This window comes from Nostoc cycadae WK-1, assembly GCF_002897135.1.
In the GTDB taxonomy this organism is placed as follows: domain Bacteria; phylum Cyanobacteriota; class Cyanobacteriia; order Cyanobacteriales; family Nostocaceae; genus Nostoc_B.
This window is the reverse complement of sequence record NZ_DF978425.1, coordinates 57,672-115,342: the sequence shown is the minus strand read 5'-3', so window position 1 is coordinate 115,342 and position 57,671 is coordinate 57,672. Positions and strand designations below refer to the sequence as shown.

General features: G+C 40.5%; 46 protein-coding genes (1 of these 46 only partly in view). 14 read left to right on the top strand and 32 right to left on the bottom strand.

Annotation, left to right across the window (positions count from 1 at the left end; all coding sequences use genetic code 11):
* The first annotated feature begins 113 nt into the window (after positions 1-113).
* From NCWK1_RS08640 to NCWK1_RS08615, 6 genes are all read left to right on the top strand, one after another.
* Positions 114-740 (top strand): hypothetical protein, encoded by a 627-nt coding sequence (locus NCWK1_RS08640; RefSeq protein ID WP_146033963.1) that lies wholly within the window; start codon positions 114-116, stop codon positions 738-740.
* A gap of 143 nt (positions 741-883) precedes the next feature.
* Positions 884-2,932 (top strand): phospholipase C, encoded by a 2,049-nt coding sequence (locus NCWK1_RS08635; protein WP_146033962.1) that lies wholly within the window; start codon positions 884-886, stop codon positions 2,930-2,932.
* Between the two features lie 125 nt (positions 2,933-3,057).
* Positions 3,058-4,035 (top strand): type 2 periplasmic-binding domain-containing protein, encoded by a 978-nt coding sequence (locus NCWK1_RS08630; protein WP_096579535.1) that lies wholly within the window; start codon positions 3,058-3,060, stop codon positions 4,033-4,035.
* 382 nt (positions 4,036-4,417) lie between these two features.
* On the top strand, positions 4,418-5,416 hold the full coding sequence (locus NCWK1_RS08625) for an RNA polymerase sigma factor, RpoD/SigA family (RefSeq protein ID WP_096579533.1): 999 nt from the start codon (positions 4,418-4,420) through the stop codon (positions 5,414-5,416).
* A 359-nt stretch (positions 5,417-5,775) separates the two neighbouring features.
* Positions 5,776-6,255 carry a hypothetical protein gene (locus NCWK1_RS08620; RefSeq protein WP_103124426.1) on the top strand — a complete coding sequence of 160 codons (480 nt, stop codon included), beginning with the start codon at positions 5,776-5,778 and terminating at the stop codon, positions 6,253-6,255.
* Between the two features lie 179 nt (positions 6,256-6,434).
* Entirely contained in the window at positions 6,435-7,229 is a 795-nt protein-coding gene (locus NCWK1_RS08615; protein ID WP_103124425.1) for a GH25 family lysozyme, read from the top strand.
* Between the two features lie 178 nt (positions 7,230-7,407).
* Here NCWK1_RS08615 and NCWK1_RS08610 read toward each other — a convergent pair whose 3' ends face one another.
* Positions 7,408-7,761 carry a hypothetical protein gene (locus NCWK1_RS08610; protein ID WP_096579531.1) on the bottom strand — a complete coding sequence of 118 codons (354 nt, stop codon included), beginning with the start codon at positions 7,759-7,761 and terminating at the stop codon, positions 7,408-7,410.
* A 368-nt stretch (positions 7,762-8,129) separates the two neighbouring features.
* On the opposite strand from NCWK1_RS08610, the gene cdf31 reads away from it, so the two are divergent.
* Positions 8,130-9,020, top strand: coding sequence for a CDF family zinc efflux transporter Cdf31 (gene cdf31, locus NCWK1_RS08605; RefSeq protein WP_096579529.1), 891 nt, complete (start codon positions 8,130-8,132; stop codon positions 9,018-9,020).
* Between the two features lie 63 nt (positions 9,021-9,083).
* Here cdf31 and NCWK1_RS08600 read toward each other — a convergent pair whose 3' ends face one another.
* Positions 9,084-9,491: a response regulator gene (locus NCWK1_RS08600; RefSeq protein ID WP_103124424.1), complete on the bottom strand. Its 408-nt coding sequence runs from the start codon at positions 9,489-9,491 to the stop codon at positions 9,084-9,086.
* An 875-nt stretch (positions 9,492-10,366) separates the two neighbouring features.
* Between NCWK1_RS08600 and NCWK1_RS08595 the strand changes: the two genes are divergently transcribed.
* Both NCWK1_RS08595 and NCWK1_RS30070 read left to right on the top strand, forming a co-directional pair.
* Positions 10,367-12,685: a PAS domain-containing protein gene (locus NCWK1_RS08595; protein ID WP_103124423.1), complete on the top strand. Its 2,319-nt coding sequence runs from the start codon at positions 10,367-10,369 to the stop codon at positions 12,683-12,685.
* Between the two features lie 466 nt (positions 12,686-13,151).
* Positions 13,152-13,334, top strand: coding sequence for a replication restart DNA helicase PriA (locus NCWK1_RS30070; RefSeq protein WP_103124422.1), 183 nt, complete (start codon positions 13,152-13,154; stop codon positions 13,332-13,334).
* A gap of 108 nt (positions 13,335-13,442) precedes the next feature.
* Here NCWK1_RS30070 and rlmN read toward each other — a convergent pair whose 3' ends face one another.
* The 21 genes from rlmN to scyA all read right to left on the bottom strand — a co-directional run bounded on the left by rlmN (position 13,443) and on the right by scyA (position 39,448).
* On the bottom strand, positions 13,443-14,510 hold the full coding sequence (gene rlmN / locus NCWK1_RS08585) for a dual-specificity RNA methyltransferase RlmN (protein ID WP_096579524.1): 1,068 nt from the start codon (positions 14,508-14,510) through the stop codon (positions 13,443-13,445).
* A gap of 71 nt (positions 14,511-14,581) precedes the next feature.
* Positions 14,582-15,028, bottom strand: a complete 447-nt coding sequence (locus NCWK1_RS08580; protein WP_103124421.1) for a hypothetical protein — start codon at positions 15,026-15,028, stop codon at positions 14,582-14,584.
* A 613-nt stretch (positions 15,029-15,641) separates the two neighbouring features.
* Complete coding sequence (aroF, locus tag NCWK1_RS08575; protein WP_103124420.1) at positions 15,642-16,706, bottom strand: 3-deoxy-7-phosphoheptulonate synthase; 1,065 nt, start codon at positions 16,704-16,706, stop codon at positions 15,642-15,644.
* A gap of 15 nt (positions 16,707-16,721) precedes the next feature.
* Positions 16,722-17,813 (bottom strand): anthranilate phosphoribosyltransferase, encoded by a 1,092-nt coding sequence (trpD, locus tag NCWK1_RS08570; RefSeq protein WP_103124419.1) that lies wholly within the window; start codon positions 17,811-17,813, stop codon positions 16,722-16,724.
* Between the two features lie 2 nt (positions 17,814-17,815).
* Complete coding sequence (gene trpB / locus NCWK1_RS08565; RefSeq protein ID WP_103124418.1) at positions 17,816-19,045, bottom strand: tryptophan synthase subunit beta; 1,230 nt, start codon at positions 19,043-19,045, stop codon at positions 17,816-17,818.
* 81 nt (positions 19,046-19,126) lie between these two features.
* Positions 19,127-19,945, bottom strand: coding sequence for a tryptophan synthase subunit alpha (trpA, locus tag NCWK1_RS08560; protein WP_103124417.1), 819 nt, complete (start codon positions 19,943-19,945; stop codon positions 19,127-19,129).
* Positions 19,946-20,292: 347 nt separating this feature from the next.
* Positions 20,293-21,147, bottom strand: coding sequence for an indole-3-glycerol phosphate synthase TrpC (trpC, locus tag NCWK1_RS08555; RefSeq protein ID WP_103124416.1), 855 nt, complete (start codon positions 21,145-21,147; stop codon positions 20,293-20,295).
* 62 nt (positions 21,148-21,209) lie between these two features.
* On the bottom strand, positions 21,210-23,408 hold the full coding sequence (locus tag NCWK1_RS08550; RefSeq protein ID WP_103124415.1) for an anthranilate synthase: 2,199 nt from the start codon (positions 23,406-23,408) through the stop codon (positions 21,210-21,212).
* 294 nt (positions 23,409-23,702) lie between these two features.
* A complete protein-coding gene (locus NCWK1_RS08545) occupies positions 23,703-25,079 on the bottom strand; it encodes an alkaline phosphatase family protein (protein WP_103124414.1) in 1,377 nt (458 codons plus the stop codon).
* A gap of 29 nt (positions 25,080-25,108) precedes the next feature.
* The gene (gene eboE / locus NCWK1_RS08540; RefSeq protein ID WP_103124413.1) at positions 25,109-26,350 is read right to left on the bottom strand and encodes a metabolite traffic protein EboE; all 1,242 of its coding nucleotides are present in this window, start codon (positions 26,348-26,350) and stop codon (positions 25,109-25,111) included.
* Complete coding sequence (locus tag NCWK1_RS08535; protein WP_103124412.1) at positions 26,347-27,588, bottom strand: 3-dehydroquinate synthase; 1,242 nt, start codon at positions 27,586-27,588, stop codon at positions 26,347-26,349. The genes eboE and NCWK1_RS08535 overlap by 4 nt, the downstream gene beginning before the upstream one ends.
* A 23-nt stretch (positions 27,589-27,611) precedes the next feature.
* Positions 27,612-28,436: a bifunctional chorismate mutase/prephenate dehydrogenase gene (gene tyrA, locus NCWK1_RS08530; RefSeq protein ID WP_103124411.1), complete on the bottom strand. Its 825-nt coding sequence runs from the start codon at positions 28,434-28,436 to the stop codon at positions 27,612-27,614.
* Between the two features lie 47 nt (positions 28,437-28,483).
* The gene (gene eboC / locus NCWK1_RS08525; protein ID WP_103124410.1) at positions 28,484-29,383 is read right to left on the bottom strand and encodes a UbiA-like protein EboC; all 900 of its coding nucleotides are present in this window, start codon (positions 29,381-29,383) and stop codon (positions 28,484-28,486) included.
* 30 nt (positions 29,384-29,413) lie between these two features.
* Positions 29,414-30,337 (bottom strand): TatD family hydrolase, encoded by a 924-nt coding sequence (locus tag NCWK1_RS08520; RefSeq protein ID WP_245894861.1) that lies wholly within the window; start codon positions 30,335-30,337, stop codon positions 29,414-29,416.
* Positions 30,334-31,089 (bottom strand): EboA family metabolite traffic protein, encoded by a 756-nt coding sequence (locus NCWK1_RS08515; protein WP_096579501.1) that lies wholly within the window; start codon positions 31,087-31,089, stop codon positions 30,334-30,336. The genes NCWK1_RS08520 and NCWK1_RS08515 overlap by 4 nt, the downstream gene beginning before the upstream one ends.
* A gap of 88 nt (positions 31,090-31,177) precedes the next feature.
* A complete protein-coding gene (gene scyF, locus NCWK1_RS08510) occupies positions 31,178-32,338 on the bottom strand; it encodes a scytonemin biosynthesis PEP-CTERM protein ScyF (RefSeq protein WP_103124561.1) in 1,161 nt (386 codons plus the stop codon).
* 152 nt (positions 32,339-32,490) lie between these two features.
* On the bottom strand, positions 32,491-33,879 hold the full coding sequence (locus tag NCWK1_RS08505) for a ScyD/ScyE family protein (RefSeq protein WP_245894860.1): 1,389 nt from the start codon (positions 33,877-33,879) through the stop codon (positions 32,491-32,493).
* Complete coding sequence (locus NCWK1_RS08500) at positions 33,876-35,150, bottom strand: ScyD/ScyE family protein (protein WP_187308090.1); 1,275 nt, start codon at positions 35,148-35,150, stop codon at positions 33,876-33,878. The genes NCWK1_RS08505 and NCWK1_RS08500 overlap by 4 nt, the downstream gene beginning before the upstream one ends.
* A gap of 65 nt (positions 35,151-35,215) precedes the next feature.
* Entirely contained in the window at positions 35,216-36,193 is a 978-nt protein-coding gene (gene scyC / locus NCWK1_RS08495) for a scytonemin biosynthesis cyclase/decarboxylase ScyC (RefSeq protein ID WP_103124409.1), read from the bottom strand.
* Between the two features lie 36 nt (positions 36,194-36,229).
* On the bottom strand, positions 36,230-37,291 hold the full coding sequence (gene scyB, locus NCWK1_RS08490) for a tryptophan dehydrogenase ScyB (RefSeq protein WP_103124408.1): 1,062 nt from the start codon (positions 37,289-37,291) through the stop codon (positions 36,230-36,232).
* A gap of 264 nt (positions 37,292-37,555) precedes the next feature.
* On the bottom strand, positions 37,556-39,448 hold the full coding sequence (gene scyA, locus NCWK1_RS08485; RefSeq protein WP_103124407.1) for a scytonemin biosynthesis protein ScyA: 1,893 nt from the start codon (positions 39,446-39,448) through the stop codon (positions 37,556-37,558).
* Positions 39,449-40,408: 960 nt separating this feature from the next.
* On the opposite strand from scyA, the gene NCWK1_RS08480 reads away from it, so the two are divergent.
* Both NCWK1_RS08480 and NCWK1_RS08475 read left to right on the top strand, forming a co-directional pair.
* Positions 40,409-42,346, top strand: a complete 1,938-nt coding sequence (locus tag NCWK1_RS08480) for a scytonemin biosynthesis sensor histidine kinase (protein ID WP_103124406.1) — start codon at positions 40,409-40,411, stop codon at positions 42,344-42,346.
* Positions 42,347-42,480: 134 nt separating this feature from the next.
* Positions 42,481-43,293: a response regulator transcription factor gene (locus NCWK1_RS08475; protein WP_103124405.1), complete on the top strand. Its 813-nt coding sequence runs from the start codon at positions 42,481-42,483 to the stop codon at positions 43,291-43,293.
* On the opposite strand, the gene NCWK1_RS08470 is transcribed toward NCWK1_RS08475, so the two are convergent.
* From NCWK1_RS08470 to lgt, 4 genes are all read right to left on the bottom strand, one after another.
* Entirely contained in the window at positions 43,254-43,433 is a 180-nt protein-coding gene (locus NCWK1_RS08470; RefSeq protein WP_103124404.1) for a hypothetical protein, read from the bottom strand. The genes NCWK1_RS08475 and NCWK1_RS08470 overlap by 40 nt on opposite strands.
* 89 nt (positions 43,434-43,522) lie before the next feature.
* Positions 43,523-43,876, bottom strand: a complete 354-nt coding sequence (locus NCWK1_RS08465; protein WP_103124403.1) for a phenylpyruvate tautomerase MIF-related protein — start codon at positions 43,874-43,876, stop codon at positions 43,523-43,525.
* A 95-nt stretch (positions 43,877-43,971) separates the two neighbouring features.
* Positions 43,972-44,748 carry a precorrin-4 C(11)-methyltransferase gene (gene cobM / locus NCWK1_RS08460; RefSeq protein ID WP_103124402.1) on the bottom strand — a complete coding sequence of 259 codons (777 nt, stop codon included), beginning with the start codon at positions 44,746-44,748 and terminating at the stop codon, positions 43,972-43,974.
* 243 nt (positions 44,749-44,991) lie between these two features.
* A complete protein-coding gene (gene lgt, locus NCWK1_RS08455; RefSeq protein ID WP_103124401.1) occupies positions 44,992-45,843 on the bottom strand; it encodes a prolipoprotein diacylglyceryl transferase in 852 nt (283 codons plus the stop codon).
* Between the two features lie 652 nt (positions 45,844-46,495).
* Here lgt and NCWK1_RS08450 point away from each other — a divergent pair.
* Positions 46,496-46,963, top strand: a complete 468-nt coding sequence (locus NCWK1_RS08450) for a DUF2808 domain-containing protein (RefSeq protein WP_103124400.1) — start codon at positions 46,496-46,498, stop codon at positions 46,961-46,963.
* A 131-nt stretch (positions 46,964-47,094) separates the two neighbouring features.
* Here the strand turns inward: NCWK1_RS08450 and NCWK1_RS08445 are convergent, their stop codons facing one another.
* The 5 genes from NCWK1_RS08445 to NCWK1_RS08425 all read right to left on the bottom strand — a co-directional run bounded on the left by NCWK1_RS08445 (position 47,095) and on the right by NCWK1_RS08425 (position 52,703).
* A complete protein-coding gene (locus NCWK1_RS08445) occupies positions 47,095-47,643 on the bottom strand; it encodes a DUF4126 domain-containing protein (protein ID WP_096585171.1) in 549 nt (182 codons plus the stop codon).
* A gap of 438 nt (positions 47,644-48,081) precedes the next feature.
* Positions 48,082-49,377, bottom strand: coding sequence for an adenylosuccinate lyase (purB, locus tag NCWK1_RS08440; RefSeq protein ID WP_096579483.1), 1,296 nt, complete (start codon positions 49,375-49,377; stop codon positions 48,082-48,084).
* A 187-nt stretch (positions 49,378-49,564) separates the two neighbouring features.
* On the bottom strand, positions 49,565-50,098 hold the full coding sequence (locus NCWK1_RS08435; RefSeq protein WP_103124399.1) for a DUF421 domain-containing protein: 534 nt from the start codon (positions 50,096-50,098) through the stop codon (positions 49,565-49,567).
* A 27-nt stretch (positions 50,099-50,125) separates the two neighbouring features.
* On the bottom strand, positions 50,126-51,040 hold the full coding sequence (locus NCWK1_RS08430) for a YihY/virulence factor BrkB family protein (protein ID WP_096579446.1): 915 nt from the start codon (positions 51,038-51,040) through the stop codon (positions 50,126-50,128).
* Positions 51,041-51,173: 133 nt separating this feature from the next.
* Positions 51,174-52,703 (bottom strand): YifB family Mg chelatase-like AAA ATPase, encoded by a 1,530-nt coding sequence (locus tag NCWK1_RS08425; protein ID WP_103124398.1) that lies wholly within the window; start codon positions 52,701-52,703, stop codon positions 51,174-51,176.
* A 76-nt stretch (positions 52,704-52,779) separates the two neighbouring features.
* On the opposite strand from NCWK1_RS08425, the gene NCWK1_RS08420 reads away from it, so the two are divergent.
* Both NCWK1_RS08420 and NCWK1_RS08415 read left to right on the top strand, forming a co-directional pair.
* Complete coding sequence (locus tag NCWK1_RS08420) at positions 52,780-53,127, top strand: histidine triad nucleotide-binding protein (protein ID WP_096579438.1); 348 nt, start codon at positions 52,780-52,782, stop codon at positions 53,125-53,127.
* Positions 53,128-53,341: 214 nt separating this feature from the next.
* On the top strand, positions 53,342-57,671 hold the 5' portion of the coding sequence (locus NCWK1_RS08415; RefSeq protein WP_103124397.1) for a trifunctional serine/threonine-protein kinase/ATP-binding protein/sensor histidine kinase. 1,553 nt of this gene lie beyond the right edge of the window; 4,330 of the gene's 5,883 nt are visible here — the first part of the coding sequence; its start codon is at positions 53,342-53,344; its stop codon lies off the right edge, out of view.

Sequence of the window (57,671 nt, the reverse complement as noted above, 5' to 3'; positions counted from 1 at the left end):
TGTAGCCAATTTGTTTCAGAGATAAACATAGTTATGTATTAACATGACGCTACTTTTCCTTGCGGTAAGGCGTACTTTAAAAAACTATGGAAACAAATATGGAGAGTAAATTTATGCTGAATGCAATACCTTTGATAAGGTTATGCCAACTAACTACGACTGTAGCAGTTAGTTTTGCTATGCTTGCAGCTATTAAGATAGATTCTGCCCAGGCTTTCAGTTTAACAACATTCAAGATTTCTGGAAATTTTGCGCCTGTTGCTGATAATGCCTCAATCGGTTTACCAGTAAGTTTAGCCAATGGTTCTTTTAATGGAACTTATACAGTAGATGCGGATCAGCTACCTAGTTCGGATTTTGTGAATTTGACAAGTTGGACTATTAACTTAGTTAGCAATAATACCATTTTGCAAACATTGTCCAACACTTTAGCTGGTAATACAGCTTACATTCAAGAAAATATACTTGCTTTTGCAGATGCAGGTTTATTAACTGGTGATAACCGAAATTTGTACAGTTTGGAGTTGTATTTCAACCGCAATTTTACAGGGGTGGACAGTACTAAGAATGGAATTTTCTTAGATAATAGTGACCTGGGTAATGTTCCAAGTTTTGGTGGTAATCAAATTACTTTTGCCAAAAGCCAGCCTGTGCCTGAACCTCAAAATTTTGGCGGTATAGGAGTTGCAATAACTATGGGTTTGTGGCTAAAAAATAAACAAAAAAAGCTACAAAAGTAGCATAGTTTTGTTTTAAATCGATATTGTTTTTTGTCTTGAGAAACTTCAGGATAAATAAAGTATGGCTTAAGCAAAATATCCCGTTTCAAGCAAGAAAACGCAATTAATAATTAACGAGTGAGAAATTATCAAGGAGATGTGCTTTGAGAAGATTTAGAAAATTCTCTGTTGCTTTAACACTTTTGTTACTACCTTATCCCATCGCCACCACTATGTTGCTTGATTTGGCGATCGCCGAGCAACCAGACTCCAATGTTACAACCCAAGCAGATGTGACACCAGATGTAGCAAAATATTTAAACAATCCGGCTAAAGAACCCAAACTGCCCAATCAAATACTCACAAGGCTACTTCAGAAACGAATCAAGTACGTCTTCGTTCTCTTCAACGAAAACCACTCATTTGATAATGAGTATGGAACTTTACCGGGTGTTAACGGACTTTACTCAGACGGACAAAAGCCGCGTGAACCAGCAAAAACACCGGGTTTTATACAGACATACACAGATGTTAATGGACTGACAGTCAAAGTTCAGCCATTTCGCCTGGGGCCAGAGCAAAATTCTAGCGTTGTTGACAGCGTAGACCACTCACACACGGGATTAGCCAACAAACTCCATGTTGTGAACGGCAAACCGCAAATGGATCAGTTCGCATCTGATGAATATAATCGCTTTGCTTCTAGGGGCGGAACCGCTAACATTGCCAGAGGTAAACAATTTGCCCAACTGGTGATGTCTCACATTGACTGTGACACTATTCCTTTCTTCTGGAAATGGGCGAGTCGCTTCACTGTTTTCGACAATATCTTTGCCACGGAAGATACACCATCCACGCCAAATGCCATAGCCATCCTCGCGGGACAAGCTGGTGAAACCCAATGGGTGAAGCATGGTGCTAACGGTCAATCTTACACCGTAGGTAGTCATACTGGCACAACTCAGGGAGTACCGATAGTCAATGACCCGCAGCCCTTCTACGGCTCCCAATTTGACACAACCATTAATAACAGACAACCTGCTGGCGCGAATGAGAGCTACGCTGATAACAACATTGCGACTAACTTGACTTTTGCCAGCTTACCACTGACTTTTCAAGGGCGCACAATTCAGTCGGTCTTAGCAGGCAACAAAAATCCTTTATTTGATTTACCTGATATCCAGCAAGATATATCCTATATTCAGAAACAGCGGACTGAGCCTGTCAATTGGCGCTGGTATCAAGAAGGTTACGACCTCGAACCGACAGATACAAACGGAGTTGCTTCCCATAATGCCTATGTGAGTCATCACAACGGCGCACAGTATTTTGGTTATATCGCCAATACGCCAGAAGTGAGCAAAAATCTGCGGGGGTTGAATGACTTCTTTACCGACATAGCTAAAGATTCCCTGCCCAAAGGCGGCGTGTTCTATATTCGCGGCGGCTACAATAATCAGCAGGGACTTAAACCAGCGATTACTAACCCCAACACACCCGCAGATGAGATTGCAGCAATCAACGCAGCAAAATCAGGTGACGACGATCATCCAGGCTATACCGATCGCCAACTCAGTGAGGCAATGGCGGCTCGTGTAATTAATGCGATCGCTTCCAATCCAAAACTCTGGCAGCAAAGTGCCATCATCATTACCTATGATGAGTCAGACGGTTTTTATGACCACGTTCCACCGCGCATTCTGTCCTATGGCCCTGATGGATTACCGTTATCTCGTGGTGTCCGTGTGCCTTTAATTCTGATTTCGCCTTACGCACGCACACACGCAGTCTCCCATGTGGAGGGAGATCACAATTCTGTCATCGAGACAATCAACACTATTTTTGGATTACCCCCACTCGCCAGCTTACCTGATGAAGCACAAGCACTGGCCGCTGGCAATTCTCCCCAGTTTAACCAGTATGGGCCGCCAGGATTTCAACAGAGGTATCTTGGCCCCAGAGATATCAATTCGCCCATTACCGACAGTCTGTTGTCTGGCTTTGATCCCAAGCGTCTACTAGGTATTTCGCCCCCACTACCAGCGTCTTTTGCGAAAATTCCCGAAAGCGTCGTCAACACACTACCCCACTATGGTGGGAAAGGCTGCCAAGCAATTGGCATTACCCCAGAGGATCAGCGTCAGGGAATCGTTAACCCCATCCCCGCAGGTTTTAACCCTCTGCCAAGTACCTATCCGGCGGCGAACCATTAAGTTGAGATGAAACCCAGCCTAGAAATGGGTGTAGGGGTGTGAGGATTTAGGTAATGATATTCTTTACATCTCACATCCCTATTCTGTTACTTAGGCTTGTTTTCAACGCAGAATTAGGAGAATTTATGCGCTTTTTGTTGATATTACTGACTATGTTCGGTATTTGCTGCTCGACTTCCTCTGCTCAGGCGGGTTCTACCATTAAACGTGTCAAGGCGCACAATGTGGTTCGTTGTGGTAGCGTTGAGCGTATGGGTTTAGCGAGTGAAGTCAAGCCTGGTGTGTGGAGTGGACTGAACGTTGATGTTTGTCGGGCGATCGCCGCCGCAGTTCTCGGCTCTCCTGACCGGATTGAATATCATCAGTATGAAACAGATAAAGACTTTGATGCTGTACGTAAGCAGCAGGATGATGTGTATTTTCTCACAGGCTCAGAAATTAACGCCCAGAAACTAGCTGGCTCTATAGTACCTGGCCCGACGGTCTTTCTGGAATCAGAGGCCGTAATGGTGGCATCAACTTCAGCCGCACAACATGTCAGCGACCTTTCGGGAAACAGTATTTGTTTTATGATTGGTAGTTCCGTTGAACGCAGCCTGACAGCTTACTTTGAGACACTGCACAAAAATTGGTTGCGTCGGGCGTTTTCGGAAGATGGCGAAATGATTGATACATACAACGTGCAGAATTGTCATGCGATCGCAGGTGAAGTGACAACCCTGGCCAATATTCGCCTCGATTCCGGGGTGAACCGATTGTCTAGCCGCATCCTGCCAGAGTTTCTCAGCACCTTTCCAATCATAGCTGCCACTGGAACACAAGACGCACAATGGTCAGCGATCGTTGCGTGGACAGTGACTACTTTAATCAATGCAGATAGACCGGAAACTCGATGGTATGCAGGTGGAGTTGGAGTAATGCCGATTTTGGCACCAGAACTAGGTCTTGATCAACAATGGCAGAGACGCATTATTGCATCTATGGGCAACTATAGCAAAATCTTTGAACGTAATCTTGGTAAAGGTTCTGTACTCAAACTCGACCAGAGATTAAATGCCAACTATTTTCATGGAGGACTTCTTCTCAGTCCTTTCCTAGAGTAATTTGTTACCCGATTACGTATATGCCAAGTTTGTCTTATGTAGAAATTCTCTCTCAGAGTTCTTTAAGGATAAATAGCGCTTCTACTATATTAACTAAATCTTGATATTTTTACACAGCAATCAAAGCATATCTAAGTGTTGACTATTTAAAGACTAGAAAATACTGAGTTTATATTCAGCACTTCACTATAGACATGACTTATTCAAATCTTTGACAAATTTCTGTCACATCAAGCTCTTACCTTAAGAAAAGTTAATTCTGAAATAGACAAGCGTATTTAGTCATCGCTAGAAGAAATTGTGGCGCATACTTAACGTTTGATATTTGGAATGCAAGCCATTTTTTTCTAAATCAAGAAATTTTGCTCAAGATTAAAGAAAAATGAAATATCTATCTCATCAATCTATCGACGTAAGCGATCAAAATCGCAAATCTTTATCTAATACGGATTTGGTACGTACTTATCTCCATGAAATTGGGCGCATCCCCTTATTAGATCATGAGCAAGAAATAAATTTTGGTAAGCAAGTACAACAAATGATGAGTTTACTTACTGCCAAAGAACAATTAGCTATTCAATTAAATCGTCAACCAACACAACTAGAATTTGCTGAATATGTCAAGCTAAGTGAAGCAGAATTAGTGCAACAACTACAGCAAGGATATCAAGCCAAAAAAACGATGATTAGGGCTAATCTGCGACTTGTAGTGTCTATTGCCAAGAAATATCAAAGACGTAATTTAGATTTTCTGGACTTAATTCAAGAAGGAAGTTTGGGTTTAGAAAGAGGCGTAGAGAAGTTTGACCCTACTAGGGGTTACAAATTTTCTACTTATGCTTATTGGTGGATTCGTCAGGCAATTACAAGAGCGATCGCCGAACAAGGACGGACTATCCGCTTACCTATTCATCTTACAGAAAAACTGAACAAAATTAAGCGCACTCAACGTGAACTAGCGCAAAAATTAGGTCATACTCCTTCCACAACAGAGATTGCCGCAGAACTATCTATAGACCCTAAAGAAATTCGGGATTATTTACTCTTAGCGCGGCAGCCTTTATCTTTAGAATTACGAGTTGGCCCAGAAAGAGATACGGAATTACATGATATGTTGGAAGATGATGGGCTGTCTCCAGAATCTTATGCTGACCAAAGTTTTTTACAACAGAATATTCACGATTTATTATCAAAATTAACTCTCCAGCAGCGAGAAATATTAACGTTAAGATTTGGTTTAACAAACGAAAATACACTGTCTTTGTCTGAAATTGGTCAACGTATGGGTATTAGCCGAGAACGAGTGCGACAGTTAGAACTGCAAGCCTTAATGACCCTACGACGACACAAAGATAAAATCAGTGGCTATTTAGCCAGTTAATGGTACGGCTCAAATATTATTACTTTGAGTTTTTATCCAGCTATTAGTTTTCCCTGACTCATAGAAAAATACTTGAGCCCACTTGATGCACCCATTCTGCTTAACAAAATTTCGATATTATTAATAATTATTGCTATCAATGAATTGACACAAAACTGCCATAGAATCGCCAAAACTTTCCAGTAAATATCTAGTCTATAACCAGTGAAGAAGTAGTTTGAGGGAGTTCTAAAAAATTAAATTCCCAACAATTCATTATGGATATTAATGGTTAGGAATTTGATTCTTGTCAGTCTCTTACCTTTTGCAAACTTCTTTTGAATCTTTTGCTTAATAAATAAATTGAGGGGTTCGTTAAAATGAGTCAATTTTTTTACAGAAGTTTAACGGGGTTAGCAGGTATATCATTTTTGGTTGGTGCGGCTCAATCGGCGATCGCCTTGGTACCCAACAACGTTGCTGTTGTTATTAACAGTGGCTCAACAAATACTATTGGCTACCGCATCTATGTCTCACCTACCGGAGAAGCTAATTATGTAGATGGTAAAGGTTCTGGCAAAGGTAAACTACCAGAAAAGTTCACTAAGAAGTTTTTTCAGGATTTGAAAATTGCTGAACCATTATCCAGCTTGCCTGTAAAACCAGGTTGTGTCAAATCTACTTCTTTTGGTACAACTACAACAATAAGTCTAGGAGGAGAGCAGTCTCAAGATATTAGTTGTCCTGGTAATCAAAAAGCTCAAAAGTTAGATAGAGACATCATTGAAATTGCCAAAATCTTAAAAGTCATTAATGTTCCTAAAACACAAGGAAAACCATTACCACCACAAAACTTTTAAGTTCTAGGTATAGGGATATAGGGTGTAAGTAATCAAAACCCTTACACCCAATCCTTACAACCAATCTTTGCGCATAGGTCATCATTAGATATTTTTTTAAATTATTTGCAATTTGCATATAATTTCCCATTATTTTTGATAAGTTCACAGTTACTTTTTTTAAAGGTGAAGGAATTTTTATGCTAGGAATTGATGTAGCTGCTCAAGATGGAAGAGTTGATTGGACAGCGGTGAAAAATACTGGTAAAACCTTTGCTTTTGTAAAAGCGACAGAAGGCTCTACTGTTAAAGACTCGGCTTTTGCTCATCACTGGCAAACAATGAAAGCCGCGGGAATTATTCGTGGAGCTTATCATTTCTTTCACCCCCATACATCTGATCCAGTTGTGCAAGCTCAAGAATTTCTAGCCACTGTTGGTAAATTAGATCCGGGAGACTTACCGCCAGTATTAGATATAGAAGTGATGGATAATATCAGCAACAAAACTGTTGTAATTGATGTAGCCAAGCGATGGTTAGTACAAGTAGAAAAAGCACTTTTACAGCAAACTGGAAAAGCTATTAAACCAATTATTTACACTTACCCTGGTTTTTGGAATCAGCTTGGGAACCCTCCAGATTTTGCTGGCTATCCACTATGGATTGCACACTATGATAAACCCCAGCCGGATGTTCCTAGTACTTGGCACGGAGAATATCTCATTCATCAATATAAAGGGGATGTATCTGGTGTATCTGGTGTCAGTGGTAAAGCTGATTTAAACCGTTTTAAAGAGTTGCAAATAGGGGATTTTGGGTTACGGGTTAAACAACTACAACAGCAGTTGACGGATATTGGTTTGTATACAGATGATATTGATGGAAAATTCTCACCTGCTGTTGAGGATGCTGTAACTAGTTTCCAATCGTCTAAAGGATTGCAAGTAGATGGAATTGTGGGCATCAAAACTTGGTTATCTTTACTCTGGATTTAGAAATCGTTGGCAAAGTAGCTCTTTTGCATTGAATAACTAAGTTAATTTTGCTTGTCTTTGTTTGGTAAGAGTGTAGGGGTGAATAGGTTTTCTATTTTAATATCCTTACACCCCAATACATAGCTGAAACTCTGCTGAAATACCTAATTTTTAGTATGACTGCGAAAGTCTGATCTATTTATGCAACTTGTTCTAAATATTGGTTAATGTCTTCAATTAGCCGAGTTAGTTCGGTTTCGGTAGTTAAGCGGATGGTAACATCACGCACTGTCAACAGAACTTTGGCTGCAAAGGGAGTAGGCCAAATATTTGGATTGCAGAAAATTTCTAAAAATACCTCGCCAGTGTAACGGTATTCTAAGGGAGGTTGGGGAGTGATTTTAGCACCACCACCAGCAGGTTTAGCTGCGACAGCTTTCAGGCGCTCCATTAATTGGTCAATCGCCGCTTTTAATTCTCGTGCGGCTTGGGCTGAAAAACTGAAGGAGACAGAACCTTCAACTAAGTTCAATGTCAAAGGAGTTGAAGCCATGAGCTTGATTAAATTTTTGATACTTACCTCATGTTACCGGAAAGTTGATCTTGGCTGAGATTAAGTCTCTGTCTACAGATATTGAGTTATCCTACTCGCTGATATAAATTGACTAAAGAATTCATCTAAAAATAAAATTAATGAATATTTTTGATGAATTAATGATAAAACTAACTAATTATCAAACCTGTATTGTTCGTAATTACCAAGCTTGTAGCCATTATTAATTACAATTAATTGCAACAAGTTCTCCAAATTTTTTAAGTCAATATAGACAATAATTCTAACTAAGCGAAAAGTCGTTTTATCTGATTAACGTTTTAAGTTTTACACTTAGAAGTCATAGAACTTACTGTTAAAAAATATTTATGACTTACGATAATCGGAAGACGGTAAGAAAAGTTTTAATTATTACCCTACTGCTCAATCTGTTTGTTATGGGATTAAAAGCGGTTGTGGGTTATTGGACTGGTTCTTTAAGCCTGTTAGCGGATGCTTTGCATAGTGTGACAGATAGTGCCAATAATGTTTTAGGATTATTTGCTAGTAAGTTTTCTTCGCCACATCCTGACCGTGAACATCCTTACGGACACCAAAAATTTGAAGCAGTAGGAGCTTTAGGAATTGCGGCTTTTTTAGGTATAGCTTGCTTTGAAATTCTTCAAGGAGCAATAGAGCGCATTATTAAAGGTGGTGATCTAGTACGTATTTCACCGCCAGAGTTGTGGTTATTACTAATAGTTTTGGGGGTAAATATTTTTGTAGCGTTTTACGAACGGAAAGTAGGTCATCAAGTAGGTAGCCCAATTTTAATTGCTGATGCTATGCACACAATGAGCGATGTTTGGGTGACAATTTCGGTGATTGGCGGTTTGATAGGAGTTTGGCTTGGTTATCAATGGCTAGATATAGTGTTGGCTTTTCCTGTGGCTTTGTTAGTATTTTGGAGTGGCTGGTCAGTGTTAAAAGCTAATTTACCTTGGCTGGTGGATCAAATGGCGATCGCACCAGAAGCAATCCATGAAATCGCTACTTCTGTACCGGGAGTACTGAACTGTCATGACATTGCTTCTAGAGGTATTTTGGGTAGGCAAGTTTTTATTGAAATGCACTTAATTGTAGATGCACCAGATGTCAAAACTGCACACCGCATTACGGAAAATGTGGAAAGGCTATTGGAAGAACGCTTTCATCCTGTGAGAATTCTTATTCACGTTGAGCCGCCAGAATATCGATCTGAGCAAATTAGTTTTAATTAGTCAATGGTCAATGGTCATCTGTAACAAAACCAAATTAACTATACAACACCTGTCACCTATCTCCTAATAATTTTTACCGTTAGTCACTGAACTGGCGACAATTTCTACTAGTTCATTTGGATCAACTGGTTTAGCAACATGAGTTTGAAAACCGGCTTCTAAGGCGCGGACACGATCTTCTGTATCACCGTAGGCGGTTAAAGCAATTGCGGGGATTTGTCCACCTTGGTCTGGTTTGAGCGATCGCACTTTGCGGATGAGAGTGTACCCATCTTCCTCTGGCATTGCAATATCACATACCAAAACTTCTGGCTGTAGCTTAATCAGCGCTTCTAGTGCAGCGGCGGCTGATGCTACTGCAACAACATTGGCTCCATCTGATTCTAAAACGGTAGTGACGTAAAAGCGACTATCATCATCATCATCAACTACCAAAACATTTAAGCCAGCAAGAGGTAGAGGAGCTTCCATAAAATCTCCGTTAACTTTGAAAAATGTTGATTTTTCCAATTGAAATTGTTATTTTTCCTGAGCAACTATACTATTGACAATTTTACTGCGATCGCACTAGATTTTACATAAAAAATCCTCATTTCATCCTGTCGCATTACAATTTCCTAATTTTTACTTGCTGGCATTTTTATTTACTACCTCAATTAATTTTTGTGAATAATTACCTGCTGCAAAATAAATAATACTCTAATAAATATTATGCTTAATATGGCCTTTTACCAAAATTGATGATTCTCTAACTCAAGTCGTATTTCTTAAGATATAGCGCTCCTATTTGATTGATAAACTAACAGTAGAGCCACGGAATAAGGAGTAAATTTGTTGGTGAATTATTTTAAGAATGCTAGATACAGCAAAATTCAGCAGCAAACAGCCGCTATCTCTAGCTTTAAGCCCTAAATTTTGTATTTTACTACTTAAAATTCTCTATACATTAGTAATCCAATTTGATTTGTGAAATCTTTAGGTGAGCCACTGCTTTATAAGGGTTTCCTGGCTTGTACCTTGCGGTAAGGCGAAGCTTACGCCCTTACGTTTGGGCAACATGAAGTGAGATCACTTACCACTCTAGTTCAAAAATAGAATATGATTTCTATAGAATATAGGAATTAATACTTACTTTACAGATACTAAGTCTTTCCAAAATCCAATATGCGTCCTATATTATATAGTTCCAGGATAAATCCAATTGTCATAGAAATATGTTATCGATATTGTGTTGATAGCTATATTTTAAAGCTAATCAAAATCAACAAATTGGCACAAACAATCCCAAGTTTGATCACCGATTAGTTAGATATTGTGATTATCCCTGATGCTGCAAGCAATTAGTCATGGTGCAACCGCTGACCGTTTTAATCATCGACGATTCCCCCGAAGACCGTGAGGTTTATCGTCGTTATCTGCTGCAAGACCAGGAATATAGTTACACCATTCTCGAATCAGAATCGGGGGAGGAAGCCCTAGAACTATATCGGCAATTTCAGACAGATTGTATTTTATTAGATTTTTTATTGCCAGATATGGATGGGCTAGAGTTTCTAGCAGAATTGCCAAAACTTGCAAAAAAATTCATACCAGCCGTGGTGATGTTGACTGGGTATGGTAACGAAGCTATTGCTGTTCAAGCGATGAAAAGTGGTGTTCATGATTATTTAGTCAAAGGACAGACAACAGCAGGACGTTTGCATTCAACTATCCACTCAGCAATAGTACAAGTAAAGTTGCGTCAAGAACTACAACAAAGTGAAGCACGTTTGCGCGAGAGTCAGCAGTTCATTGAACGCATAGCTGAAACTACACCAGGAATTTTGTATGTTTATGATTTGCTAGAACGGCGCAATCTTTATTTAAATAGTCAGGTTAATAAACTGCTTGGTTACAGTCCTCAACAAATTCAAGACTTGGGTCAGGAATTCTTGCTAAGGTTAATGTATCCAGAAGATTTACCTTTGTTCTTTCTCCATCTGCAAAAAATTGCCACGGTGAAAGATAACGAAATTGTAGAATTTGAATACCGGATGCGCCATGCGGATGGTCAATGGCATTGGTTTTACAGTCGAGATACTGTATTTATCAGAAATGATGATGGTTCGCCACGGCAAATTGTTGGGACAGCTTATGATATTACTAACCGCAAACAAACGGAAGCACAGCTAAGTTTAAGTAATGAGCGTTTTCAACTAGCTGCGGCGGCGGTTAATTGTCTCATCTATGACTGGAATATTCCAGAAAATACAGTTGAGAGGACAGAAGGTTTAACTCGCATCTTAGGTTACTCTCCACAAGAAGCAGAACCAACTCAAGAATGGTGGATGGAAAAAATACATCCTGAAGATAGGAAGTTATTGCTGAGTTCTTTCGAGAAGATGTCTGTGGATAATGACTACTATGCTGTAGAGTATAGAGTCCGCCATAAAAATAACCAGTATCGGTATGTGTTGGATCAGGGAGTGATTACACGAGATCAAAATGGACAGCCATTACGGGCGGTTGGGAGTACAACCGATATTAGCGATCGCAAATATCAAGAAGCTGCTCTGCGCGAAAGTGAAGCGAAGTTCCGCAGAATCGTAGAATCTAATATTGTTGGCATTTATTTCGGTGATTTTAGCGGTCAGATATATGAAGCCAATGATGCTTTTTTAGAGATGTTAGGTTACACTCGTGCAGAATTCACAGCCGAAAATCTGCGTTGGGATACTTTAACACCAGCAGAATATCAATCCCTCGATCAGCAAAAAGTTCAAGAATTGCAAACTTCGGGAGTTTGTACGCCTTTTGAAAAGGAATATTTTCGCAAAGATGGTTCATGTGTGCCAATTCTTTTAGGAATTGCTCGCATTGATGGTACAGATAAGCCAGGTTATAGTGTCTGCTTTGTGCTAGATATTACCCAACGCAAACTTGTAGAAATACAACGTCAACAGCTATTGCAATTGGAACAAACTGCACGGGCGGAAGCAGAAGCTGCTAACCGCGCTAAAGATGAATTTGTGGCGATGGTATCACACGATTTGCGATCGCCTTTAAATGCAATTTTGGGTTGGGCGCAATTACTGCGGACTAAGGAGTTTGACAAAGAACGTGTCAACCGTGCGCTAGAAACAATTGAGCGCAATGCCCTATCTCAGGCAAAACTTTTAGAAGATTTGCTGAATATGTCTCAGATTTTGCGCGGAAAGTTACACCTAGAGTTGAAACCAGTAGATTTAGGCGCGATTGTCCGCGAAGCCATTCAGACTGCTTACCCAACCGCCAATACAAAAAATATTCATCTAGACTCTGTGATTGATCAGCCCATACCTGCAATAACTGGTGATGGCGATCGCCTACTGCAAGTTTTGGGCAATTTACTCTCTAATGCCATTAAATTTACCCCAGACAACGGACGAATAGACGTGAAACTATTTCGTCATGAATATCATGCTGAAATCACTGTCACCGATACAGGTATTGGTATTAGTCCAGAATTCTTACCATTCGTGTTTGAACGCTATCGCCAAGATTATCGTATTCCCAAACAAGGAGGTTTAGGTTTGGGTTTAGCGATCGCTCACTATTTAATAGAACTTCATGGTGGCACAATTCAAGCTCTTAGCCTTGGGGAAGGACAAGGTTCTACCTTCAGTATCAAGTTACCTTGGCAATAAATCGCACCTAAAAATATGTCAAATAATTGACGCGTAATTCAGCAGTCAAAATCAGTAACGAGTAATTTCTCCTTAGCATTCATAAAGATTAAGCAAAGTTTAAAATTGAGATTTTGTTACCAAATATACAGTAATCCTTGGTGATTAACTTTTGAATACATAAATAAGTATGTAAAAATTTTGGAATGACGCAAAATAAAGCTCTCTCAAAGTTTTAATCATAGGGATCATCTCATTTCTAAGTACAAACCACTTATCAGTGAATTTATATATCTAAAGTGAGATGATAAAAGCCCCTAAAGATTAAGATAATAAATCAAGGCATTGTAAAAGTTTATTTAGCTAAAATTTTTCTTAAGAAAACCAGTAAATCTTCTGGCAGTTTGTTACGTTGGTTAAACCTAACATCGAAGTTTAAACTAACTTTTCTAAAAGTTAAAAAATAGTTACATCCAGGGGTTTAAAAATGCAGACAGTACTAAGTATTCACTGCCCAAATTGTGGTAGAAAAGCGGAGCGTTATTATATTTTGGATAGTGAATTAACGCGGACACAATGCTCAAGTTGTGATTACTTAATGATTAGTTGCACACGTACTGGCAAAGTGATTGAAGCTTATGCCCCTGGAATTCAACTAAGTAAAAGGTAAAAGTAAAAGTAAAAGTAAAAGTAAAAAGGCAAAAGTAAAAAGGCAGAAAGCAAAAGAATAGTGAAGTATGGGTAGGTTAATTTCATACTTTATACTTCAAAATTCAGTTTACTTTTTATTCATTCTCAGTTGTCCACAAGCTGCATCAGCTTCTAAACCACGAGAATAGCGAACACTAACAGCAGTGTTTTGTTGTTGGAGAACATTGACAAAAGCTTGAATGCGATCGCGGCTAGGGCGTTGATAATCAACTTCTTGAATTGGGTTATAGGGAATCAAGTTGACATGGTTCTGGAATCCTCGCAGACGTTGTGATAATTCCAAAGCGTGTTGTGGTAAATCGTTCACACCAGCCAGCAAGACATATTCAAAAGTGACACGGCGGCCTGTAATGGCTACATATTCCCGACATTCAGCCAGTAAATCTTCGAGAGGATAAAAGCGGGCGCTAGGGATAAGTTTTTCGCGGAGTGCTTGGTTAGGGGCGTGGAGACTCACCGCTAGGGTAACTTGCAAATTATTTTGGGCAAATTGACGAATACGATCGCGAATTCCGACTGTAGAAACAGTTAGCATCCGCTGTCCAATTCCCACATCTTGATTTAAAGATGTAATTGCGCCTAAGACATTATCAACATTTAGCAATGGTTCACCCAATCCCATAAACACCACATTGCTAACTCGTTCCTCAAAGTCTTCTTGTACCGTTAACACCTGATCAATGATTTCATGACGGCCGAGGTTGCGTTTATAGCCACCTTTACCAGTGGCGCAGAAATCGCAAGCCATTGCACAACCCACCTGGGTAGAAACACATACAGTTAACCGCTTATCGGCGGGAATACCCACAGTTTCGATAATTTGCCCATCAGCTAATTGCAGCAGAAATTTGACTGTACCATCTGGTGCAACTTTGCGGAGGTGGATGCTGGAACGCCCGATGGGGATATCTGCAATTTCTGAGCGCCATTGTTTAGGAAACACAGAAATATCAGCAAGCGATCGCACTTGCTGATGATAAATCCAGTCATGTAATTGTTTACCTCGGTAAGCTGGTTGTCCCTGCTGCTGTACCCAAGCAGTTAACTCGCTAACCGAAGCACCGAGTAGGGGGGGAAGTTCTAATGTTTTAGGGGCGGGTGAGTTAACTTGAGAAATTGATGGCGTAGCAGACATAGGAAGAGACTTACACTTAAGACTTGGATCTCTATCCTAAGCTGTTACGCCAAAAAATTGCATCTTTAATTTTAGTATCCACTTACATATCTAATTACGCGCTCTGTTTGAATAACCCGACCATTTTTGACAATTTCAAGGTTGGCACCATTGACTATATATTCATAGTTGTTATTGGTCGCCACATATCCTGTACCTTCTTCAGAGTAAGCACGGAGAGAACTGATACCTTTACCAGTTGACTTAGAAATCCCCGTATAATACATTTTTCTATTTTTGTTACAAATATATATATGAAAATTAGCAGTTTCAAAATAAGCTTCTAACGTTCCTCCACCTGCATAGCGAGGACAAGAAGTTGCTTTGGCAATCATTTGACTATTAACTGCTGAAACTGGAGTAGCTTCTAATTGTGCAGCACTCGCAGATGAAGATATGCCGACAATTCCAGCTAGTAGTGAAGCTGTAGCTAAAATTAGCGAAAAAGACTTATTTTTTGTCTGATAAAAGCTGTTCATAATCAGTCCTAAAGTTTGATTACTATCAGCTTCAAACTTAACTTAGGGTTTTTCGGACTTTTAGAGAAAAAACACTTAAATTTAGATAAAGTCTTAGACTTTGCATAAATATTAGATGAACTCATAAAATTCATCTCGGAACACGTTTCTTCTTGACGCGACTAGAAATTAGTGAAATGAATCAGTCTGATTTCCTCATAAGAGGATGTTTGAAAAGTCGTAAAGTATACCAAAAACCTCTCTCCGCTTTGGGGCTACCGTGTACACACAAATCATCTGATCCCCCTAAATCCCCCTTTTGAAGGGGGACTTAAGAAAAATTCTCCCCTTGGAAAGCTGACAGATGTAGGTTTCCAAGGCTTTGATGTTACAAAAAATACTTTTCAAACAACCTCTAATACTGTTTCACTTTAATTTTGATACAAATAGACCGCAGAGGTGCAGGGGGCAAGGGGAAAGAATGGAAAACCGATGAATTTGTATCATTTTTTTCGTGAAATGGTGTAAGAAGCCAGGGATTTGAGCAAGAGCGATTTTCAGAAATCAAAAAGGATTGCTATATCATGCGCCAATTATTGATGAAAATGATCCTGTTTTAGGCATGAAAGTCAGATTAAACAGTCGCAAGTAAAGCTGGTACAGACCAACGTCCAACAACTTTACCAATGACTGACATTTCATGTGCTAAACGGTCAAATCCATCAGGCGTTAGAGATTGTGGGCCATCAGATAGCGCTCTAGCTGGATTAGGGTGAACTTCAATCATTAAAGCATCAGTACCTGCGGCGATCGCAGCAAAGGCCATAGAAGGTACATATTCAGATTTACCTGTACCATGACTTGGATCAATCATGATGGGTAAATGAGTAAGCGATCGCAACACGGGAATGACAGATAAATCTAAAGTATTGCGGGCATATTTACTATCAAAGGTTCTAATACCTCGCTCACAAAGAATTACATTCGGATTTCCTGCTGCGAGGATATATTCTGCTGCCATCAACCACTCATCAATTGTGGCAGACATTCCTCGCTTGAGCAGAACTGGTTTATCTTGTGCGCCTACTTTTTTGAGCAACGCGAAGTTTTGCATATTTCGCGCACCTATTTGGATAACATCAGCCACTTTTGATAATGCTGGTAAATCAGCAGCATCCATAAGTTCTGTAATGATGCCTAAACCTGTTGCTTCCCGCGCTGCTGCCAACAAATCTAAAGCACTCTCTCCATATCCTTGGAAAGCATAAGGTGAAGTACGGGGTTTGTAAGCTCCACCACGCAAAAACTTGGCTCCAGCAGTCTTTACCCGCTTTGCTGTTTCAACAATCATCTCCTCATTCTCAACAGAACAAGGCCCAGCTACCACTACTATTGGATGTTGCTCGCCAATATAGACATCACCGTTAGGCGTGGGTATAACAACTTCGCTGGCTTCTCCATAGCGGAATTCTCGACTTACCCGCTTAAAAGGTTTTTCCACACGCAATACTTGCTCAATCCAAGGGCTAAACTCTTGGATTTGCATCCGATCAAGAGTAGAAGTATCGCCAATCATCCCCAAGATGACTTTATGTTCGCCGACACTTTTTTCAACTGTGACTCCCCAACTGTCTCTCAAACCTTCGCTAATGCGAGTAATTTCGTCAGTGGGTGTACCGTTTTTTAGGACTACAATCATTTTCGTTTTCCTTAATTAGTGCAAAAATTCAGCAAGTTGTTCCAACTTTGTCCAAGCAGCGCCACTTTGCAGAACTTCTTTAGCTAATGCAATACCTTTGACGCAACCTTCTAAAATGTCTGTTGTGCCTGCAATTGCTTCACCAACTTGCAAGGCCAAGGCTGTATTTAAAGCGACTACATCCTGTTGTGCTGGAGTGCCTTTTCCTTGGAGGACAGCCTTTAAGATTTCTGCATTTTCTTGGACATCGCCACCGCGCAATGCTTCGGTCGGTGCATGACTTATACCAAGTTCTTGCGGATTGAGAGTCAGACAGTGGACTTTTCCTGCTTGCAGCACAGCCAAATCAGTCACATCTGCCAAACCTGCTTCGTCTAATCTTTCTCTGCCGTGGAGTGCGATCGCTTGTCTACATCCCAGTTGGGATAAGGCTTGGGCGATTTCTTCAATTAACAGTGGGTCGTTCACACCAATAATTTGCCCGGTTGGTCGCATCGGATTTACCAAAGGCCCAAGCAAGTTAAAAATAGTCCGCACTTTGAGAGTTTTACGTAAATCAGCAACCGCTTTGAGCGCTGGATGCCAGCCAGCAGCAAATAAGAAAGTGATACCAACTTCACTAACTGCCGCTTGTACCTTCTCTGGGCTGGCGTTGAGATTTATCCCCAAAGCTTCCAAAACATCAGCAGAACCAGCTTTGCTAGAGGCAGAACGATTACCATGCTTGGCAACCTTTACCCCTGCGGCTGCGGCAACAAAAGCCACCGCTGTAGAGATGTTAAAAGTAGAAGCACCATCTCCACCAGTGCCACAGGTATCAATTAGGGGAGTGGAGAGTTGGGAGTTAGGAGTTAGAGAAGAAGATTGAGATTGTAAGACACTAGCCATGCCTACTAGTTCTTCGGCGGAGATACCTTTAGTTTGAATTGCTGCTAAGATTGCGCCTGATAAAACTGGGGGAATAGCATCTGTTAGCCAACCGTGCATTAAATCTGTAGCTTGGTTAACTGTAAGTGATTGCCGTTTAAGCAACTGTTGCAATATACCTGGCCAATCAGAAGAGGTAGAAATGGCTGGAACAGATGGGGTTTGAATTATAGCTACCATAATTAATGATTCAGGATTTTAGCGACAGTTTGAACATCCTTATCACCTCTACCAGAGCAGTTGATAACAATGCGGGGGCTGCCATCTAACTGTGGACAGAGAGTTTCTAAATAGGCGATCGCATGAGAAGTTTCTAACGCTGGAATAATTCCTTCTAGTTGCGAAAGTCGTTGGAATGCTTCTAAGGCTTGCTGATCAGTCACGCTGTAATATTCAGCACGACCAAGATCCTTCAAATAACTATGCTCAGGCCCAACACCGGGATAGTCTAATCCAGCACTAATTGAATGAGCTTCAATAACTTGACCATCATCATCTTGTAAGATGTAGCTCATCGCACCGTGCAGAACTCCCACCCTACCTAATGTGAGGGTTGCAGCGTGTTTGTCTGTATTCACACCTTCGCCTGCTGCTTCTACACCAATAAAACGCACAGAAGGTTCATTGACAAACTCATGAAACAATCCGATCGCATTGGAACCACCACCCACGCAAGCCAAAAGAATATCTGGTAGTCCGCCCCATTTCTCTTGAGCCTGTACGCGAGTTTCTTTACCAATAATGGCATGAAAATCACGCACCAACATCGGATAAGGATGAGGGCCAGCTACAGAACCTAAAATATAATGGGTGGTTTCAACATTCGTTACCCAATCTCGAATAGCTTCCGAAGTAGCATCTTTGAGAGTGCCAGTACCCGCTTCCACAGGCCGCACTTCCGCCCCCATCAACTTCATCCGGAACACATTCAGGGCTTGCCGTTCCATATCATGGATGCCCATATATATGACACATTCCAAGCCAAACCGCGCACATACAGTTGCCGTTGCTACACCATGCTGACCTGCACCTGTCTCAGCAATAATTCGCTGTTTATTCATGCGTTTGGCTAACAATACCTGAGCCAAAGCGTTATTAATTTTGTGAGCGCCTGTATGATTTAAATCTTCTCGTTTTAAATAGATTTGCGCCCCAGTGCCATCAGGTCTAGCGTAGTGTGCCGTCAAACGTTCCGCGAAATACAACGGGCTAGGTCTTCCTACATAGTCGCGTAGTAAATTTTGTAATTCAGTTTGGAATTTAGCATCATGACGATACTTTTCAATAGCTGCTTCCAACTCACTTAAAGCAGGCATTAAAGTTTCGGGTACATACTTACCGCCAAACTTGCCAAATCTGCCTAAAGAATCAGGTTGTGCAAATGTATTATTAATATCTGGAGTGCTGACCACAGTCTAAAATCCTCTTAATTCTTTCAAAGGTTTTGTCTGACGCAAAGGGGCGCGAAGGTAAACGCAGAGGAGCGCAGAGATTTACTTAGCCAAACTAGCAGGTTGTATAGATATTGCTGATTTGAGTTCTTTACACAGTTGTTCTACTGCTTGTAGTCCTTGGGTTGGACTACCTTCTGCGAGGCGTTTGACAAAGGCGCTACCGACGATAACTGCATCTGCACCCCATTCTTTAACTTGAAGTGCTTGTTCTGGTGCTGAGATGCCAAAACCAACACCGATAGGTTTATCGGTAACGCTGCGTAAGTCGGTGAGTAAGTGTTGTACGCGGTTTTGGATTTGAGACCGCATTCCGGTAACGCCTGTGACACTGACAAGATAGATAAATCCTTGAGATTGACGAGCGATCGCATCAATCCTATCTTGAGAACTAGTAGGAGCTACGAGTAAAATCACCTCAATGCCAAAAGATGCGGCAGTTTGAATTAATTCTGCTGCTTCTTCTAAGGGTAAGTCTGGTACTACTAAACCACGTACTCCAACGTCAGCAATTAAGGCTAAAAACGACTTAATACCCCGATGCAAAATTGGATTGTAGTAAGTAAATAAAATAATGGGTGCTTTTAAACTAGGAATTACATCTCTCAACATCTCTAGCACCTGCTCTAATTTAGTTCCTTTATTCAAAGCGCGAGTAGCTGCGGCTTGAATTACAGGCCCATCTGCTAAGGGGTCAGAATAAGGAATACCCAACTCGATAAAGTCAGCACCATTGCGATCTAAAATGCGTAAAGCATCGGCAGTCGTTTCTAAATCTGGGTCGCCAGCTGTGATAAAGGGAATTAAGGCGCATTGTTGCCTTTGGCGTAAAGATTTAAAGTTATTAGAGATAGTAGTCATAGTAATTCGTAATTTGTAGTTCGTAATTCGTAATTTTTGCAAGAAAAGGTTAAGGGAGAAAGGAAAGAATTAGTTCTTTATCTTTCCCCTTGACCCAACTTCTGCAAAGAGTTGATTTATAGCAGTTGCCAGTTAGAGGTTGTTTGAAAAGTATTATTGTTAATATCAAAGTCTTAAGAACCTAACCCCCCTAGCCCCCCTAGCCCCCCTTCCCTACGAGGGAATGGGGGTTTAAAAGCCTCTCTCCTCGCAGGGGAGAGGAATGGAAGTGGGGTTTTAGTATCTTTCACAACTTTTCAAACATCCTCTTAGATTAAGACATATAAAACAAGGGCAAAAATAGACTTTCAAGCCTGTTCCCTGCTATAAAATTGGTGAGTTTTTCCTAATAAAATTTGTACAGCTTGTTCTACATCGCTTTGTTTAACCAAAGATTCACCAACCAAAACGGCTCTAGCACCAACTTCAGCGACAAAAGATAAATCAGCAGGTGTAGAAATTCCCGACTCACTGACAACGGTAACATCTAAGTTTTTTAATTGTTGCTGTCGCTGTGATAAAAGCTGCTGTGTTATTTTTAAATCAACTGTAAAATCTTCGAGGTTACGGTTGTTAATTCCAACTAAACGTAGGTTATCTAGTTGTAAAACTCGATCTAGTTCAGCCAAGGTATGGACTTCTACTAAAGCCGTCATACCCAAGTCATGAATGATTTGTAAAAAGCTTTGCAGTTCTTGGTCTGATAAGATGGCGGCAATTAATAAGACTGCATCTGCACCTGCTGTCCGTGCTAGATAAATTTGATAAGGGTCAATGATGAACTCTTTGCATAGTAGAGGTAATGTAACTTGTGATCGCACTAACCGCAGGTTATTAAAACTACTTTGAAAAAACTTTTCATCCGTGAGAACCGATAGACAAGCCGCACCACTATTTTGATATGATTGGGCGATCGCTACTGGGTCAAAATCTGCTCTAATAATCCCACGGCTTGGTGATGCCTTTTTGACTTCGGCAATTAAACTAGGATGATAAGAATTTTCCTGTAAGGCTTTCAAGAAATCTCGCACAGGCGGCGCAGCACTTAACTGATTTTGTACAGCAGTTAAAGGCAATTCCTGCTGCATTTGTGCGACTTCTTGCTGTTTATGCCAAACAATTTCTTCAAGGATATGTCGAGGCGAAACAACTTGTTTAGTCATAAATCTTCTTTGCGCCTTTGCGCCTTTGCGTGAGGTAAATTAATCGCCGGATTTAGTAATAATTAAATGACTATTGACTCTTTTGTTTGCGTATATGTCCGCACTACATTTTTAATCATTGCCAGACCAACTTCTCCAGCTAAAGTCATGATTGATTCTGGATGAAACTGTACCGCGGCAATGGGCAATGTCTGATGTTCAATACCCATGATGACTTCGTCTTCAGAAATCGCCGTTACTCTGATTTCTTTTGGTAAACGTTGCGGTAGGGCAAACAATGAATGGTATCTCCCAACAGTAAAAGATTCCGGTAAACCTTGGAACATTACAGAATCAGACGCAGTGACGAAAACTCGTGAGGATTTTCCATGTTGGGGATAGTTAAGCACTCCCAGTTCTCCGCCAAAAGCCTCTACGATACCTTGCAATCCCAGACACACACCAAACAGAGGTATCTGCCGACGGACGCAAGCTGCAACAGTCTCTGGAACTTTAAAATCACTTGGTCTACCAGGGCCAGGAGATAAGACAACTAAATCTGGGCGTTCTGTATCAAACAGTGCTTCCGGGAAACCATGACGGAGTGTGGTAACGCTTGCACCTGTAGAACGAATGTAATTAGCAAGTGTGTGAACAAATGAGTCTTCGTAATCAATGAGTAAGATGTGTTTACCAGGTTCAACATTCGGAACGCATTTGCTCAAGTTTGTAGTAATGCACTCGTCAATTTTTTCATCTTTTTGTTTAGCACGACGAATTGTTTCAAATAAAGCCGCACCTTTGGTAATGGTTTCTTGTTCTTCTGCTTGTGGTACAGAATCATACAAAAGCGTTGCACCAACTCGTACCTCAGCTATTGAGTCTTGCAAGCGGATGGTTCGGAGAATTAATCCGGTGTTTAAATTACCGTTGAAATTCAGATATCCAACCGCACCACCATACCAACGTCGGGCGCTGCGTTCGTGCTGTTCGATAAATTGAATTGCTGCTCGTTTAGGTGCGCCGGTAACTGTCACAGCCCAAGTGTGACTTAAGAAAGCATCTAGGGCATCAAACTCTGGGCGCAAGATACCTTCAACATGATCTACTGTATGGATGAGGTGGCTATACAATTCAATCTGACGACGACCTATAACTCGTACTGAACCGGGTTCGCAGATGCGGGACTTGTCATTGCGGTCTACGTCAGTACACATAGTCAACTCCGCTTCATCTTTGGGAGAGTTGAGTAAGGAGCGAATTTGTATAGCATCATCTAAAGCATCTTGTCCCCTGGTAATTGTGCCACTGATCGGACAAGTTTCTACACGCCGACCTTCCACACGGACAAACATTTCTGGCGATGCACCGATAAGGTATTCACCACCAAGATTAAAAATAAAGCCGTAAGGACTGGGATTAATTTTTTTGAGAGTTTCAAACAGGTTGCTTGGTTGTTCTTCGCAAGCTGTGAAAAAGTTCTGGCTGGGAACTACTTCAAATAAATCACCCCGACGGAAATAATCAAGGGCGAATTCAACTTGCTTGGCATATTCACCAATTTTATGGTCAGCATTTTGTGTAGGAGTTAAGCGTTGACCTCGATAATCAACAGATTCACCTGTGCGCGGCAAATTATAAGTGCTGCCATAGGCTGTGATAAAGTCATACTCTATGCGAAATGCTTGTTGTTGATAGTAGTCAACTACTATCAATTCGTCAGGTAAATATAGAACTAAATCTCGCTGATCTGTAGGACGTTCTAAACATTGAGAAATTGGTTCAAACTGAAATACTAAGTCGTAACCAAATGCACCATACAATCCTAAATGTTCATCTTCTGGGCTATAAAATGTATGCAGAATTTCGCGGATAACTGTAAACGTTGAAGGTTGTTTACTGCGTTCTTCTTCTGTAAAACATTGTTCTGTAGGTTTAACTAATCCAGTGATGCGGTTTTGGTTTTTAGTTATGTGATGAAGTTGTTGTACTTGAGACAAACGCTCAAACAGTAAAGCTAATAGAATTTTACCGCGATCGTTTAATGCTGTCAGAGTAAAAGTATTTTCTCGTGTAGTTAATTCTAATGGTGGATTAATGAATCCTATTGCCCATCGCTTATATCTTCCTGGATATTCGTAGCTGCTAGTTAACAAGCCTCCGCGCTGAGAATTGAGGTAGAACAAGATTTCTTCAATGGCCGTGTCCATCTTGACTTCTGTAATTGCGCGAGAGACGCGCACGTTATCCAGAGTTGTGTAGGAATGGGATTCACTAATCATAAATAAATTACTTAGAATTTTAAGAACTAACTTGGAACGATAAGAAAATTATGAAACTAGAATATCTATTGATGTCTCTGTCAGATATTTGGTAGATAGAAAAGCCTAAGATTCTTTATTTAGCCTACTCAAAATAAACTGGCTAATGAATGAATAATTTTTCGCATAAGATAACATTTTATTTGTGATTAATATCATTTTGTTTTGATGAATACAAAATGATAGTTTTGAAATCTGATTCAAGAATCTTTAGGCAGATATTTTTATTCGTTGGTTCTATCAAAAGATAAGTATTTATTTTTTAGTTAAATGCTCAAGAATTAACTGACAAACGCTACTAGCTTGTATAGATGAAGAATCAAGTAAATTAGTTTGTTGGCTAATCAATAACGGCCCTTCATCTGGAGAAGGCGGAAGACAACCGTGTGAACCTTTAACTAAATCAGCGTCTAAAGCAATAACATCCATCAAATAACGAAAGCCTAGTTTTTTCTGTAAAAGTTTCAGCGCAATTTTGGCTTGCGGTAATTTGATTTGTGGGTCTATGAAAAGTTCTACAGGGTCGTAACCAGGTTTGCGGTGAATATCTACAGTTCTGGCAAAATCAGGAGCGCGATGATCATCCAACCAATAATAATAGGTAAACCAAGCATCTGGTTGTGCTACTGCAATTAACTCTCCTGAGCGAGAATGGTTGAGATGGTAAGCTGGCTTTTCAGTTTCGTCTAGAACTTGTGCGACTCCATCAATTTCTTCGAGTAGCGATCGCACTTTCAGTATATAAGATGGATCATCAACATATACATGAGCAAGTTGATGGTCTGCAACTGCAAAGGCTTTACTCGCACCCGCATCTAGCAGTTCTCGTCCGAGTTCTTCTCGTACTGTTAATAAGCCGTTTTCTCGCAATATACGATTGAGATGTATAGGTTTAGATACTGATGTAATTCCGTATTCTGATAGGACAATGACTTGTGCGCCTCGATTTTCGTAGTATTGAATCAAATCGCTGCAAACTGCATCAATTTCTTGTAAATCTTTGGCTATTTTGTTTGTATCAGTTCCGTATTTTTGCAAACAGTAGTCTAGATGAGGTAAGTAAACGAGTGTTAGTGTTGGATTGTGACGTTCTTCAACAAATTTGGCTGAGTCTGCAATCCATTGAGTAGCACGAATTGATGTATTAGGCCCCCAAAAGTTAAATAGAGGAAATTGACCTAATTGAGATTGGAGTTGCGATCGCAAGTTTTCTGGTTGAGTATAAATATCAGGTATTTTCCGACCATCAGCCGGATACATCGGGCGTGGGGTAACAGCATAATCTGCTGAGGAGTACATATTGTACCACCAAAATAAGTTAGCGCAGGTAAAGTTGGGGTCGATTTGTTTAGCAATATCCCACACTTTCGGAGCCTGAACTAGTTTGTTTGACTGTCGCCAAAATTTAATTTCACATTCGTCTCGAAAGTACCAACCATTAGCAACAATTCCATGTTCATCAGGTGATTTACCTGTGAGGTAAGTTGCTTGTGCTGTACAGGTGACAGCAGGTAAAACGGGTTCTATTGTTACGGCTTTTCCAGATGATTTCCAACGAGAGAGGAAGGGTGTATGCTTGCCTATCAAGTTGGGTGTTAATCCAACTACATTGAGAACGACTGTTTTTTGCATAATAACCGCAAAGGAAGCAAAAAAAATATTTAACTATGAACTAATTGTTTTGTTAATAAATTTGTGATAACCCATTCATATTCCCGTTGAATTGATGCTGGTAAGTCTAGTTTGATTTCATCGGGTAAGACTTCCCAGGTATAGGTTTCTATTTCTAAATGGTTGCAGAATTGATTATCTTGCAGCATATTTAGTACATTTACAATATCGTCTTGCGTAGATTGTAATAGTTGATAATCACGCACAAAAATCGGAACGTGAAAGTGTATCCGCCATTCTTCATCAATAGTGTTTTCTAGGTTTGGTAAGGCGGTTTCTAAATCTGAGTAGTGAATTAATCTATTATTTTGTGTACGCGCAATTACTTGATGTAAATATGTTGATTCGGCGAAAGGTCGCAACTTTTCTAATATTAAGTGGCGTTGTTGTGCATCTTTAGGTATGTTGACTTGCAACGCTGCGCTAATCTGGATTTTGCTGATTTGAATTCCCTCAGATTGGAATTGTTGTAAAACTGAGATGGGATTTTCGTACTCTACAGCAAAATGACAAGTGTCGTAACAAACTCTTACATGGTTTAGTATGTATTTTTCGGCAGTTTCTTGTAAAATTCCTAATTGTTTGGTTAAATAATCTCCACCAATTGGTAGTAAATACTTTTGGAAGTAATCAACTACTTCGGCTGCATTTTCAATTAAACCATCCGGTTCTGGTTCTAAACCCAAGTGTAAGAGTTTTCCCTGTTCAGCCCGAATGCGTACCATTTGCTCTACTAGCTGTGCTATTTGGAAACTAGCACTTTCCATGACTGAAGTCTGAGCAAATCGATTTCCTTTGAACCAGGGTTTGTAAGATAAAGGTAATGTAGAAATGCTCCCTTCTATATCTGGTGGTAATAATTCAGCAAGAATTTGTGTGAGTTGTAAGGTGTAGTTTAAACGTTCTTGCTTTGACCAATCTGGTGCATAAACTTGGTCTTTGACTATTTGCCGATGAAATTGTCCGTAGGGAAAACCATTTAAAGTAAATACGTATAAGTTTTGTGCAGTTAACCATGACTGAAATTGAGACAAAGTATTTTTTTGGAGTAATTCTCTAGCTGCGACGGCTGCTAAACGTAAGCCAATACCAAATGGTTTATCCGGTGCTAATTTTGCTTTTAATGTTGGCAGATATTGTTGGAGATTAGCAAAGACTTTTTCCCACTCTTCACCAGGATGAATATTGGTGCAATAAGTTAAGTGAAAGTTTTTATCAGTTCCTATTTTCATCTTTCACCTCGGTTTGTTGTAACCAGTGTCTGCTTTCGTTTTTCAAACTCATGCAGTAGGGATATTGCTTGTTTGTAAAAAGACAAATCTACTTCGTGAATTTCGATTCCTTTACCAATTTTTTGTAGCAGGGTCAGGGTTAATTCCCCACCTAAATGTTCTTGAAATTCGGTTAAACCTCGGAATAAACAATGGGAATTTTCTATATGTGATGATTGTTGGGCTAGTTCAGGTACATATAAGGTGAACCCCAGTTCTGCAAGTGTCTTTAATATTCGTTGCCACTCTCTATGAGATAGTATTCCTAGGAGGTAAGAATAAGTACTATCTAAAGCAATACCAATTGCTACGGCTTCGCCATGTCGTAATCTATAGTCTGTCAATTGTTCTAGTTTATGAGCAGCCCAATGTCCAAAATCTAGAGGACGAGATGAACCCATTTCAAAAGGATCGCCAGCTTTGGCTATATGTTCTAGGTGTAACTGGGCGCAACGATAAATAAGTTGTTGCATACTGTCCATGTCACGGTGAGCTAGGGCTGTGGTGTGATCATGGATAAAATCAAAGAAGTGAGCATCTTTAATTAACGCTACTTTTACGGCTTCGGCAATTCCAGAACGCCAATCGCGATCGCATAATGTAGTCAAGAAGTCTAAATCATTAATGACTGCATAAGGTGGTGCGAATGTACCCAAAAAGTTCTTTTTACCAAAGGCGTTGATACCGTTTTTTACACCTATACCAGAATCATTCTGCGCTAACACTGTTGTTGGAATCCGAATCAGGCGAATTCCTCGATGGGCTGTCGCAGCTGCATAGCCTACCAAATCTAATACTGCACCACCACCAATTCCTAATAAGTAAGAATGACGACATAACCCTGCGGCTTCAATTAGTTGGTGGATTTGTTCTAATAATTTTGGTTCATTCTTCGCAGCCTCTCCCCCAGGAATTAGCATTGGCTCAACAGCTAATGTTAGTACCTCTGCATAAAACTTTGTATAGTTAGTTAACTGCGATAATAAATCTGGACAGAATTCTAATAAACCGGCATCTACTAACGCTACTATTTTCTTGGGTTTCTTTTCGTCATCAGCTGCGATCGCCTGTGCTAATGTAGGATTTTTTAAATTGAAAATATTATGAGTAAAGTGGACTTCATAGTTAAAAGTTACTCTAATATTTTGTCGAATAGATTGTCCAAATAATTTAGTTTCTTTTTCAACATTAACTAACATAGTTTCTTGTAATTTTAATTGATTTATTGTTTAAAAAAATTTTGAGTCTTTTCAAACTCTCGAATTAAACCTTCTCTATCCTTTTGCTCTACCAATTTCGCCAATCGGCTATAAGTATTCGCTAAAGAATTAATCGCTTGGCATCTTTCATCGGTGGCTAACATAATATCAACACACAGATTAGGATTTTGGCAAAATAACCGTTGTAAAATTTCAATTTCTTGACAAAAGCTAGGAGATGAAATTGATAAGCTCTGCTCTAAGTCAATGTTAGACTGAGCTAAAAAAATGCCAAGGCTAAGTCTACAAAAATGCTGTGTTGCTTGAATATATACCATCATGCGATCGTGTTCTTCTGGGCTATAAGTAATTAATTCTGCGCCTTGATTTTGCAAAAAATCTAACAACCATTGAAATGATTCATGATTACGCCCAGGACAGACTACTATTTTTTGGGAACAAAAAGATTTGACACTTGGCCCAAACATGGGGTGTAATCCCATTACAGGGCCAGTATGGTGTTTCAGCATTGCTTCTGTTGGCTGAGTTTTAATACTTGTGATGTCACATAAAGCTGTCTTAGGCGATAAGTATTTAGCCGCACGCCCAATAATATCAACTGTATATTTTATCGGCACACTTATTAATACTACATCTGCATTATTGAGCAGTTTGTCTGCATCATCCCAATCTTCTTGTTCAAGAACATTTACTTTATGGCCTACGGACAAAAGTTGTTCTCGAAATAACTTGCCCATCCTACCACGTCCACCAATGATAGTAATTTGTTTAGCTTTGACATCTTTGATTGATGCTAACCTTGGGTTAAGTGAGGATTGCAAAACCATTTGTTAGTCTCCAATTTTCAAAAATTCATACATTGAGACTGATTGTGTTAAGTCACAGCAAGTATTTTGGCTAATATCATAGAAATTGGCAGAAGACTCAAAACTAATAAACCGTAGGATAAGCCTGCAAAACCAGCAGCCACGGTCGTATCTAAAATAATTAATGACAACACACCAGCTTTTACTGCAACCCGAATTTGTTCTGGAGTAGGTTGACGTACGGCTTGAATAAAAGGCAATAGTACTCGAATACCTAATAATATTAAGAATGGAAATGCAGTTATAACTTGATAGTCTGTCAGCCATCCTAATCCCAGAAGTCCAACAATAACTGCAACTATTAGCAATAGTGCGATGATACCCGTACTGTGTTTTGCACCATGTACTTCACCGCGACTGAGAATAGTAATTGCTGCTATATAAACTATGGTAATTAGCGCTAAAAACCAGTAATTTTCTAAGGCTGCGGGGACAACACTCACCCCCAGTAATAAATTACCACCTCGGCAAAGCCCCATATTGATTGGGCCGAGAATTGGGTGATGTTTGGCGATCGCATCATATAATAATGCCGCAGTGGCGATCGCGATCGCAAATATCCCACTTAACCACGAAACTTGCACCGCCGCCACTACACCCACCATCAACAACACACTTCCTAGTAAAGTTGCACCTGTACGCGAAGCTCTATTACTGGGGATTGGCCTTTCTGGACGTTCTTCGGCATCTAATTCGGCATCAAACACATCATTAAATACGATACCGCCACCGTATAAGCCAGTGGTCGCTAAAATTAACCATAGCAGTGGTGTCAGATTTGCTTCGGCAAAATACCCAGAAGCCGCAAAACCAGCCATAATATCTGCCCAGGCGGTGATAATATTGGCAGGTCGGAGTAATTGCAGATATGCCCAGAAGCCTTGAGATTGAAAGGTGGCGGTGTTCATATTTTGACTCGTTCAAAGGCGCAGAGAGGTTTATTCAATCAGTGCGTATTCCTGGCGCGACTCTACCAGTGGTTCTTGCCCTCGGAGGACGGAATTATCGCTGAATGTTTGTCGTTGGTCGATGGGTGAAAGGTTTAGCCAGTCAGATTCCTGCATTTGACCGCTTTGGCTGTAAGCAGCGAGGGCATTTTGGTAACAAACTTTCTGCACATCTGCGGCGGGAATCCCTCGTTCTAGCATGAGTAAAGCAGTTTTAGGAACAGCTAGAGGGTCGCTTACTCCCCAATCAGCACTGCTATCAACAATGATGTTATTGCTCCCATATTGCCTGACAATTTCTACCATCCGGGCATTCCCCATTTTGGTATGAGGATAAATTGTGAATGCTGCCCAAAAGCCTCTGTCTAAAACTTCCGCTACTGTTTCTTCGTTGTTATGATCAACAATTACCTGGGATGGTTTTAAGCCGTGTTCAATGCAGACATCCATACTGCGGCTTGTCCCTGCCTTTTTATCACGGTGGGGTGTATGAATCATCACCAACATATCTAGTTCTTTGGCAAGTTCTAGCTGGAGGCGAAAATATTTGTCTTCGGCGGGTGTTATATCGTCATAACCAATTTCGCCAATGGCAACTACACCTTCTTTGCAAGCATACAGTGGTAATAATTCCATGACTTGCTCTGCTAAAGCTTCGTTGTTAGCTTCTTTAGAGTTCAAGCCAATTGTGCAGTAATGTTTAATCCCAAACTGTGAAGCCCGAAATCTTTCCCAACCAACTAAGCTGCTGAAATAATCTTGAAATGAACCAACATTAGTCCGCGGTTGTCCCAACCAGAAAGCTGGTTCAATTACTGCTACAATTCCCGATTTCCGCATCTGCTGATAATCATCAGTTGTGCGCGAACTCATGTGAATATGGGGGTCGATAAACATCATATTACTAATATTCATAGATATTTTTGTGAAAACTTAGTAGGCATCTGATTTTGCAAATCTTCTAAATCAATAAATTTTTCAACTAACGGCCAAATTTCTGCCGAAACTGATCGGTTAGCACTCCGACGTTCGTCAGCATAATCAATTAACATCCTTGCCAATTCAGCATTAGCACGTAAATCCAAACCTTGAATTAACTGCAAAGAACTACCCACAAATAACGCTTTCAACACCATCTGATTCCATACCAAATTATCAAAATATTCGGCTGGATAAGGATTACATAAAGCCACAGCATTAAATACTGCGGTCATATTGCTACGAATTCCTTCCGCCGCACGCTTTTGTAATTTTTCTGCGTAAGGTAATAAAGGTAAGGCTTGATAAAGTGTTACCAGTTCCCGAACATCAGCGGTTATAAATACTTGTTCTAAAGCAGATAAATAATTCTCAGAATCAGCTTGTGCCAGAGTTAATACTAGTAGTGTACGCGCCGTTTGATCAACACTCCAATGGCTAGGAAACCAGCCTGTTCTTATTGCTGAAGCATGATTTAAATCTTGAGAAGTTAATTTCAGTTGATGTTTGCCTGTATAACGAGGCACTCTACTAAAAGCACTAAAAAATACTCGCGTATTAGCACCGCTATTTATTTTCTCTGTAGTTTCATTTAGCCAAATAACAGCTTCTTGAGTAACTTGTTGTGTTACCCAGTGATTTAATAATTCATTAATATTAGTTATTTTGTAATCAATTACAGCAGACATAATCTACACCTAAATATTAGGGATTAGGAATGGGAAATTAATAGCTTTATTCCCAAATCCTAACTCCCGATTTTCAAATAGAACCTTTTTAACTGATGGCTGATTTTTGTTGTCTATTTTTCCGCCATTTAGCAGCAGCAATCCCCATGCCAAATATTCCTATACCTAACATTGAGCTTGGCTCTGGTACTTCGTTTCTACCTTCAACTTTTAACACTTGCACACGACCTTGGAAGAAGTCGCCGACATAGAGTTTGCCATCTTTATATGCTGTGCCACCTGTCCAGTTAAATCTACCGGGTGTTAAATCGAGAGGGTCGCCAAAAGGTGGTTCTCCCAATTGAGGAGGCGGTACAATTCCGCCAGACGCATCAAGGGCTGGTTCACCAAATGCAGTTAAGAAGTTACCGTTTTTATCAAATACCTGGACGCGGCTGTTGATAGAATCAGCTACATAGATATTCTCAAACTCGTCTACTTCAATGCCAATTGGCTGATTAAACTGTCCTAGCCCAGTGCCTTGTGTGCCAAATGTTAAAATTGGGTCGCCTGCGGGATTGAGTACCTGAACTCGGTTGTTAAACTGGTCACTCACATAGAAATTCCCACTCACTGGGGAAATTCTGACACCTGCTGGCCCTTGAAACTGCCCAGGTGCAGTACCAGAGGTACCAATGGAAGCAAGAAGTTGACCGTCCGGCGTGTATTTATTAATTTTATCGCCGCTAAAATCACCTATATACACATTACCTTGTTGGTCAAATGTTACACCAGAAGGGCCAAAGAAAGCTCTACCAGGGATGAGGCCGCCAAATGAACCAAAGGAATTGATAAAGTTACCTTGAGGATCGTAGACATTAACACGGTTGTTAAAAACATCCCCTACATACAGGTTCCCAGTTTGGGGAGATATTTCTAAAGCTGATGGTTCGTCGAATTCTCCTGGCCCTGTACCACCTCTACCAATTGCGCCAATGTACTCACCTTGAGGGTTGAATACTTCGACTTTGTTACCGATATTTGGGTTAAAACTACCATCTGGGTTAAGACCGCGACCGTTACTAACTAGGGTATTGCCGGCGCTATCTACGGTAATGCCTTGAGGCACAAACAGTTGCCCAGGCGCAAAGCCAGGACTACCAATACTACGTTCGTATTTTAAACTTAAAGACAAAGCTTGAGCAGATGTTGCTAACACCATAAATCCGGTACTGACAACAGCGATCGCCAAATGTTTTACTAATCCCATAAGTTTTACAGTTCTGGTTGATGAGGTATACTCTTTCCTAGATAAATGTTGTTCCCAGACCCCGTTTGGGAAAGTTAAAATTTGGGCTGCTGCCACCTGTGCATTTAACAACTTTCGCAGTGAGGCAGCAGTCCATTCTGTTAGTTAAAGAATTAGACCATTTCTGCTTCAGCTAAGGCTTCACGTTTACGCTTTTTCGCCATTGCCGCTTTACCAAAAGCCGCAGCTATCAGTGTCCCAGCGATAGTAGCGGGTTCGGGAACTTGCTCTGAACGAGGATTAATCCTAATAACTTGTCCTGAACCTGCCAGCCTAGCGCGGTTAGAAATATATAAATTACCATCAGGGCCATAAGTTATTCCAGAAGCTGCTTCTAAGCCATCACCACTCCAAATGGTTGAGCGAGTCCCATCAGTACCTATTTTGATGACAGAACCGCTAATATCACCAGTGATAATCCCGCCCTGTTGAATGGCTTTCCATTCAGAAACATTGATGTGTTGCAAGGCATATAAGTTGCCTTCTGGGTCGTAGGTAACACCAGTTAACTGCGTAAAACCATCAGCTAGAGTTTGAATTTCTAAATTATCAGGATTAACTGAAAATAGCCGAGCTTCGCCTTCAGGATAAGGGAAATATGTATATTCGCTAATTGTTAAACTGCCATCAGGAGCAACAGCAATTCCTGTAGGTACGGATTGATTAGATACTGGTAAACCGTTAGAACCACTTGTATAACCTGGTGGTAATGGTGCGCCTCCTGTTGGGTCTACTGCGCCTCCAGGAAGCATAGGAAATTCCAGGCTATCTGGTGATATGAGTTTCGGTGGTAATGCAGTTACATTCTGAATTCCACTGCCATCAAGTCCTACAGAATAGAGGGTATTTCCACCGCCATCAACAACAAAAGCATTATTACCCTTAATAGCAAAAGCATAGGGGTTAGAAATTAAATCTGTACCATCAGGATTATTACTGGCTTCGTAGGCGGCAAAATCGGCAAGAGTGGTGAGTCCACCAGTGTTTAAGTCTACTTTATATAATTTGCCAAGGTCAGGCGACCTTAATACGGTGTCCCGTTTATTCGGATCACCCGCCAGACCTGTCAATAGATAAGCGTTACCTCTAGAATCAAATTTGAAATCTGCGGGGCCTGCGGCTTGTTCTCCAGAAGGTGATAATGCAATAGAAGTTAGACCAGAGATGATATTTGTTCTAGTGCCGTCTTTGGCAATTTTAACTAAGGAACCATTTTGACCAGCACACAAAGGAATGTATGCGGCGCTTGGAGATGGGATACATCTTCCGTCTTGGCCATTACCGCCAAAACCGCTTTCAGTTACATAAAGATTGCCTTCACGATCAAAGTCTAAATTTCGGGGGTTATTTAGACCGTCAGCTATAACTTTGAAACTAGCTGCTTCGGCTGCTTTTGTGCCAGCAACGATGGTAATACCAAGAGTAACAAGTGTAATAGTTAGATGTTTGAGTTTCATTTGTTGTAAGTTGTGTATTAGTAAAGTTGGAAAATTTGTGGTCATTCCAGGGAGTTACTACTACTGGGTTTGCGCTTCCGTAACCAACTAATGCCCAGAACGCTAAACGTTAATAAGCTAAAAACAGAAGTTGGTTCAGGAATAGATTGGGGATTCTCAACTCTGATGATTTGTCCTTGTCCGGGGCGATCGCTTTGGTTACTGATGTAAAATGCACCATCAGAGCCAATAGTTAAACCATTGGGTGACTCCAAACCTTTGCCACTGAGAATCGTTGTGCGAGTGCCATCAGCAGCAATTTTGATGAGAGAACCAGCAAAATTACCTTTCCATGCTGACTGATTGGCATACTGCAAGGCATACAAATTACCCGCAGTATCAAACTCTAAGTCTGTGATTTGAGTAAAGCCATCTGCATAAACTGTGGTTTTACCATCAGTACCCACTCGATAGATTTTGGCTCCACCTTCAGGAAAGGGAAACCCAGTGAATTGGCTGACGTAGTAAGCACCATCAAGACCTTTAACGACACTTGAAGGTACTGCTTGAATAGCAATTTGTCCTGGTGGTGGTTCTGTGGGAGTGGGTACTTGACCTGGTTCGTTAGATGGTGTGCCTGTGGGTGGAAAAACTGGGTTGGTGAATATATCTTGGGGAAATACTGTGAGTGCTTGTAAGTTACTACCATCAGTCTTGACACTGAGTAAATCGTTAGCACCTGCATCAACGGTAACTATGCGATCGCCATCGATGAAAAAACCTAAAGGATTGCTATTAATATCGCCTCTATCGGGGTTATTGACGAGTTCATAGTTAGCTAAATCAGCAACAGTTGTCCAGGAATTACGTTGAAAATCCGGGGTAATGATTTTTCCCAGTACAGTGTTGCCCAGATTGCGATCGCGGAAGGTTGGATCAGCCCCATATCCTACTAAAATATAGGGTTTACCTGCGCTATCAAATTGGATGTCCCGCACTCCACCGGCTCCTGTACCATCAGCTAAGGCTATGGAAGGTAAGCCTGTAAGTACAGGTTTTGCCTGGCCATTCTCAATTTTGAGAACTCTACCACTTGTGCCATAGCACAAAGCACCGCCTTGACCACTCACAGGTGGCACACAAGCTCCGTTTCCTCCTGTTCCGGCCTCTGTGACATACAAACTGCCATCACTGCCAAAACTCAAACCTCTGGTATTATTCAGACCATCTGCAATCACAGAAAAAGAGGCTGCCTCAGATGTTTTCATTCCGGCAACAGCCGCAACACAGAAGGCGAGAATAGTAATGGGTAGTTGTGGGAATTTGATGTGTTGCATTTTTTCGACGCAGAGGAATAAGGAGGTAAACGCGGAGGTACGCGGAGTGTTTGATCAGAAGTGACTTAACGACCGTTAGCAACTAATTCTGGCTCTTTGGCTACTGGTACATAACTCATACCTCTGTCAAAAGATTTGAGATTGCCAGCTTTACCTTCTAGGAGGCGTTTAATGTTCATGCTTTCTGCACCGAAGTCTTCTATCTGGAGCTTGCCATGAGCTAATTGTTCTCCAACTTTCCAGAAAGTAATACGATGCAAAATTAGCCCAGAAGCATCAGGGTCGTTAAACGCGTAAGCCGTGGGGATGAGCAGAGCTACAGAACGCTGATAGTAGTTGTATTCTGGATAAAAATATTCTTGTTCTAGCAAGTAGTATTTGCTTAAGCTATGAACACGTACAGAGATTTGAACTTTCTGGTTATATTCATCCAAAAAGTCGCCTGATGAGCCATTCACTTCACCAATGGGACGGACTAAATGCGCCCATTCGTTGATATTTTTGACATCTTTTAAATAATCAACGGCAATTTCTACTGGAGCATCAACATAGATAGTATCTGTATCAATAAAGTAGCGTCCTTTAGCTGCTGTTTTCCGTCCAAGTTGGCGCTCTAAATTAGCTTTGAGAGAACGACACTCTGAAGTGTGGACAGTATGAATACCCTGCATAATCATTGGTGTTTGGCGTTTGGGGTCAACAAAGCTCAACCAATGAAAATACACGCCTTCTTCGTCTGTTCCAGGCTCTATATAATCGGGGGGAAAAAGTAGTACAGGATAAACTTGGAAGTATTGATTGTACTCCAGTCCGCAGTGCCACTCAATGCCATAAAATAGGGAATTTTCTAGCTTTTTAACGTGATAGTAGAGGTTTTTTTGATAGCCAGATGCAGTTCCCAGCCAAGTATCTTCGTCAATTTGCTCTTGCATCCGGCTATAAAGCGTCCATTCATCTAAGTTTTTTAAACTACAAAGATATTCAAAGGCGCTTTCTGGTGAAGTAGCTATATAAGCTGATGTTGCAAAGGTATTTCTTTCCACTGATAATTCCTCTAATTAATAGTTAATTGCTCAATGTTAAGCAGCAAGTTGTTGATTTTTTATGGCTCTAGCTTGCAAAATGCGTTCTTCTGCCAATCTTTTAGAAGCATCGTTAGTAGTGATGCCTTGCTGATAAGCAATGCCAAAAATCTTCAGCAATGTATCGTAAATATTATTGACTTGCTTGAAAGCTTTATCTTCGTCATAGCCAATCATCTCGTTATAAACATTGATAATGCCACCAGCATTAATGACATAATCAGGACTGTAGAGAATGCCTTTTTCTATCAGTCTTTGACCGTGAAGACGCTCATTTTCTAATTGATTATTAGCCGCACCCGCAATAATTTTGGCTTGGATTTGGGGAATAGTTTGACTATTAATAATTCCTCCCATTGCACAGGGAGAAAATATATCTACATCTAAACCATAAATTTCTTCTGGTTCTACCACAGTAGCACCAAATAAGTTTTTTATTTCTACTGTTTTTTCTGGTCTGATATCACTAACAAAAAGTTGCACGCCATTTTCATATAAATGCTGACAAAGATTTTTACCAACATTTCCCAAGCCCTGAACAGCAACTCTCATGCCTTCAAGTCTTTGGGTCTGCCAACGAAATTCTACAGCAGCTTTAATACCTAAAAATACTCCTAAAGCAGTAATTGGTGCGGGGCCGCCTGATTTTTCTTCTACACCAACTACATGATTAGTTTCTTGTTGAATTGTGCGAACATCTTGGGGTGTAATGTTGACATCCTGACCTGTGATAAAACGTCCTTTGAGGCTTTCAACAAACCGTCCATAAGCTCTCAACATGTCATCAGTTTTATCTGTAGGATTAGCAATAATAACTGCTTTGCCTCCACCTGCGGGAATGTTGGCGCAAGCTGCTTTATAAGTCATACCCCGACTAAGACGCAAAGCATCTTTTAAAGCAGCTTCTTCATTGATGTAAGGATAAAGTCTGGTAGCTCCCATTGCTGGCCCTAAGCTAGTGTCATGGATGGCAATAATTGCTCTGATATCAGGATTTTTTCCATGACAGTAAAGGATTTGCTCATGACCCATTTCTCGAACAGTTTCAAATAGCTGCATGTGTGGTCTCCTATTCTTGATTGTGAGTTGATTAGAGCAAGTTAGTAAGCAAATTAGGAAACACGATTTGGGCGAAAGAATGCGGCAAAATTAGCTAAATGGGAAAGGAGAAATGTGAAAAAATATTAAAATTTTCTAGCTAATTTTGCCACTTTGGTAATATGTATGACAGGTAAAACTTAATGTTTATGGTGTAATTGTTGACAAAAAAGTTGGTTTTTTTGTCAGCGATCGCCAAATACCTAAAATACTCCAGCCAGAAAGTTAAACCAAGGGAAAGGAAACTTGCTTGGCTGGAGTTTTCACAATATTTGAGCCATTTGCTTTGACACCTTGGGCTGCTAAACTCTTGTTGCGTCCGCCAGAAGGTGCGGGTCGGTCAGGGTCAATCACAACATCAACGACAAAGGGAACTTCAGATGCGATCGCTTGTTGTAATGCTGCTTCTAAGTCAGACTCTCTGGTGACTCCGACTCCTTCTGCACCCATACCACGGGCAATCATCGCAAAATTAGTGGCAGGAATCTCTGCATCTGCACCTTTTAAACCCAATATTTTCATGCCTTGATGACACATATTGTATCGGGCATCATTCAGGACAATCCAAACCGCAGGGATTTGATATTTGACGGCGGTGCTGATTTCGTTATTCATCAGCATTGCTCCATCACCCACAATGGCAACGGCTTTACCTTTCCTGGCTTGGGCTGCACCAACTACGCCTGTCGCAGCATGTCCCATCGCCCCAACTCCGGTGCTGACTCGGTAACGATTGGGTTCGGTGAAGCGCAGACAATGAGTTGACCAAGTAAACGAGTTACCACACTCCGCCAAAACTACCGCATCGCTACCTTCTACAACTATTTTTTGAATAGCTGCCATCAATACTTCTGGCCGCACTGGATAGTCTGGGGCGGCTTCGATGGGTTCAGGTTGGGGGTTAGGTAACAACTCAGTTGCAAAAGGAACTTCGGGTAAATGCTCCAAAAGTTCTTGTAAATAAGCTTTGATATCAGATTGAATCGAGAAAGTCTGAGCGTGGGGGTAAGCCACACCAGGAACTTCTGGATCTATATCGACATGGACAAAGCCTTTTTTCGGAACCATTGTTGGACTCCAGAAAGAAGTCGGTTCACCTAAACGGGTTCCCAGTACGAGGGTACGAGCAGGGGGATATTTTTCCATATAGGTAATGACGGAAGCATCACCACCCAAACCTGTAACACCAACAAACTGCGGATGATCTTCGGGGAAAATGCCTTTACCACGAGGGGAACACATCACCGCAGCCCCCGTTCTTTCCGCTAAGGCGTAGATTTCATCAGCAGCATCCCGCGCTCCGAAACCAACCCAAATAGCAAAGGGTTCAGAGAATAATAATTCCGCTGATTTAGCGACTTTTTCTGTTTGAGCAGTGATGCGGTAAGCATCAACATCTAGCTGTGGCCAGGAAATGCCTTCAACTAGACTGGTTTGCACCGCTGTCGGGATACTGATGTGGGCGACAAATCCCCCTGGTTGAGCTAAACCCAGTGCCAGTTTACGAAAAATTTGTGGCAGTTGGGCAGCAGACTCAACGGTAATCGCATAGTTGAACAATGCACCTGATGTGAAAATTCCGCCACTAGGCAAGGTGTAGCTACTGGTTTCTTGAATTGCCCAGCGTCCACGTTGGGGTGCGGAGGTGCAAGCCGACAGTAGAATCACCTTTGCACCTTCGCCACGGGCAGCAAATAACCCGGTGAGAGCGTTGGTAATTCCCGGCCCTGCGGTGGTGAAGACTACTGTGGGGCGATCGCTGGCAAAATAAGCTTCCACCGCAGCAAACGCCGCCCCTGCTTCATGGCGAAAATTCAGCACTTGCATTTGGCTGTTTGATAAGGCATTCCACAAACTGGCCATTGCACCGCCAGCAATGCCGAAAGCACTACATATACCCATATTGACTAACATTTGAGCGATCGCTTCCGCGACTGTCAGATGAGGGTGGCGATCGTTGGCTAACAAAGTTGGAATTACTTTTTGAGGCTCTAAATGCTCAAGCTTGTGGGCATCTTGAGGCAGAGATTCTGCATAATGTGTACCGTTTGTAGGCAGTTCTTGGTACAAATCCGTAGTAACTAGTTGAGAATTAGAATCAGTATAATTTTGGCTCATTGCTTTCACTTAATTCCCGATACTTGCACAAGCTCTTGAGTATAAACTTGATAAATTGGTGATATATAATACTCAAAAATTTGTGGCTTATTTTACAGATATGACCGGGCTGGTTTGACAGTAGATGTTTGTGCGGCTTTTCAGCCCATTAAAAAACTCTTGAAAAAGTGAAGAAAATTAAAGCAGTACTTATGAAAACCAGAGTAAGGGAAATTAATACCTGTTTACAATGAACAATTTTTTGATGCCGTTACCAATTTTTTCGCAATCGTGATATTGGCTACATTAATTGTTTCGCTATTTACTTCAGTATATTGCCTTAAATCTTGTGTTAATCAGCAATTTGTATCAAATTAACTTTAAATAACTTAATATTAGGTTCTAAAGTACAGGCAGTTAAACGCTCAAATTCTTGAGTCAGATTCAAGTGTTTATGCAAAATTATTTGCATTATCTACAACTAAGTAACTTTACTCGACTTATCAATTAAAGTTACCCCTTATGGAAGATGACGCATGAACACTTACTCTAAGCCCAAAAAACAATGTATTCCTTTTGACGGATGATAAACTAGATTTTTCTATATTAGATTCCTGAAGGAATGAGTTAAGAAAAATTAAGAGGATTCATTAATGAGTAAAAATTAGCCTGTGGAAGCTCAACCGCCTTCCAGGCTGCATCAGCAATTTTTGACTAAGCCAAAGCTACTGAGAGTTTTTGATACCAATAAAACCAAGTCGCACAAACTCAAGGGTGACAAAGTTAACAGCATCAAACATCTAGAAATCTCCATGACCGCAACATTAACCTAGAACAGAAACACCTGGTTGCTAAAACTCGCAGTCAGGTCTTGGTTATTCAAATCAAAAGTAAAGCATTATAGTTTGTGCTTCTCTTTAAAAAACATAAGGAACCTTCATAAATGCACAACATTAATATTATTAGGAGTAATAAATTACAATGGCGCTACAGTCAGAATTAGAGTTTAAACTTGCTCACTTTCTTATTAATAATTCTGTAGATGCGGCATTCTGTTTAGGGTCAAACTGGCAATTTATTTATGTCAATGATGCAACTTGTAAAATGACTGAATATTCCCGTCAAGAGTTGCTATCAATGACTTTGCAGGATATAGATTTAGATTTTTCTCTACATAATTGGTCAGAAAAAAAGCTCCAGAATACTGTTACCTTAAAAACTCGTTACCGAGCTAAGGGAGGGCGGATATTTTTAGTAGAAATATCGATCAGTTTTTTAGAAGAACAAGGCAGAAAATTTAGTTGTGCTTTTGTACGAGATAAAAGTCATGAAGTAATAGAATTAAGTGTGCAAAAATGGATTAATGAATTAAGAGATGCTAACGAAAACTTACAACAAAAAATTTTTGAACTCAAGCAAAGAGAGAGGAAATTAGAAACATCTCTCTCTTTACTGAATTCCACACTCGAAGCTACTGCGATCGGCATTGTGACAATTAACTTTGAGGGAGATATTATCAGCGTTAATCAAAAGTTTTTGGATATGTGGCAAATTCCAAAATCTTTATTTCGCTCTAAGCGATGTCCTCAATGCAAAGCTTTTTTTGAAAACAAAATTAAACATCCAGAAACTTTTAATCGACTGATTTGGGAAATTTCTAGCCAATCAGATATTGAAAGCTACGATGTTATTGAATTAAAGGATGGCAAAATATTTGCTAACTATTCTCAACCTCATTGGTTAGAAGGAAAAATTACTGGTAGAGTGTGGAGTGTTTGGGATATTACTGAATCGAAACAAGCTGAAGCAGCATTACGGATAAACGAAGCTAGATTTCGGACTTTAGCAGAAATAACAGATGCAAGTACTTTTTTGATTCAAGGTACACGAATTTGTTATGTTAATCCAGCAGTAGAAATATTAACAGGCTACACCAAATCAGAACTATTAAATGGTTTTGATATTCGCCAAATAATCAAAAGTAAAAAACACAGACAGTTAGTTAAATCAAGAGAGGTGAATAACTTTGAATACCAAGAGATAAGTATCCTCACCAAAAACGGTACAGAACGCTGGCTGGCTTGTGCAATAGCCAGACTTGATGGAAAACTTGATTTTCAAGGTCAAGAAGTTGAAATGATTGCTGGGATTGATATTACTGATTATAAAAATGCAGAATCGGAACTTAATAAGGCTTTAGAACAAGCAAAACAACTGAGTGATTTGAGAGCGCGTTTTCTGTCTATGGTTTGCCACCAACTCCGCAATCCATTGAATGTTGTTTCATTTTCTAATAACTTGCTCAAGCGATATGTTGATCAACAAACAGCACAAACAATTCAACCTCTACTCGAACAAATTCAACTTTCTATCGAGCAACTGAGCCAGATGTTAGATGAAATTTTGTTCTATGCTAAAGCAGAAGCAACAAAACTAAAATTTGAACCAGAATCACTAGAATTAGTTAAATTATGCAATAATTTAGTAGCACAAATGCAGATGAGTAATCTGTCGAATACAATAAATTTCACCTGTCAAAATAGACATCTGCAAGTTTATATGGATAAAAAAATATTAGAGGCAATTCTCAAGAATTTGCTAGATAATGCCATTAAATATTCTCCATCTGGGGGTATAATTAATTTGACACTTTCTCATAACAGAGAAGAAATAATATTTCAAGTAATAGATCAAGGAATAGGTATCCCATCCGTAGAGCAAGAACGGGTACTAGAACCGTTTTATCGTGGTAGCAATATTGATAGTATTCCTGGTACTGGATTAGGGTTAGCAATTGTTAAAAGTTTAGTAGATTTGCATGGTGGTCAAATCACTGTAGAAAGTGAAGTTGGCTTAGGTACTACCTTTAATGTCATGCTGCCATTTATCAAACAAAATTATCAAAGTTCCGAGTTATGAGTGTTGAGTCTTGCAACTCAAAATTCATAACTTGGAACTACAAAAGAACTTAGGAGTAATTAATTGTGTCCCTGTTAGAGACTCAGCAAAGAAGTGACGAAATACTTACTGTCAACAATTTTACTAACAGAACAATGATTGCCAAATCATCAAAAACAATTCTCGTTATTGAAGATGATAGTGTAACCCGCACTCTTTATTTAAAGGGTCTGAAGCTAGAAGGTTTTGATGCGATAGGTGCTGAAAATGGTTTAGTGGGTATTCAAAAAGCTAAAGAAAATTTACCTGATCTGGTGGTTTGCGATATTATGATGCCTTATATGGATGGTTATAGTGTTATTCATGCGCTCAACCAAAATCCTTTAACAGCAGCGATTCCTTTCATTTTTCTGTCTGGTAGCGACAGGAGGTCAGATATTCGCAAAGGTATGGAATTAGGTGCAGATGATTATATTACCAAACCTTCTACACTAGATGAATTGCTGAGAGCGATCGCAATTCGTCTTCAAAAGCAAGCCTCGTTGAAAAACTTATGCAAAGATATACAAGAAAAAACCTCAACATCAATAGAAGAAAATTCCCCAGACTCGTATAATCCTCAGTCAATTTTTCCTTCTGTACCACAATTAAAAGAGGTTTTTGACTTTATTGAAGCTTATTTTCGCCAAGGAATTACACTGTGTGATGTGGCTGAGGCGGTTGGTTATTCACCTGCATATTTAACTAATCGAGTAGCCAAACAAACAGGCGAAACTGTCAATAACTGGATTGTGAAACGGCGGATGGTGGAAGCTCGTTCTCTACTGCAAAATACTGATGAGACTGTTGAGCAAATTGCCAAACTATTAGGCTATCAACATGTTTGTCATTTCTCGCGTCAATTTCGCCAACATCATAATTTACCGCCTCATGCTTGGCGGTTATGTTCTAGAAATAAAGAAATTTGATCAAGTTTATAGCATAATTTTGATAACAACTGGAGTTTGGTTTGCTTTTGTTGATTACGATAAACTCTTGTTCTGGGACAGTCAGGAATTTTTTCCAGAATTTCATACCCAGGAATAGCAGCAAAGATAAAAGTATTCATCTTAGAAACACCACAGGAGATACATCATAAGTAGTATTCCCGTAGGTGTCAGTAATCTTAAATCCGTATTGAAATAAAGCTATGTCAAACTAACCAAATGTTGTGCTATTCCAGCCCCACATTGCACCTGTAGCATCAGCAAATTCAATATAAATTCGATTTTGTGGTATACCTAAAGCTTGATTAATCTGCCGACAAAAATCTTGACTCATTGCTTCAGTTTGGTTAGGCTTCATCATCCCAATACTTTTAATTTCGATGTAACAAACAGGGTCTGTGGTTCCTCCAAAAGTCATGGGGATATCGGCCTCAAAGGCTGTCATCACATAAGATTCGGGTTTACCTAAATGTTTGGCTAACTTTCCTGACAAACTCTTCAGCATTGTCTCAACTTCAGGTTTTGCAGGTGCAGATACAGAAGTTTGTACTTTAATTAATGGCATAGTACCGAATTAGACTGTTTGATTTTATTTACATTGTTCAGTTTATCTAACCCCAGAGGCGCAGAGAACGCAAAGATGGGGAAAGTGATAAATAATTAAGTCCGAAATAAATGATGATATTCAGGATTATATAAGTGCGATCGCCCATTTGCTGCTTTCAGTGCCGGACTAATTATATAAAGTGTGGTGCGAATAAGATTTTCTTGATGAGTGCATTCCGCCATTCGGGTGAGGGGAACAACCCTGATTTTTTCATCAGGCCAGCATAGACGAAAGCAAATCGCCACTGGGGTTTCATCTGGGTAATGTTCGAGTAATTTAGCTTGGGCATTTTCGACATGACGCGCACTTAAATACAAGCACAAACTCGCTTGATGGGCGGCGAGGCTGGCTAATTCTTCTGTAGTTGGGACTTCGGTACGCCCGCTGATGCGAGTGAGGATGATAGTTTGAACTAAATCGGGGACTGTTAATTCTACCTTGAGTTTGGCTGCGGCTGCTTGAAAAGCGCTAATTCCTGGGACGACTTCAAAAGGAATTTCAGCCTCAGCCAGCATTTGCATTTGTTCGTGAACCGCACTGTAGAGACTGGGGTCGCCAGAGTGGAGACGAACCAGAGATTTTTGTTGCGATCGCACTCGTTCCACCATCAACGCTACAATCTCTTCTAAAGTCTTATCCGCAGTCGGAATAATTTCCGCATCCGGTCGGCACAGATTTAAGATTTGTTCAGGAACTAAAGCATCAGCAAATAAAATTACATCCGCCCTAGAGAGGAGTTTTTGCGCTTTAACAGTTAATAAATCAGGGTCTCCAGGCCCAGCACCCACAATATAAACGGTTGCTTTTACAGAATTTAGCTGAGTTTCCATACAAAAAACTTATATTATTTCTCCGTATTTACCCGTAACGAAAAAATTCTCCAAAAAATTTTTTGGCATTTTCTCAGTATCCTTCCGGATTAACCCTCTAACTATAGAAGAGTGGAATGGTAGATGCACCCTGGTTAAGCCCTAGAATCAAATCTGGGGCATTTTTTATTTTTGGTCAATCAAGAAGCCAAAAGGCAAAAAGCAAAATTCAAAATTTTTACCTTTTTACTTTTTACTTTTTACTTATTCAGTTGCAACCACATCAGGTAAAGGGCGTTTACGATAATACAACCAAGCTAAACCAGCTAAACCAGCGAGAATGCCTGTTAAACTTACGACTTGGGCTATTCTCAGCGGCCCCAGCATTAAACTATCAGTGCGTAAACCTTCAATCCAAAAGCGACCTGTGCTGTAGGCTGTTAAGTAAACCATAATTAAAGTGCCTGCTTTTAGGCGTAGCTTACCAGACACACCTCGCAAAAATAAATTTAACAGCAAGGCAAACACCATTAAGTCCCACAGTGATTCATACAAAAAGGTGGGATGGAAATATTCAAAACTTTCTAATCCAGAAGGGCGGCGTTCTGGGGGAATATATAATCTCCAAGGTAAATTAGTCGGACTACCAAAAGCTTCCGAGTTAAAGAAATTGCCCCATCGCCCGATCGCCTGTCCTAAAATCAGGGAAGGTGCAACTAAATCTGCTAATTGCCAAAAAGAAACCCGTTTGAGTTTGGCAAAAGTTAAAGCGGCTATTGTTCCACCGATAATTGCGCCATGAATAGCAATACCACCTTCCCAAATAGCGATAATTTTTTCTGGACGCTTGACGTATTCAGCCCATTCAAACAAAACATAATATAGTCGTGCTGCGGGAATTGCCCCAATTACCAGCCAAATTGACAAATCACTCAGCAACTCTGGATTAACATTACGGCGTTTTGCCAAGTACTGAGACAGGCTGACACCCACTAACACCGCCGTAGCAATCAACAAGCCATACCAGCGGATAGTTAATGGGCCAATTTTCACCAAAATCGGGCCTGGGGAAGTAAATTGAAATGCCAACGGCAAAGAAGAGATATCCAGTACCATGCAAAACTACCTAGATAACTACAGTGTTTAGCTTGAGCAACTGACAACCCTATCACTGGGAGGGTATTTTTGTCTATAAACCATTAGAGCAGGTTTTGTTTATAGAGACTCACATTCATCAAATATTCTGCTTAGTTAAATTCTGTAGGGTGTTTGACGGCTAAGTAAAGATTTGAGCCTTGAAAAAATGAGAAATTAGCCGTAATGCACCGAATTGGATGATGCGTTGGCGCAGACGCTCTACCTCCGAACACTGAGATTCGAGGAAGTGCAAGCCTTAGCTAACTCATTAATTAAGTGCAGTCAAAAACTTAGGTTTACAATATTTATACTTAACCTTATTGCTAGTCCACATATAAATAAAAATACATTTTTTCATCCTCTAAGAGTATTATTTAAACTAGAATTTCTCTAACTTTATTCCCTAAGTATTTTACCTACAGTTCAAACCTCAGAATGATAAAGGTAATATCCCCTTAGCGAGAAGTCATTTTGTTTAAATATTTTTAATCTAAAAATTAATTAAACAAAATTTATTCATTCTCTGCTTGGTAAATCTCATTAACTATTGCTCATCAAAAAAAGATACTTAACTTAAAGTTAGGTAGTAATTTTCTGTTTGTTGTTGTATTCAATTATTTGGAGGTTCGGAATGAAAAGATTAATTTTGTTGTCTAGCGTGAGTTTAGCGATCGCTGCTACTTGTCTTCCGGCTCAAGCTCAACGACAAGACATATCTTACAATAGCACTGCTCCGCGAATTAGCAGTACAAGTGGGTACGATAATACTCACACAATTAGTGTCTACACAGGAATGCAACCGCTGTCTTACTTAATAGTTAGACCTTCAGATGCTATTAAAGTTAGTGACAATATCGATGTAACTGATCAATCTGGTCGGCGTGTTGATACTAGCATCACCAGAGAAGATGACCGCAAAATTAGAATTAACTTCTCTCAACCTATACCTCCTGGCACTAATCTCAATATTGCTTTTAGGAATATTGATTTTGCCAATGCTTTTCCTAATAGAAGCTTTGTTTACTATGACATTTCTGGCGGACATATCGGTTTATCTAGAGAAGTTCCCTATGGTTTAGCCCAAGTTCAGGTATATTAATTTTTGGGTTAAACATTCATAAAAAAAGTAGAAACGTTATTATGCAACGTTTCTACTTTTCAAAAATGAAATATGATTACTATATCAAGCCTATTATTGTAAATTCTGAATTCTGTTGTAATATTATTAGATTAATAAATACTTTTCTTTTGATAACGCCAGTCATACCATTGTTTAGCACTACGCACTGCAAACCACAGCAATATTAAAGCAATTAATCCCCCTTGCCAAGGCGCACCAAAGGCAAATAACACTAAAGCAATGCAGAGAGTATCTTGCAAAAAAGTTGCCCACAAAGGTAAGCCGCGCAAGCGATAAAACCAACCAACTTGCACAATTTGTAATACGAATGCTAATAATCCCGCCGTTAAAGCAATTAACCACTCAGGTGTGGCGGTGGCGGAAGCAACAGCTAAACCCATAATTGCCCCCACCAGTGGAGATAAAAATAACTCAACTACTTGTATTACTCTTTGTCCCAGCAATCTTTTGCTACCAAAGAATTCTAATAATGACCAACTGGTGAGAACAACTAACAAAATATGCGGGGAAATGTGAGATAAAATCGGAGTCTGCGACCATAAGTTGCTGCCCTGCAACAGTCCGATAATTAATAGGGGTATGCCTATTCTTAACCCTGCTGCCGCAGAAGCAGAAAGTATGGCAAATATTTCAACCATTAGGGCAATTGTAAATAAGTATTTGTTACTTATATTACCCAGGGCTAATAAAAATTCCAGCACATAGAGACATTATTTAGCAATGATTGTCTATGGAGACTGGGTGTGGGGGTGATATCGTGTCCGGTGAAAGACTTATCATGAAGGCCGCAGGGGTGCAGAGGAGCAGGGGTGCAGGGGTGCAGAGGAGCAGAGGAGAGGGTTTTGTCGTTTCTGCACAGATTTACCGAACCATAACTGATTTGCCGGACATGATATGAAAGGGCTTCGCCGTGAGCCTCAGCCGAACGGTAGAGGGTATAAGGGTTTTGAATAAGTACACTCTTATACCCCTACACCCTGGTTACTGCGCGTGTCTTGAACGCAGTCCAAGTACACCCTTCCCAAAACCTTTGATTTTTCGCTGTGTATACACGGTAGCCAAAAGCAGGGGAAAAATTAAATATCCAAGCGCTTGTAAACTTCATCCAAGTGCTGGAGATGGTGCTGCGGATCAAAACACTTTTCAATTTCTGCGGGTGAGAGTTTGGCTGTAACTCGCGGATCTTGACTAATCAAATCGTGAAAATTTCCTTCTGGCTGATTCCAAGCAGCGTGGGCGCTTTGTTGCACGATCGCATAAGCTTCTTCCCGATTTAAACCTTTGTCTATTAAGGTGAGTAGCACTCTTTGGCTGAAGACTACACCGCCATAACAGTTGAGATTTCGCGCCATGTTCTCAGGATACACCAGCAGATTTGTCACCAATTCGGTGATTTCCACTAACATAAAGTGCGTCAAAATACACGCATCTGGCAAAACTACCCGTTCTACAGAACTATGGGAAATGTCCCGTTCATGCCACAAAGCCACGTTTTCTAAAGTTGCACCTGCATGGCTTCTCACCAAACGCGCCATTCCCGTTAATCTTTCAGAACGGATGGGATTGCGCTTGTGAGGCATTGCACTAGAACCTTTTTGGCCTTTGGCGAAGAATTCTTCAACTTCCAAAACGTCTGTTTTTTGCAAGTTGCGAATTTCCACAGCAAAACGTTCAATGGATGCTGCCAATAATGCCAATTGCTGCACATAATCGGCGTGGCGATCGCGGGAAATTACTTGTGTGGAAGCTGTATCCGGTTTGAGTCCGAGTTTTTCACAGGCGATCGCTTCCACACGGGGTTCAATGTTGGCGTAAGTTCCCACCGCACCAGAAATCTTGCCTACAGCAATGGTTTCCCGGAGAGTTTTCAGCCTTTCTTGATGACGCAATACTTCCGCCAACCACCCAGCCAACTTAAAACCAAAGGTGATGGGTTCGGCGTGGATACCATGCGATCGCCCAATCATCACGGTATTTTTATGTTCCCGTGCTTTTTGGCGAATTGCCTCAATCAAATCTGCCAGTCGTTGGGATATGACATCCAAACTGGCAACCAGTTGCAGTGCTAAAGCGGTATCTAATACATCTGAACTGGTTAAACCTAAGTGAATATAACGTCCAGCCTCACCTACATATTCATTGACGTTTGTCAAGAAAGCGATGACATCATGACGGACTTCCGCTTCAATTTCTAGAATCCGCTTAGGCTCAAAATTAGCCTTAGCTTTGATTTCCACAACGGCATCAGCGGGAATGTAACCCAGTTCAGCTTGGGCTTCACAAGCTGCAATTTCTACTTGAAGCCAGGTTTGGAATTTATAAAATTCAGTCCACAGGTTGCCCATTTCGGGCAAGGTATAACGCTCAATCAACGTTCGCGGCAGAATACAACTGTCATATTTTACAGTTTAATTAGCCTAGATATACAAGAAGAAGGGAATAGGTTACAGCCAGTAGGGTGTGTTAGGCGTAAGCCGTAACGTACCGAAAACTTTGCGGTAGATGCGTTACGCTGTCGCTAACACATCCTACGTACATTTCAGAAATCAAATATTAGTCCTATAGTACTTTTTGTTTAGCTGGAGAAAGAGTTGCTGTGTCTGAAGTGATGATACTGATACCGCCATCAGATTCCATGTAGGCTAATTTAACCTCAGCTAAAAATTCCACTCCTTGTTGGCGTAACTTACTCATCAACTCATCTTCTGTAATCAGTGCTTTTTTAAGATGTCGGTCAATCATTTGTCCATTTTTGACCAACAGCAGCGGTGGAGGATTGAGAAAGCGTTGAAATTTTGGCAATTTATAACCTAACCAGTTGAGAAAGTAACTCCAAAAAATCACTGTGCCTACTAGAATGCCACCTTCGGTAATTGATGTATAGTGACTTGCCATTGCATTTTGGGCTGCTTCAGCAAACAATACAACTACTAGTAAATCTGTGATTCCTAATGTTCCTATCTGTCGGCTAGGAAGAAAACGTAAGACTGAGAACAACGCCAGATAAACTAGAGAACCCCGAATAATTAATTCTAAAATGCTAATACTAGGAATAAAAATTGCTGGCCAATCAATATAAAACCATTTGTCCATTTTTGCGTACTCAGCACTTTGTGATATTTATCTGCGATCGCTGTTGATGCGTTTTGATTGACCATTATTATTCATGGGTATAGCATTGCGTGTCGGTCGAATACCGCTACCATATCTTCTGGCGTAAACTTGCGTAAATTCTGCGCCAAAAAACAGAATTTGGGCGGCATAATAAACCCAAGCAAGAATTACTACTAGTGAACCAGCTGCACCGTAAGTTGAACCAAAACTGCTATTACCAAGATATTGACCTAATAAATATCTACCCAAAGAAAACAATAGGGAGGTAATGACAGCACCAATTAACACATCATTCCAGGTAATTTTGGCATCTGGTAAAACTTTGAAAATTAGTCCAAATAATATTGTCGTAATCGCAAAAGAAAGAATAAAGTTAACAACTTGCCAAATAACATCTACACCAGGGAGTAAGTTGCTAAAATAACCCACTACTGCCGTTAAAGCTGTACTAATAACCAGTGTGACTAATAGTAAAAAACCAATACCCAAAATCATCGCAAAAGATAAAGCACGCTGACGTACAACATTTTTCATCGCCCGTCCGGGTTTTGGTTTGACTTCCCAAATTGTATTCAGAGCGTCTTGAAGTTCAGTAAATAAGCCTGTAGCACCTAAAAGTAAGAGTAAAATACTAATTACTGAGGCGATCGCACCTGTTTTTGGTTGGCTGGCGTTGCGAATGGCGATTTCGATAAACTTAGCTCCATCTGGCCCGACTAAACCTTGAATTTGCCGGACAATTTCACCTCTAGCAGCCTCTTCGCCAAATACTGCACCAGCGATCGCAATGACAATAATCAACAACGGTGCGATGGAAAAAATCGTGTAATAAGCTAATGCTGCGGCTAAACGCGAAGCTTTATCTTCACTCCATTCCTGAAAAGTTTCTTGAAACAGCCCCACAATTGCCTGAAAATTCATTTACTTAGTCTCCTTGTTGGAGGATATCGCTTTCTTCCTTGATATATTTGATACTGATTTTATAAATAGCGACATCTTCCTAAAGGGGTTTGTGCAGCTTTCTCAAGATAGAATTTATTTATACGGAAACTTTTCACAACATTCTATCGATGGTACGATACTGAATAGCTTCGGCCACATGATGAGATTGTAAGTCGTCTTCTCCGGCTAAATCTGCAATAGTGCGGGCAACTTTGAGAATGCGATCGCTCGCCCTCGCTGATAAACCTAATTTATTGATTGCTGCTTCTAATAAAGAACGACTAGCATCATCTAACTTGCACCATAGTGGCAGATGTCGGCTTTGCATTTGAGCATTACACCGCAGACTTGTTTCTGATTGGAAGCGATGAATACTGCGATCGCGTGCTTGTTGAACTCTCTCCCGCACAGATTTTGATGACTCTCCTGTGGGTTGTTGGGTAATTTCTTCTGGTTTGAGGCGATTCACCGCCACCTGCAAATCAATTCTATCCATCAACGGCCCAGAAAGCTTTGCCCAATATTGTTCTCTTTGTCTGGGCGAACAGGTACACTGTTGAATAGTATCGCCGTAGTAACCGCAAGGACAGGGATTAGTACTCGCCACTAAAGTAAATTGTGCGGGAAAAACAACAGATTGTTTTGTGCGAGAAATGGTGACATAGCCATCTTCTAAAGGCTGACGCAGAAATTCTAAAACATCCCGTTTAAATTCCGTGAGTTCATCGAGAAAAAGTATACCGCGATGAGATAACGAGATTTCCCCAGGACGGGGAAAACTACCACCACCAACCAAAGAAGGGCCAGATGCAGAATGGTGAGGACTGCGAAAAGGGCGATCGCGCACTAAAGAACCACGATTTTTTAATAATCCAGCGACAGAATGAATCCGAGTTACTTCCAAAGCTTCAGAAAATTCCAGCGGTGGTAAAATTCCAGATAAGCGTCTAGCTAACATCGTTTTCCCGCTACCTGGAGGGCCGACAAATATCAAATTATGTCCGCCAGCAGCCGCAATTTCTAAAGCACGCCGACCATGAGCTTGTCCTTTAACATCATGTAAATCTGCATTAGAATAAGAGACTTGTACTGCCTCAACTACATCATGTATCTTTACAGGTTGGTAACGTCCAGGATTATTTAATAAATCAACTACTTCCGATATACTTTGACAACCATAAACAGCCAATCCTTTTACTACAGCCGCTTCTTGGGCATTGTCAGCCGGGACAACTAAACCCGTAATTCCCATTTTTTGGGCAGTAGCAGCGATGGGTAAAACCCCAGCCACCGGGCGCAGACTCCCATCTAGTGAAACTTCACCTAAGAATAGATAATCTCCCAATAAATCAGCATTAATTTGCTCAGAAGCCGCCAAAATACCCACACTAATCGGCAAATCAAAACAAGGGCCTTCCTTGCGTAAATCAGCCGGAGTCAAGTTAATCACGATTTTCCGCATCGGAAAAGCAAAACCAGCATTTTTTAAGGTAGCCTTCACCCTCTCTTTCGATTCCTGAACCGCGCTATCTGGAAGCCCCAAGACAATAATTCCTGGTAATCCCCCCGATACATCGACTTCCACCCCCACTTTTACCGCATCGATACCAACAATTGATGCACTCCAGACTCTCGCCAGCATTATTTTATTCCTTAGTCATTAGTCATCCGTCCGTCTTATTATTGACAATTGGCAAATGACAAATAACAAATGACCAATGACTAATCAAGACACAATTTTTAGTAAGATTATTCGTCGGGAAATTCCCGCCAATATCGTTTATGAGGATGATTTAGCTTTAGCGTTTACAGATGTTAATCCGCAAGCGCCAGTTCATATCCTCGTCATTCCCAAAAAACCCCTAGCTAAATTAGCTGAGGCGGAAACTCAAGATGCAGCTTTGTTAGGACATCTATTATTAACCGCCAAGCGTGTAGCCGCAGAAGCTGGTTTAACAAATGGTTATCGTGTTGTCATCAATACCGATGCTGATGCTGGTCAAACTGTCTTCCATTTACATCTGCATATTTTAGGAGGAAGACCAATGGCTTGGCCTCCTGGGTAATGTTTAATCCTTAAAGAAGGGTATGAGGGTGTATGTGTTTAAAACCTTTATACCCTCATAGCCAATCTCCACAACCATCTTTTGTGTGTACATCATCTCTGTGCATACCGTTAATCAATATCTAGTTGGTGGGAATACTAACAAAGTCCAGACAAGCTCTGCACTGCTTGTTGAGGAACAGCAAAAACCAACTTGTGCTATGAGGTACGTATAGATGGTGACAGTAAACACTACCCCCATCATTCCCGGATATAAAATAAGCTCGCAGCTGTACGCAGGCTCCAGAACCCAAGTATATCGGGCTATCCGCGAATCAGATCAACTTCCAGTCGTCATCAAGCTATTAACCTCAGAATACCCTACCTTTCAAGAACTACTGCAACTCCGCAATCAATACACCATTAGCAAAAATCTCAACATTGTCGGCATTATTCAGCCATTATCATTAGAAACATATAGCAACAGTTATATTCTGGTGATGGCAGATACAGGAGGAATCGCATTACGCGAATATATGCAAACTCATCCCCTCTCCCTGACAGAATTTTTGAGTATTGCCCTTCAACTAACCACCAGTCTCCATGAATTACATCAAAATCGAGTGATTCATAAAGATATTAAACCCGCAAATATCTTAATTCATCCCCAAACAAAACAAATCCAAATAATTGATTTTAGCATCGCTTCATTACTACCAAAAGAAACCCAAGAAATCAAAAATCCCAATGTTTTGGAAGGAACTTTAGCTTATATCTCCCCAGAACAAACCGGGAGAATGAACCGCGCCATTGACTACCGGAGTGATTATTATTCTTTGGGAGTGACATTCTATGAATTGTTAACCGGAGAATTACCATTTAATAGCACTGACCCAATGGAGTTGGTGCATTGTCATTTAGCGAAAATGCCAACAGTAATCGGGAACAGGAAAGAAATTCCCCAAGTGCTTTCAGATATTGTGTTGAAATTAATGGCGAAAAATGCCGAGGATAGATATCAAAGTGCTTTGGGATTAAAGCATGATTTAGAACTTTGTTTAGCGCAACTCCAAGATACAGGAGTAATTACAGATTTTCTCATCGCTGAACGGGATGTTTGCGATCGCTTCTTAATTCCCGAAAAACTATATGGTAGAGAAACCGAAGTTAATCGCTTATTACAAGCCTTTGAGCGCGTCGTCAATGGCACATCAGAAATGATGTTAGTAGCGGGATTTTCCGGGATTGGGAAAACCGCTGTCATTAATGAAGTCCACAAACCAATTACCCGACAACAAGGCTATTTTATCAAAGGTAAATTTGACCAATTCAATCGCAATATTCCCTTCAGTGCCTTTGTCCAGGCTTTGCGAGATTTAATGGGGCAATTGTTATCAGAATCGGATGCAAAATTGGTACAGTGGCGCAGTCAAATTTTAGAAGTGGTAGGAGAAAATGGACAAGTTTTGATTGAGGTAATTCCCGAACTAGAACGAGTGATTGGTAAACAACCCCCAGCACCGTCACTATCGGGAACTGCGGCACAAAATCGGTTTAATTTGCTGTTTCAAAAGTTTATTGCGGTGTTGACGACAGTGGAACATCCACTGGTGATATTTTTGGATGATTTACAGTGGGCAGATTTGGCTTCTTTTGGGTTAATTAAACTGTTGATGGAGGAGAAAAACTATCTGTTGTTGTTGGGTGCTTATCGGAATAATGAAGTGTCGCCCTCACATCCGTTAATGTTGATGGTGGAGGAGATGAAGAAAGTTGGGACGACGATTAATACTATTACTCTAGCACCCCTGATGGAGCAGGATACCAATCAGTTAGTAGCTGATACTTTACGTTGTAAAACCGAGCGAGCGCAACCTCTGACAAAATTAATTGAGCGTAAAACTCAAGGTAATCCGTTTTTTATTACCCAGTTTCTCAAGGCGTTATATGAAGATGGGGAAATTACATTTAATCATCAGCAAGGTTATTGGGAATGTGATATTACCCAAATTCAGTCTTTATCTCTTACTGATGATGTCGTGAAATTTGTCGCCAAACAGTTGCAGAAGTTACCTGAAGCAACGCAAAATGTTTTGCAGTTAGCTGCTTGTATTGGTAATGCTTTTGATTTAAACACTTTAGCTATAGTTTCTCAGCAGTCTGTCACGGCTACTGCAACCGCATTATGGAAAGCTTTGCAAGAAGGTTTGATTTTGCCAACTAGCCAAACTTACAAATTCTTTCAGACAGAGAGTGAAGCACAAACTAATTCCCAGAAAAATATTGATGATGATTTTGTGAATTTGACTTATCGCTTTCTGCACGATCGCATTCAACAAGCCGCTTATAAACTAATTGCAGCCGATCAGCGACAAGCAACTCATTTGGCGATTGGTAAATTACTGTATGCCAATACACCAGCAACTCAACTAGATAAACATATATTTGAAATTATCAATCACCTGAATAAAGGCATTGATTTAATTACTCAGCCTGATGAAAAACTAGAGTTAGCCCAACTGAATTTCATAGCGGGATGCAAAGCTAAAAGTGCGATCGCATATAATGCAGCCGTCAATTATTTTACCCAAGGCATTGATTTACTTCCTGCTGATCCTTGGACAACAAACTACAAACTTAACTTAAATCTGCATCACCAGCGTCTCGAAGCAGCTTGTCTAAATACCGACTTTGACAAGTTGGCAGCTTGGGGTGACATCATATTGCAATCTGCGACTTCTTTGCTCGACACTATCAAAGTCCATGAAACTCGAATGATGGCATTCCGTTCTCAAGGTAAATTTGCCGAAGTGGTAGAAACTGGGTTGCAGGTGTTGAAATTACTGGATGTGGAATTTCCTGAACAGCCAACTGTAGCAGATATTGGCGCAGCAGCCCAGTATACACGGCAGCTATGGCAGGAACGCACACCCTTAAGTTTTCTAGATTTGCCAGCGATGAACGACCCGCATCAACTCGCAGCAATGCAAATCATGACCAAATTGGTGTCTTCCGTTTACGTTGCTGCACCTGCACTATTACCACTCATCACCTTCAAACAAGTGCAGATGTCTATCGAGTTTGGTAATTCGTCTATTGCGATTTTTTCTTATGCAGACTACGGATTAATTCTCTGTAGTTTTATGGGAGATATTCACGCTGGCTATGAATTTGGACAACTTTCATTAAAGTTACTAGAAAAATTCCAGATTAACGCCTTTAAAAGCCGAGCTTACTTTATTATTAACAGTTTTATTCGGCACTGGAAAGAACCTCTGCAAAATATTATTCCATCTTTGTTGGAAGGTTATCAAATTGGTTTAGAAACAGGAGACTGGGAATGCGTAGCCTTAAACTTAGTTTTATACGCCAAGTACAGCTATTGGAGTGGTCGAGAATTAATTGATTTGGCTGAGGAAATGCAGCTTTATCGCCAAGTCATCAGTCAAATCAAGCAAAAGGCATCATTAAAATATTATGAGTGTTGTCAGCAAGCAATTCTCAATTTATTGGGTGAGGCGGAAGTTCCTTATCTTCTACAAGGTACAGTTTTGAATGTGAGCGAAGTTTTACCCAGTTTACAAGCTTTGAGTGACCGATTAGGTTTATTTTATATTTATTTGCATCAAGCATTTCTCTGTTATTTGTTTGAAAAATATGAACTAGCTGCACAACAAACAACCTTAGCAGAAAAATATAGTGATGCTAGTAGTGGCAGTTTGATGATAGTTGTTTGGGTTTTTTATGATGCTTTAATTCATTTAGAACAGTATGAAACAGCAAATACTGAACAACAATCAATAATTATTGAGCGAGTCAATGCTCATCAAGAAAAATTGCAAAACTGGGCAACTTTTGCCCCTTTTAATCATCAACATCGCTGGCAACTATTAGCCGCCGAACGTTGTCGAGTTTTAGGTCAATATTATGATGCAATGGCACATTATGATTTGGCTATTGCTGGAGCCAAAACCCACGGTTATCTACAAGAAGAAGCACTTAGTAATGAACTGGCTGCAAAACTTTACCTGAATTGGGGCAAAGAGAAAGTGGCCGCAGGTTATATGCAGGAGGCGTATTACTGTTATGCGCGTTGGGGTAGCCAAGCCAAAATTAAGGATCTGGAAAACCGCTACGCCAATTTACTGCAACCCATTGTCCAGCAGAAATCACAATCGCTGAATGTACTGGAAACATTATCAGTGAACGTTACTCCCCATGTCTCAGTTCATAGTTCCCAAGAGCAAAGTCGTATCAATGTTGCCTTTGATTTTGCTGCTATCTTGAAAGCTTCTCAAGCCATTTCTGGCACAATTCAACTGGATGAACTACTGCACCAACTAACTCAGATTATTTTGCAACATTCTGGGGGCGATCGCTGCGCCTTAATATTGCCTAATCATCAAGGAGAATTTTTTGTCAGAGCAATTGCGACACCAGATAACACCGAACTTTTTTGTGAACCTTTAGAGAACAATCCAAATTTACCTGTGAAATTTATTCAATATGTGAAAAACACCCAAGAAATTCTGGTAATTGATGAACTGCAAACAGATTTACCTGTAA

Coding starts and splice junctions, on each gene's coding strand:
- NCWK1_RS08640 (WP_146033963.1), top strand. CDS start 114: ATGCTGAATGCAATACCTTTGATAAGGTTATGCCAACTAACTACGACT.
- NCWK1_RS08630 (WP_096579535.1), top strand. CDS start 3,058: ATGCGCTTTTTGTTGATATTACTGACTATGTTCGGTATTTGCTGCTCG.
- NCWK1_RS08625 (WP_096579533.1), top strand. CDS start 4,418: ATGAAATATCTATCTCATCAATCTATCGACGTAAGCGATCAAAATCGC.
- NCWK1_RS08620 (WP_103124426.1), top strand. CDS start 5,776: ATGAGTCAATTTTTTTACAGAAGTTTAACGGGGTTAGCAGGTATATCA.
- NCWK1_RS08615 (WP_103124425.1), top strand. CDS start 6,435: ATGCTAGGAATTGATGTAGCTGCTCAAGATGGAAGAGTTGATTGGACA.
- NCWK1_RS08610 (WP_096579531.1), bottom strand. CDS start 7,761: ATGGCTTCAACTCCTTTGACATTGAACTTAGTTGAAGGTTCTGTCTCC.
- cdf31 (WP_096579529.1), top strand. CDS start 8,130: ATGACTTACGATAATCGGAAGACGGTAAGAAAAGTTTTAATTATTACC.
- NCWK1_RS08600 (WP_103124424.1), bottom strand. CDS start 9,491: ATGGAAGCTCCTCTACCTCTTGCTGGCTTAAATGTTTTGGTAGTTGAT.
- NCWK1_RS08595 (WP_103124423.1), top strand. CDS start 10,367: ATGGTGCAACCGCTGACCGTTTTAATCATCGACGATTCCCCCGAAGAC.
- NCWK1_RS30070 (WP_103124422.1), top strand. CDS start 13,152: ATGCAGACAGTACTAAGTATTCACTGCCCAAATTGTGGTAGAAAAGCG.
- rlmN (WP_096579524.1), bottom strand. CDS start 14,510: ATGTCTGCTACGCCATCAATTTCTCAAGTTAACTCACCCGCCCCTAAA.
- NCWK1_RS08580 (WP_103124421.1), bottom strand. CDS start 15,028: ATGAACAGCTTTTATCAGACAAAAAATAAGTCTTTTTCGCTAATTTTA.
- aroF (WP_103124420.1), bottom strand. CDS start 16,706: ATGATTGTAGTCCTAAAAAACGGTACACCCACTGACGAAATTACTCGC.
- trpD (WP_103124419.1), bottom strand. CDS start 17,813: ATGGTAGCTATAATTCAAACCCCATCTGTTCCAGCCATTTCTACCTCT.
- trpA (WP_103124417.1), bottom strand. CDS start 19,945: ATGACTACTATCTCTAATAACTTTAAATCTTTACGCCAAAGGCAACAA.
- trpC (WP_103124416.1), bottom strand. CDS start 21,147: ATGACTAAACAAGTTGTTTCGCCTCGACATATCCTTGAAGAAATTGTT.
- NCWK1_RS08550 (WP_103124415.1), bottom strand. CDS start 23,408: ATGATTAGTGAATCCCATTCCTACACAACTCTGGATAACGTGCGCGTC.
- NCWK1_RS08545 (WP_103124414.1), bottom strand. CDS start 25,079: ATGCAAAAAACAGTCGTTCTCAATGTAGTTGGATTAACACCCAACTTG.
- eboE (WP_103124413.1), bottom strand. CDS start 26,350: ATGAAAATAGGAACTGATAAAAACTTTCACTTAACTTATTGCACCAAT.
- NCWK1_RS08535 (WP_103124412.1), bottom strand. CDS start 27,588: ATGTTAGTTAATGTTGAAAAAGAAACTAAATTATTTGGACAATCTATT.
- tyrA (WP_103124411.1), bottom strand. CDS start 28,436: ATGGTTTTGCAATCCTCACTTAACCCAAGGTTAGCATCAATCAAAGAT.
- eboC (WP_103124410.1), bottom strand. CDS start 29,383: ATGAACACCGCCACCTTTCAATCTCAAGGCTTCTGGGCATATCTGCAA.
- NCWK1_RS08520 (WP_245894861.1), bottom strand. CDS start 30,337: ATGAATATTAGTAATATGATGTTTATCGACCCCCATATTCACATGAGT.
- NCWK1_RS08515 (WP_096579501.1), bottom strand. CDS start 31,089: ATGTCTGCTGTAATTGATTACAAAATAACTAATATTAATGAATTATTA.
- scyF (WP_103124561.1), bottom strand. CDS start 32,338: ATGGGATTAGTAAAACATTTGGCGATCGCTGTTGTCAGTACCGGATTT.
- NCWK1_RS08505 (WP_245894860.1), bottom strand. CDS start 33,879: ATGACCACAAATTTTCCAACTTTACTAATACACAACTTACAACAAATG.
- NCWK1_RS08500 (WP_187308090.1), bottom strand. CDS start 35,150: ATGCAACACATCAAATTCCCACAACTACCCATTACTATTCTCGCCTTC.
- scyB (WP_103124408.1), bottom strand. CDS start 37,291: ATGCAGCTATTTGAAACTGTTCGAGAAATGGGTCATGAGCAAATCCTT.
- scyA (WP_103124407.1), bottom strand. CDS start 39,448: ATGAGCCAAAATTATACTGATTCTAATTCTCAACTAGTTACTACGGAT.
- NCWK1_RS08480 (WP_103124406.1), top strand. CDS start 40,409: ATGGCGCTACAGTCAGAATTAGAGTTTAAACTTGCTCACTTTCTTATT.
- NCWK1_RS08475 (WP_103124405.1), top strand. CDS start 42,481: ATGATTGCCAAATCATCAAAAACAATTCTCGTTATTGAAGATGATAGT.
- NCWK1_RS08470 (WP_103124404.1), bottom strand. CDS start 43,433: ATGAATACTTTTATCTTTGCTGCTATTCCTGGGTATGAAATTCTGGAA.
- NCWK1_RS08465 (WP_103124403.1), bottom strand. CDS start 43,876: ATGCCATTAATTAAAGTACAAACTTCTGTATCTGCACCTGCAAAACCT.
- cobM (WP_103124402.1), bottom strand. CDS start 44,748: ATGGAAACTCAGCTAAATTCTGTAAAAGCAACCGTTTATATTGTGGGT.
- lgt (WP_103124401.1), bottom strand. CDS start 45,843: ATGGTACTGGATATCTCTTCTTTGCCGTTGGCATTTCAATTTACTTCC.
- NCWK1_RS08450 (WP_103124400.1), top strand. CDS start 46,496: ATGAAAAGATTAATTTTGTTGTCTAGCGTGAGTTTAGCGATCGCTGCT.
- NCWK1_RS08445 (WP_096585171.1), bottom strand. CDS start 47,643: ATGGTTGAAATATTTGCCATACTTTCTGCTTCTGCGGCAGCAGGGTTA.
- NCWK1_RS08435 (WP_103124399.1), bottom strand. CDS start 50,098: ATGGACAAATGGTTTTATATTGATTGGCCAGCAATTTTTATTCCTAGT.
- NCWK1_RS08430 (WP_096579446.1), bottom strand. CDS start 51,040: ATGAATTTTCAGGCAATTGTGGGGCTGTTTCAAGAAACTTTTCAGGAA.
- NCWK1_RS08425 (WP_103124398.1), bottom strand. CDS start 52,703: ATGCTGGCGAGAGTCTGGAGTGCATCAATTGTTGGTATCGATGCGGTA.
- NCWK1_RS08420 (WP_096579438.1), top strand. CDS start 52,780: ATGACTAATCAAGACACAATTTTTAGTAAGATTATTCGTCGGGAAATT.